Raw genomic sequence first — 57,671 nt, 5'->3', positions numbered from 1 at the left:
TTCGGCTCCACCGAGGATACTGAAAAATACTAGAAAAAAAGGCGCCTGCGTCTGAGACCCGGTCAGTAACGGTCGAACAACCAGATCAGCCACCGTGATCACGAAAAACCCCCAACCCAGCACGGCCAGTCCGGCTATCCAATGGCCGGTAAAAGCCAGCCAGATGGTGGCAGCACCCACTACGGCAGTGGCCCCAAACGGTAAAGGTGAAATGAGCGCAGTAGCCACCAGCCACAGGGGCCAAAGTGCCAAACCCGCCAGAGCATAGGCAATACCGATAAACATGCCTTCAATGACTCCAACCCCAATCAGGCCAATCAATACGGAACGTGCCGCATCCCGGCAGGCCGCCAAAAAACGGTCACCCCGATCCCGTCCCCAAAGCTGGGTGGTTCCCAGTCGCAGGGCTTCGGTAATCCGCTCACCATGCAAGGCCAGCGCGAATACCGTCAGGGCTGCGAAAAAGGTGTGCAGGGTAAATATCCAGAGTTGACTGAGAGAATCCGTAATAATGCTGGCATGAGCACTGATAAATGAAGACAAATAGGCTCCATTCAGAGTACTCAGATGATAGCGCAGCCAATGCCCGATATAGGGAATCTGCATCACTTCAGGGGGAACCATCACCAGTGAATCCCCGGACTGCCAGCGGGCAATCAGCAAGGCCACCTTGGGCAAAATGGTATCCACAATAATGACCGAAGGAATAATAATGATGGCCACCCAGGCGATGGCATGCAGCAATGATCCCAACCAGCGCGGCAAATGGAAAGCCCGCTCCAGACGCAGTTGCCAGGGCCAACCCACCGTGGTCAATACCGCCCCCATCAACAAAGGTCCGGCAAATGGACTCAGGGTATAGGCAGCTCCGGCATAAATCAGCAGCAGCAAGCCCAGGCCCCAAAGCGCGTAGCGAGAATTTTCCTGTTCTTTAGGCACCGGCTTCCTCGGGGCAGCTACTGCGAATAGTCGATCAGTGGAAGTGAATACCCGCTCTGGCCCAGACCGGCTCTACCCCGTCAGGCAGCGGGAGCAATTGCCCAATAGCCGCATGACCGACATCCGGTCCATGAAAATCAGACCCCAGGGAACCCAGCATGTTAAGCTCCTTGGCAAGACGTCCCAAATGCTCGCGATCACCGGCAGCCTGACTGCCGGAACACACTTCGAGACCTGCACCACCGGCCTCACGGAATGCCGTCAGCAAATGGCGCAAGCGGGTAGCACTGAGCTTGTAACGACCGGGATGAGCAACAATGGCAGAACCGCCCGCACTGTTGATCCACTGCACGGCTTCAGTCATGGGAATCCAGTCGCTCGGGACATAGGCCTTGCATCCACGTCCCAGATATTTGCCAAAAGCTTCGCTGGCATCCGCACAATGTCCCTGTCGAACCAGCCAGCGACAAAAATGACTCCGACCTACCATGCGACTACCCGCCATGGCCCGAGCACCCTCTTCCGCGCCGGGAATTCCGACTTGGTCCAGCAAGCGACTGATTTCAGCCGCGCGCCAATCACGAAAGGCCATGATCCGGGCCAGCCCTTCCTGCAAAACCCTATTTTCGGGATCCACAAAAAGGCCCACGATATGAATTCCCTGGGTTTCCCACTCACTGGAAACCTCTACTCCGGGAATCAGTTGAATGCCCAGTTCGGCCGCCTTGAGGCCGGCTTCCACCAATCCGGCGGTGTTGTCATGATCCGTCAAAGCCATAACCTGAACGCCGGAATCATGAACCCTCTGAACCAGATCATGGGGTGTCATGGTGCCATCCGATGCCAGCGAATGCATGTGCAAATCAATGGGTGAAAACATTTTGCTCTGTTGCATAAAAACCATTCCCGAAGTTGGCGGACACCTTCTGCTGCAGCATCCAGACTAATCCGTGCTAGCATAACACGCAGAACTTCTTTGGGCATATCAGGAGGAAACCTTGGCTCTTATTCTCGACATCTCCGCAGCGCAAAAACGCTTTGAGCAATACACCCAACCGGTTCTGGCAGCCTTTGCCAGCAGCGGAATAGCCACTGGAGAACAAATCACCCCCCCCATGATTGTCGATGCCCTGAAACAACTATTCACGGTGTTAAGTAATGACGTATCGGGATGGGACCCCAGCCTGCCCGAGGACGAACCGGAGCGCATTGCCGACCTGAGTATCGGGCTGCTCATGGATCTGTCCACCTGGGCGGACCGGCTGGGTGAAAAGCAAGCCAAAATTGCTCTGGAAATGATTACGGTCAGTATTGCAGCCTGGATTTGTGCGCAACATGGAGCCATTCACACCCTGGAGCCGGTCGTCAATGGCCTGGCGGTGCTGGCTAACAGTCACAATGAAACAGAAGAGCTCAAAACTTTGGCCCAGCTCATGGGAGAGGTGGTAACCGCCGCATCGGCCGATTATGCCGCAGACCTGGATAGCGCCGACCCGCAACGGCCCTGGCGTATTTTACTGCTGAACTGGGGTATTACCGCGACTCGCGCCCAGGATACGGCAGAAATGCGCAAGGCTTTCGCAGCGCTCATCCATCACTTACCTGCCGATGCAAACACTTTTTTTCAGGAAGGCCTGCAACAGGTCACTCGGGGAGACTATCCCGAAGCCGTGAAAACCGTTATGGCCGAAGCTGCGCAAAATGCTGGACACAGCTTGCATTGATCATAAAAAAACCCGGGGCAATCGTGCAGCCGGGTTTTTAAGAAATCCTGAAAACGGCGGGTGGCCGGGAAGCTTTGCCGCGACTTTGGCCCGCACCGTTGTTGTTCTTGGTGAAATCCTGCGCCCGTCAGGAGAGCTGTTTGAGCCCGCAGGGCGAGTTCTCTCCTGACAGCAGGATGAGCCTTAGAACAAAACAGGCAAGGGNATGTTGGAGCAAAAAGCTTCCCGGCCACCCGCCGTTTTCAAATCAGATACAGTTTTAGAGATCCTTGCCGTGCTTAGCCAGGAAATCTGCCACACCTTCACCGGTGGGGGTCATGCCCGCCTTGCCTTTTTCCCACTGGGCCGGACAGACTTCGCCGTGCTCTTCGGAGAACTGCAGGGCATCCACCATACGGATCATTTCATCAATATTACGTCCCAGTGGCAAATCATTGACCACTTCATGACGCACCACACCCTGACGGTCAATCAGGAACGAGCCACGCAATGCCACTTCATCATTGAGCAGCACGTCATAATTGCGGGCAATGCTCTTGGATAAATCGGCTACCATGGGCAACTGAATCTGACCGATACCACCCTTTTCTTCGGGCGTATTCTTCCAGGCCAGATGGGTAAAATGAGAGTCCACACTACAGGCAATCACTTCGGTGTTACGGCTTTTGAATTCATGCAGACGATGATTGAAAGCGAGAATTTCCGAAGGGCAGACAAAGGTAAAGTCCAGGGGGTAAAAGAAGAGAACCGCATACTTACCTTTGATGTGCTGAGAAAACTGGAATTTCTCATTGATGCTGTTGTCGGGCATGACTGCTGGGGCCACAAAGTCGGGGGCGTTTTTACCTACCAATACTGCCATGGGATTCTCCTCTTTGATCGATGATGGGATAAAGTCCAGATTTGAACTATAGCGAATTAAGCGCAGGCTTGCCATCCGCAGGTATTCATCCAATCAACCGGAATCCCGGATATACAGGCATTTCTTGTTGGCAAAATAATGATCGTTCGAGGTATCAAGAGGACTCATGTTTGGATAGTGGGCAGGCGCGCAGCCTTGGGCTAGAATAGGCCCCCAGTTCGCCGGGTCAGCCCGGCCACCCTTAAACCGAAAAGCCAAGGAGCCCGGCCCCCATGACCTACGTGGTGACTGAATCTTGTATCAAATGTAAATACACGGACTGTGTGGATGTGTGTCCGGTAGACTGTTTTCGTGAAGGTCCTAATTTTCTGGTGATTGACCCTGACGAATGTATTGACTGCACACTTTGTGAGCCAGAATGTCCGGCCGGAGCCATTTTCCGCGACGATGACCTGCCCGAAGGCCAGGAAGAATATGAAGAAATCAATGCACGTCTCGCCAAGGTCTGGCCGGCCATTATTCAGAAAAAACCGGCGCCGGAAGATGCCGATGCCTGGCTGGAAGTGAAAGACAAACGAGGCCTGCTCGAAGAGTGAGCGCGGATAGCGCTTCTGCTGCACTGCGTTCGCAAAGCTTTCACCGTCTTCTCGGTCTGGTGCGCCCCCACCGGGGACGTGTCGCCGTAGCCATGTTCTTTATGGTGATATCTGGTGCGGCCATGGGTGCCATGGCTTACATCATCAAACCCGTGCTGGATCGGATATTCATTGATCACCAGGTCAGCATGCTGGTCTGGCTGCCCTTAGGGGTCATCCTGATCTACGCGGTCAAGGGTATTGCCGATTATCTCCAGGCCATCAATCTGGCCCGGGTGGAGGAAGAGGTTTTACGCGGTCTGCGGGAAAACCTCTTCGGCCACACCCTGCGTCTTCCCCTGGAAGTCCTCATTGATCACAGTCATGGCAGCACCCTGTCACGGATGAGTCTGGATCTGACCCTGCTCCAGCAGGGTCTCTCGGTGCTGGCGCGCTTTTTTCTTTCCAGCTTCCAGATTGTCGCCCTGCTTTTCGTGGTGTTTTACATGAGCTGGAAGCTGGCGCTCATCAGTCTCATAACTCTGCCCATCGCCTTTTATCCCCTGATTCGCTTTGGTCAGAAACTGCGCCAGAGAGGCAACTCCCAGCAGGAACAGATGGGTGAAATCATGGATCAATTTTCGCAGAGCCTGCGCGGTGTGGAAGTCATTAAAAGCCAGGGGGGTGAGCCTTTCGAGGCCAGACGCTTTGGTCAGCAGGCCCGGCACTATTTCGAATTGATGATGCAAATCGCCCGAATTCAGAAAGCCACCGTGCCGGTCATGGAAATGATCGCTGCTCTGGGGATTGCCGCCATCATCTACCTGGGCGGCAGTCAGGTCGTCAATGGCAACATGAGCACCGGCGCCTTTTTCAGTTTTTTTACGGCCTTGGGTCTGATTTACGAACCTCTGCGGCAACTCTCTTCCGCCAACAATCAGTTACAGCAAGGGTTGTCAGCCGCAGACCGGCTTTTTGCCTGGCTGGATCAACCTTCGGAACAGACTGTCAGCACCACTGAACCACGTCCCTGGGGGACCTGGCAATGTCACGACCTACGCCTGCAACTGGGCCAGGAATCCATCCTTCAGGGACTGGATATTTGCATTCCACCGCTCAGCACCACCGCCTTTGTGGGCCCCAGTGGCAGCGGCAAAACCAGCCTGATACGGGTGATTCTGGGCCTGCTACCGGCCAGCAGTGGCCGCATTACAGTGGCGGGAATGGATAAAAACCAGATCCCTGCGGGAGACTATCGGAGTTATTTCAGCTTTGTAGCGCAAGAGCCGGTTTTGTTCAGTGGCAGCGCCCTCAGCAATATTGCTTACGGTGAGGACACTCCCGATCCTCATCGCGCCGAAATTGCTGCCCGGCAGGCGCATGCCTGGGATTTTCTGGCCCTGAGTGGCGGACTGGACAGTCCCATCCAGGGGAATGGCGCGAATTTTTCCGGAGGTCAGCGGCAGCGTCTGGCCATTGCCCGCGCACTGTATCTGGATCGCTCCGTGCTGGTACTGGATGAAGCGACCAGCAATCTCGACAGCGAAAGCGAAGAACGCATTGCTGAAACTCTCGCAGAATTGCACGGCAAAAAAACCATTCTGATTGTCGCCCATCGACCCCGCACCACCCGTCTGGCGGATCAGATCATTCGGCTGGAACGGGGAAAAGTGATTTCCTAAGATTGATCCGTCTGAAATCTGTGGTGAAGGGTGCATATTTTCAGCTCCCTTGTCCCTCGCCTGTTGTTCTAGGGCTCATCCTGCTGTCAGGAGAGAACTCGCCCTGCGGGCTCAAACAGCTCTCCTGACGGGCGCAGGATTTCGCCAAGAACAACAACGGCGCAGGCCAAAAGTCGCAGAAAATATGCACCCTTCACCACAGATTTCTGCTTTGCTCGTTCAATCATACCCCTTTACTACTGTTATGACGCATTTGCGCAATAATTGCCTGCAGTTTGGCATCCCCCTCCGCATCAGGATGTGGTCCATAGCGCTGCAGGGAATAGTGCTGCAACAACTGATTACGGAGCGTCGAATCAAACGGTAATGTCCCACAAAAAACGCTTTCCTGGCCAGGACGAGCATCTTTCAAACCGAGACCATGCAGTGCTTCTATGGCCCGGTGGCGCCAGTAATCATGGGCATTTGTATTTCGCGTTGCCTGTCTACGCCGATACCAGACCCATAGCAGGACCAGGCCAAGCAGCGCGAAAATTCCCACTATCACGCGCCAGGCAGGTTGCTGCGCACTAAATCCGGACCAATGTCGTGGAAAATGCAGGATTTTCTGACTGGAAGTCTGGCTGCTTTGGAAAAAATGCAAAAACTGCAACCCGGCAGAAGTCCAGAGTGATCGTTGTTTGGCCGGGGTCAAATCAATGACGGTGTTAATCCATTCCCACTGCAGCCAGTCCCATACCCGCTGTGCTGCCGGAACTTCATCGGCGGCAAAGGCCCCGCTATTCCCGTTACTATTTAGTCCAGTTGCCGCAGCCGCTGGCGTGGCATCCAGGCGTACCCAGCCTTTTCCGGCAATCCAGGCCTGTACCCAGGCGTGGGCCATACTCTGGCGCACCAGCCAGTAATGACCGACAGGATTATATTCGCCACCATGATAACCGGTAACCACACGTGCAGGGACACCATCCAGACGCAATAAAAGCGCGAGGCCTCCCGCATAATATTCACAAAAGCCGGTATGAGAATGCAGCAGAAAATCCGCCATCGTCTGCCCGTGCGGATAAGCGGCTGGCGCCTTCAGGCTATAATGAAAGGATGGCCCCCGAAACCAATGCATTAAATGTTCAATAGTTTGATTAGGAGTATGACCTGCCAGACTTTTTGCCAAAGTCACAATAGCCGATGGCGTAGTTGCCGGCACCTGCAGAGCGGCTTGATGCACGCCAGATCTGAGGCTTAGAACAGGGCTGGCACCTGACCAGACCACGTAGCGCAGTGGCAGAGAGGGAGGCTTCTGCAACTGCATGACGCCATCCCATAGTTCGTGATGCGCCAAAGGAATTTGCCAGCGCCGTGGGGATGACAAGGCGAAAAGATAAGAGCTATCTCCAGGGCTGATTACAATTTCCTGACGGGTGAGCGGCCCCGCTGGCAACCGGTCCGGATGGTCTGATTGCACATCGTTTGTAGAGAGTTTTTCAGCAGGTGGATCGGGCTCCCAGGTAGTCCCTTGGTCATGCCACAAAATCGCGCCCACCCAATATAATTGCTCAGGATTTTCCGGCCTGGGAGTGATCTGGGCACGAAAGGCCACTGCCGGATCCTCGGCCAGACGACTGATCTGATCTGGTGCCAAATCGGGACTGAATCCGGAACGCGCACTCCCCTGGGGCGGAGCCCAGGCCCAGAGCGGTGTCGGCGTACGCGGCAGGAGCAGAAAAAACAGCCCGGTCATGGGTAGCAAAAACACCATGAAAGCCAGACTGAATACCAGCATATAACGAAAATCACGGCCCTGCAGGGCGACACTACCCCTTGCGCTGGCCGCATCGGCCAAGGGCTGCCAAAGTAAACCCAACAGCGCCAGATAAAGGGTAATCAGCAGATAAATACCCAGCAGGACATCGACACGCAACCAGGCCGCCAGCCCCATACCCAGCAGCACTAGCGCTGCTACCTGATAAAAATCCCGCTGGGAACGCATTTCCAGGGCTTTCACAGCCAACAGTACCAATACCGACTGGCTGGCTATGGCCAACCAGTTACCCCAGCCGGAAAGTACAAAAGCCAACAGTAGAAACAGCAAACCTCCAACCAGACGCAGACGACCGGAAAACCAAAGCGGGTGTTGTTTCCAGGAGCCATACAATCCCAGGCCTGTAGCGCTCAACCACAGCACAATGGCCCAGATGGCCACCTCGTGGCCCAGCGCGAGCAGAACCAGCAAGCCCATCAGTGCAGCCAGCAAGGGCCCGACGTTCTGCGCAGAAACCAATGAGCTGGCTTTCCTCATTGCCAGAATCGCCAGTGCCTGAGCCAGCCGCCTCGCTCCTCTGTGGCAGCGCTTGAAGGAGGCAGGGGTAGATGCTGGGCCAGCATGCGCAAGGCATCTTCTCGTTGGGCGGAGCCTTGACCACTTTTACTGCCCGCTGGCATGAGCAACTGCCATGACCAACCCAGATTCCAGGCTTTATCCAGTGCTGCCCGAAAAATTCGCAGGCGTTGCTCCGGTGGAAATGCCAGCCAAAAAGGGGATTCCCAATCCAGCAATACCTGTTCTTGTCCGATTTTTTCCTGCTCTCGGCCGGGAAAATGCATGATCCCGGGAAGATTTCTGGACCAGTCTACGCGTCGCCAGATAATCTGATGCAAACTTTCTCCAGAACGCCAGTTACGGATCCAGAGAAAATCCCCCTGCCCGCCGGCTCGGTCTGAAGACGGGAGCTGTTCGCCCGAATTTTGAGTCATGGCCATGTCTTCTCCACCCGCAGGTGCAACCCAGGGCAGGTCTGCATCGGGAATGTTGACCTGCAGGCCCCGCCACACAAAAGAAAAGGGGAAGGCGGAACCCATCTGCAACAAGGGCAACAGCGGCTGGCCGCGTCGATCCGGACACCAGCGCAGTGCGACCAGTGCTTCCTGACGACCCCCTATGCGGGTTACGGTCTGCCGGGATGCACCCAGTCGCAGTTCCAGCAACCATAATGGCCAGGGTCGACCATTACGCACGCGCAGCAATACATCTCCGCTCTGTTCCGCTGTCAGAATCTGCTGCGGTTGCAGGACCACATCCACGCGCCAGATATTGGCCATAGCCACAAAACCCGACAGCACCATGAGGGACAACATCATCGAAACCAGCAGAAACAAAACATTATTGCCGGTATTGACGGCCGCAAAGCCCAGCGCCAGCGTCAAGCCGACAAATACTTTGCCTGGGCGGGAAAGACGCACCTCCCGGCGTTTACGCTTCATGACCCGCTTAAAAACGAATATCCAGACCCCAGGCTTCTTGTCCCAGTAACACGGCCAGATCATCACCGGCTAAATTCGCCGTGGAAATCAGACGATGTCCCAACACCGCCAGGGCGACAGAACGCAAATCATCGGGCGTCACATAATCCCGTCCCGCCATAAAAGCCCAAGCCTGGGCAGAGGCTTTAAGCGCCAGCAAAGCACGAGGTGAAAGCCCCATCCGCAGACGTTCGTCGTTGCGCGAGCACCGGGCCATGTGCAAAAGCATATCTTCAATTTCCGCGCTGAGAAAAATGGCAGTAACCGCATGTCGCCAGGCTTGCAACACACTGCGTTCCGCAACAATCGGCAAATCTTCAGGGCGCTGGTTTTTCCCCTGAAGCAACAGGCGTTCCGCCTCGCGACCGGGATACCCCAGAGAAAACCGCAGGGTAAAACGGTCCAGCTGGCTTTCCGGTAAAGGGAAAACCCCGGCGTGTTCCTGGGGATTCTGGGTGGCTATGACAAAAAATGGATCAGGCAAAGCCTTGCTTTGACCATCCGCAGAAACCTGCCCTTCAGCCATAGCCTCCAGCAAGGCCGATTGACTGCGCGGAGAGGCCCGATTGATTTCATCCATGAGCAGCACCCCATGGAAAACCGGGCCGGGATGGAAAACAAAAGTTTGCTGGCGCGGATCAAAAATACTGCTGCCGAGGATGTCTCCCGGCAACATATCAGCGGTCATCTGGACGCGCGCAAAATCCAGACCCAAAAGTCGCGCCAGACCCAAAGCCAGCGTGGTTTTGCCCACGCCGGGCACATCCTCGACGAGAATGTGTCCACCCGCCAAAAAGCCCGTAAAGGCAAGGCGTATGGCTCTTTCCTTACCCAACAGAACCTTCGCCAAAGCGGTCAGCAACTGCTCTGGCTGGACTGCTGCCCGCAATACTTCACGGGGATGGGTTGTCATTCCGGTGCTGCCGATACGTCCAGCCTGCGGGCGGCCAGCGCCTCATCCAGTCGACCCACCGGCAAATGATGGGGGGCTTCCCGCAGCAATTCCGGCTGCTCCAGCGCTTCCTGACGAATCTGCGCCATCACCGCGACAAAAAGATCCAGCGTCGCCTTGCTTTCGGTTTCGGTCGGCTCTATGAGCAAACATTCGGGCACCAATTGTGGAAAATAAATGGTCGGAGCATGTATCCCAAAGTCCAGCAGCCGTTTTGCCACATCCAGCGCACGAATCCCTGTGGCTTTGTGCAAATCACTCACTGACAGGATAAATTCGTGACTGGCACGACGCTCCGGGAAAGCCGCCTGATAACCCAGGCGCTGCAGTTCTTTAAGCAGGTAGTTGGCATTGAGGGCAGCATAGGCGGATACCCGCCCTACACCGCTACGGCCCAGTCGCCGAAGATACGCATGAGCACGCAGCAATACGCCGATATTTCCACCATGTGCACTTAAATGACCAATACTTTGTGGGAGATCTTTGGCACCCATCCAGCGCAAGGCCCCATGCGGCTCTTTCAAAACCGTGGGGAGAGGCAAAAAAGGCTTGAGGTGTGCCTGCACAGCCACAGCACCGGCCCCCGGTCCACCCCCACCATGGGGAGTGGCAAAGGTTTTGTGCAGGTTCAGATGCATCACGTCAAAACCCATCTGACCGGGCTGAACCCGGCCAAGAATGGCATTGAGATTGGCACCATCATAGTAAAGCAGGCCCCCGGCGGCATGCACATGGTGGGCAATTTCTGCAATACGTCTTTCAAAAACCCCCAAAGTCGAGGGATTGGTCAGCATGATTCCCGCGACATCCGGACCCAGGTGAGCATCCAAGGCGGCCATATCCAGATCACCATCGGGCAGGTTGGGGATTTCGATAACCTCAAATCCGGCCATTTGCGCACTGGCTGGATTGGTACCATGGGCCGCCGTAGGAATCAGCATCTTGTTGCGCCCGGTATCTCCCCGCGCCAGATGATAAGCGCGAATCATGGCCACGCCAGCCAGCTCACCCTGGGCGCCTGCTGCCGGAGTCAGGCTCACTGCCGCCATGCCCGTTGCCGCCGCCAGCCATTCCTGCAACTCCCAGAGAACCTGTAGCAGCCCCTGCATGGCGGGGGCCGGGGTATCGGGATGCAGACGGGCAAAACCGGGTAATGAAGCCATGGCATGGGCAATACGCGGATTATATTTCATGGTACAGGAACCCAGTGGGTAAAACTGGGTATCAATAGAAAAATTTTTCTGCGACAAGCGGGTGTAATGCCGCAAAACATCCAGTTCAGAAGCATTGGGCAAATTCAGCGGTGTTTTGCGGAGTAAATCTTCGGGTATATCAGCGGGCATTTTGGGTACCGGCATATGATGATCATGGGCAAAAATGCTGTCATTCACGGTTTCTGTCACAGCTGGATTCATTGGGCCTCCAGAAAGCTTTTCAGCGCATCCCGATAAGTCAACAGGTCGGCTTCTTCCAGTAATTCCGTCGTACACACCAGCAAATCACCCGGTTCACCCATTTCCCATTCACGCAAAGGAATACCCGCGAGCAGCCCATGGCCCAGCAGAGCATCGCGAACCACCGTGGCGGGCAGCGGCAGGCGCACGACCCATTCATGGAAAAAAGCACCCGCATAGGGGAAACTCACCCCCGGCAGTGCGGCCAACAGCTCGCGTAATTGCCGGGCGCGGGTATGGCAGAGGCTGGCGGTTTCCTGAAGACCATGACTGCCGAGCGTCGCCATATGAATGGTGGCAGCAGTGACCATCAAGCCCTGATTGGTGCAGATATTACTGGTAGCCTTACCCCGCCGGATATGCTGTTCACGCGCCTGCAGCGTCAGACAATATCCTGTACGACCCTGGTCATCGACAGTTTTGGCGACCAGACGACCCGGTAATTGCCGGACATGGGCTTTGCGGCAGGCAAGAAATCCAAAATAGGGCCCCCCTCCAGTCAGCGGAATCCCCATGGGTTGGCCCTCACCCACAGCCATATCAGCGCCCTTCCCGCCCCAGTCGCCGGGAGCCTTCAACATGGCCAAGGCCAGCGGATTGACTACTGCAATGGTTAACAATCCCCGGGCATGTGCCCAGTCTGTCAGCTTGTCCACCGGCTCCAGCATGCCAAAGGCGTTAATCTGCGGAACAATCAAAGCCGCTGCATCGCTCGCATCGCCGGGAATCTGCAACGTGCCGCTGATGGGATCATAAGGCACTGATTGCAGAAGGATATTCTGCATGCCTAGCACCGTATCCAGCACGCTGCGCCAGCCGGGCAGAAGATTCTCCGGCACCAGAATGCTTTTTTCGCTCCCTTGAATGCGTAGGGCCATCAGACAGGCTTCTGCCAAACCGGAGGCGCCGTCGTACAAGGACGCATTACTGACTTCCAGGCCAGTCAGGCGAGTAATGAAACTCTGGTACTCATAAAGTACCTGCAAGGTACCCTGACTGGCTTCCGGCTGATAAGGCGTGTAAGCAGAGTAAAATTCGCCCCGAGCGGCAATTTCCCAGACAATCGCGGGAATATGATGCGCATAGGCACCGCCGCCAGCAAAGCACAATAATGGTGCATTCGCCCGGGCCCGGCCTTCAAGCTCCCGGCCCAGGGCCATTTCGGACAAGCCTTCCGGCAGCACCATGTCATGAACCTGCAAACTGGATGGAATTTCATCAAAAAGCGCATCCAGACTATTCACGCCAACGGCAGCCAACATCGCCGCCGTTTCTTCCGCATCATGGGGAATATAGGGCATTTCCGCTTACGCCTCCGCAATGGTGGCGTAAGCCGTTGCATCCATCAGTTCTGCAAACGCAGCGGATTCAGCAGCCACGACCATTATCCAGCCTGTTCCATAGGGATCTTCGTTGAGCAGTTGCGGACTGTCATTCAGTGCTTCATTACGCTCCAGAACCTTACCGGTAATGGGTGCATACAAATCCGCAGCCGCCTTGACCGACTCCAGAACGCCGCAAACCGTTCCAGATTGCAGGGCTTTTCCGACTTCGGAAACTTCGGCATAAACCAGATCGCCCAGCAGCGCCTGGGCATGATCGGTAATCCCAACCCGGTAACGTCCATCACCCAGATCCTCAACCCATTCGTGGGTGTCACTATAACGTAATGATTGCGGAATTTTGCTCATGCCTTCAACACTCCTTAGCAAAGGTAAAAGTTGCAGCGCCCTGACGCCAGAACGGCGGCTTGACCACCATGGCCGGTTTGCGGGCACCGCGAATGACTAATTGCAAAATGCTTCCTGCCGCTACCGGGGTATTGACTCTGGCCAGAGCAATACCACATTGCAGACTCGGAGAAAAAATACCACTGGTGACCACACCGCAAGGCTTCCCCGCAGCGTCTTCCAGCACATAACCGTGCCGGGGAATGCCAGCAGACAGGGCAATTCCTACCAGGTTTGGACCATCGCCACGAGCCCGTTCCGCTTCCAACCCAGCGCGACCCATAAAGGCGCGATCAGAATCGCGCAAGTCTACGGTCCAGCCCAGATTGCTGGCATAGGGAGAAACCGAGGTATCCATGTCCTGACCGTACAAGTCCAGGCCAGCTTCCAGGCGCAAGCTATCGCGCGCAGCCAGTCCCGCTGGAGTAATCCCCGCTGTCAGCAAACGCTCGGCCAATTCCGGCAAAAGGGTATTTGCCGCAATGATTTCTACGCCATCTTCGCCGGTATATCCCGTCCGGCCAATAAAAAATCCATCCTGTTCCAGCGCAGTAAAAGGTTTCAGTGACTCCAGGGCGGGTATTTGCAGCAAATCGGCCACCCGCTCCCGTGCCCTCGGTCCTTGAACAGCAACAATACCCAGATCTGGGCGTTTGCTTAGCGTCACTTGCCAGGCATGCTGGTCGATGAGCTTTTGAAAATGGGCGGCATCTGGTTCTGCACCCGAAGCATTCAGGACTATCCGATAAGTATCGCCGCCCCGATAATACACAATCAGATCATCAATAATGCCGCCATCCATCTGCAACATGGTGCTGTACAGGGCTTTACCCGGGTGGACATCGAGCTTGGCCACGTCATTGGCCAAGGCATGACGGAGCAGGCTGCGGGCATCCCTGCCTTCAATATCCAAAGGGCGCATGTGGGAAACATCAAAAAAACCCGCTACTTCACGTACTGCCTTATGTTCGGCGAGCTGCGAGGCATATTGCAGGGGCATTTGCCATCCGGCAAAATCCACCATGCGCGCCCCTTGCGCCAGATGCCAGTCATACAGCGCTGTCTGTTTTGTCATTGCCTCAGAACCTTTCGATTAATCGCGGAAATTATTGAATTGCAGGGGTAAGCCAAAATCTTCAGAACGCAAGGCAGCAATGGCGGCCTGCAGTTCGTCGCGGCTTTTACCCGACACCCGCAGCTGGTCGCCCTGAATACTGCCCTGGGCCTTGAATTTACCATCCTTGAGATGTTTGATCATGCGCTTGGACACTTCAGTTTCCAGCCCGACTTTCAGGGTAAGCACCTGACGTTCCATGCCTCCCGCTGCAGCGGCTGTTTTCCCGACATCCAGAGCCTTCAGATCCACCCCGCGCTTTACCAGTCGGGCAGAAAATAAATCGATCATCTGTCCCAGTTTGTATTCATCTTCGGCCAGCAAAATGATTTCTTTATCTTTTCGGTCAATAGACGCCTTACTGCCCTTGAAATCATAGCGGGTAGAAATTTCTTTTTGCGTAGTATGCAGGGCGTTATCTACTTCCTGCATATCCACTTCAGAAACCACATCAAAACTTGGCATAACCTGTTTCCTTAACTTTTCTGCCGTTGGGCAGGTTTTAACTGGAGAGAAGCTGCCGATCCGGGTGGGCTGAAGGTACTGAATGACTGTGCCCCTCCCGACTCCCGGCCCGACAACCCGGGCAATCTGTGACCCAGCGAGATCCTTGCGGGGTGATTTCTTTTTTCCAGAAAGGCGCAGAGGTCTTGAGAACATCTATTAAAAAACGACAAGCATCAAAAGCCGCAGCCCGATGCCGGGACCAGACCGCCACCAGCACAATATTATCCTGAGGCTGCAACAAACCATAACGATGAATAATGAGGCTGTCGAGAATATCGTAAGCGTTTGCGGCCTGCATGCTGACGCGTTCCAGCTCTTTTTCCGTCATACCCGGATAATGCTCAATTTCCAGGGATAAAATGTTGCTGGCGTCGCTGTAGTCCCGCACCGTACCCACAAAAGTCACCAATGCCCCGGCTCCGTTTACCGTAGCCATTTCAGCACAGGCGGCAGACAGCTCGAAATCTTCTTTCTGAACTTTAACGATCATCCATCAACCTCCGGTTACCGGAGGAAAAAAAGCCACCTCATCTTCGTCTTTAACCGACGCGGTAAAGGAAACATGCTGCTGATTCAGAGAAGCCAGCAAATGAGCGTCATGCAATTCTGTCATGGCCTGCCCCTCGACCATGGTCAGGACTTCTTCTACCGTAAATCCACCGGGCGGACAGGCCAGCTGCATTTCAGCCGACCCGACACGCTCACGCACACTGGCAAAAAACTTCACATGAATCATTGACGGAATCCATTTTCAGGAAGATTGCAAATGATAACGCCCCCAAGCCCTGAGCTTCAACCAGAAGCCACAGCCAACCTGCATGAAGCACTTTGGGCCTGGATACATCTGGTATATAGTCGCTGCATGGAAAACTTCTTCAGTCACTACCTCACTTTTCTCGCCGAAACGGCTACCATCGTGGTCGCCATCCTGATTGTCGCCGGAGGCATTGCTGCCATCGCCCTCAGCAAGCGCAGACCCGCAACTGCAGGTCAGGTCCAGGTTACGGATTTACGTCAGCAAATTGAACAAGCGGCTGACCGTATTGAAGCGCTGCGCTTCGACAAGAAACTCCGCAAAGCGCATCAAAAAAACCTCAAGAAAGTGCATAAGGCCCGAAAAGATGAAAAATGTACTTATCTGCTGGACTTTAAAGGTGACATTCGCGCTTCGGCGGTGAGTGCTTTGCGCGAGGAAATTACCGCGATCATTCAGGTTGCCCAGCCTGATGATTCTGTGCTCATCCGCCTCGAAAGCGGCGGCGGCATGGTCAATACCTATGGTTTGGCAGCCGCCCAGCTGTTGCGCCTGCGTGCCGCCAAAATTCATAGCACCATATTGGTAGATGCTGTCGCTGCCAGCGGTGGATACATGATGGCCGTGACCGCTGACCGGATTGTGGCCAGCCCATTTGCGCTGCTCGGCTCTATTGGGGTTGTCGCACAAATTCCCAATTTTCATCGCTGGTTACAAGAACGCAATATCGATTTCGAGCAGTTTACTGCTGGTAAATACAAACGAACCGTCACGCTTTTCGGGGAAAATACCGATAGTGGTCGGGCCAAGCTGCGTGAAGAATTGGAAGAGACCCATGCCCAATTCCGTGACTTCGTGGAGCAGTTTCGCCCTCAGCTTGATCTGGAAAAAGTAGCCACCGGCGAGGCCTGGCTGGGTAATAAGGCTCTGCAACTGGGGCTGGTTGATCAGCTGGCCACCAGTGACGAGATTATTGTTGAAGCTGCCCAAAAAGGGAAGTTACTACAACTGAGTTATCAGCGGCCCAAAAGCCTGCCGCAAAAACTCGGGCTGGCTGCCCAGCAAAGTTGGGACAAGCTCTGGTTTCGCTGATGTTCATAACACAATACCTTGCCATATTCGCTTATTGTCCTATATAACATCATACTTATTTAAGTTATAACGGACACCCTAGTGCCCAACCCGATAAAAAATGCTGCAGCCATTGAGCGTGACCGCAGCGCCCTATTTTCCGCCATGCTCCAAGCCTTAAGTGCGGTTCCTGCCGACGCCGGTGCTTACGGATTTCTGAATGCGCTTTGTCAGAGCATTCTCGACAACAACAGCACCCTGAAATGGGCATGGTATGCCTTCCAGGCGCCTGGAAAGCCACTTAGACCCTACCATGAACTGGGTATTCAGCATCATCCTGACATTCTTGAGAACCCTCAGGATCCCTGCTATCAGGTTCTGAGCAGCAATACAGCAATGACTTATTCCCTGGATAATCCTGATTGCCCGAAATGGCTGCTGCCTCTGCGCAAGCAGCTCTCTGAAATCATCCTGGTCCCCTTTGGTATTGAAGGACAAAAAGCGCTGGGTGTGGTGGGCAGCAGTGAGTCGGGTTACTTTGAACAAGTCGGCACCGAGTTTTTTTCTGCCTTTGCCTATATGGGCGACATGATCATGAGCCTGCAACAACATGCACGCCATGATCCTCTGACCGGTCTGTATAATCGCATGGAGCTGGATGACCGCCTGGAACAGGCGTTACATACGGCTGATCAGCATCAGCGGCTGCTGGCCGTGGCGATGCTTGACCTCGACAATTTCAAGGAAATCAACGAAAAGCTGGGTCGACTGGCAGGCGACCAGATTCTGGTTGAATTCAGTCAACGCATTCAAAAAAGTTTGCGAAGTCATGACATCATCTTCCGGATGGGCGGAGATGAATTTGTATTGTTGATTGAAAACCTGGAGCGCTGGGCTGATCTCGAAGTGGTCATGGAACGCATACGGATGACCTTGGATCGCGCCTTTACAGTCAATCAGTCAGAATTGCGGATTCAAGCCAGCATAGGCGTGACCGTCTATCCCCTGGACGACGGCAAGGCTCGGGATATTATTCATCATGCCGATCTGGCCCTGCATCAGGCCAAAAGACATAAAACTGCGCAGTTTTATACACTCTATGATCCCTCGTCCTTTTATGACCCTAACACGCCGCAAATCATAGCTCGTCAACAACGTTTTCGGGCGCTGCTGGCCGAGCATGTAGTTACTCTTTATCAGCCCATTATCCATACTCCGAGTGGTCGTATCCATGAACTGGAAGCCCTCGCTCGCCTGGAGGAAAACGGCATCCTACTGGAAACCGGCGAGTTTTTGCCCTGGTTGGCTGCAGAAGATCGCCGCAAACTCAGTTGCACGGTTTTGGAACAGGCCGCCCGGCAATGGCGCTTGTGGCAGGATGCCGGGCAAAGCGTTTCCATCGCGGTAAATTTCGAGCCGCAGGATCTGCTGCTTGAAGAGGTCATTCAGTCTATTGAAAATACCTTGCTACGCTTTCAGATGCCTGCCGGACAGTTGATTATTGAGGTGCTGGAAGGTGATGAATTTCTGGATTATGCCTCAGCCAAAGCACAACTGGGCCGCCTCAAGGAGTTGGGAGTACGCATTGCTCTCGACGATCTGGGCACTGCTTACGCCAGTCTGCTGCGCCTCAAGGATTATCCATTTGACGCCGTCAAACTGGACCAGGCGTTCAGCCGTCACCTGGAAAAACGTCCAAGAGATCTGCATTTTCTGGCGAGCATGTTGGAAATGGCCAATGGGCTGGGAGTTGAGCTCATCGTCGAAGGCATTGAAAACGCCGAAGTGTTTTCTGCCGTAACCGCTCTGGGTATTCGTCAGGTACAGGGCTATGCCATCAGTCGACCCATCTCCGCTGGTGAAATCAGTCAGCGCTTCCTGGGGCAGCAAATTTCAATGCAGTCGTCCAGCTCCAGTTTATTGGTCAGCTTTGCCCGTTTTCTGGTACTCGCCAAGGGCTTGCGGGCCGTACTGCAAAGTATGCCGCAAAGCATTAATGTTCAGTTGACCTGTGATAATTTATCCTGTCCTCTTTACCCGCTCATGAACATCATACCTTCCCTGCGTGAACAACGCGCGCAATTACAGCAGGTCATTGCAGATATCGTCGGTAATCATTTATCCAGCGAATACAGCATGGAAATTTATGATCATTTAACGGCAAACATCCTCAACGCGATGGCAGCACATATCACGGCCCAGTCTTGAAATCATTTGCTGAAATTCAGTTACCCGCACTCTCCCGGCCCTCGTCCCTGCGGCAGGTTTTTTTACTGAATGTCGGCTTTTTCGGCGGGCACTTGCTGCTGACTGTTTTTGCGGCGCTGATTTTCAGCCATTCTCTCGCGGGCCATTTCTGGCCCATCTGGCCGGCGGCGGGAATTACCGCCTACGGGCTCCTGGTTTGGGGACCAAGAGTCATACCGGGGCTACTCATTGCGTCATTACTGGGCGGGCACTTTTTTATCGACCTCCGCTGGGGAATCAACATCTGGTTTACCTGCAGCGAGATCATGGGTGCCTGGCTGGGCAGCCTGCTGTTACGTCGATTCTGTCCAGGTTGGGCAGGATTACAAACAGTCCGCCACAGCATCGCCTATTTATTGCTTTTTGCGGGAATCCCCTCCCTGTTCACTGCCGGTCTGACGGGAGCTGGTGGCTGGTTATTTACGAAAGCTACCGGGAATATTCCTCACCTGATTTTGTTTTGGACGATGGCCAAAGCAGCGGCCATCATCAACATAAGTACTTTATTTCTTCTTTTCTTCCATGGGAAGCCTGCGCAAAAAACGTATCTGGACAAGCGTTTTCTCTTGTTGGGAACGGGTACTCTAGGCGCTATTATCCTGCTTTTTTTTCAGACCTATCCGTCAGGAAATCTGGCCGTAGGGGCTGTATTTTTGCTCATATTGCCCTTTCTCTGGATGCTGGCCAATTATCCTGCACGCCTTGTCTATCCTTTGGCTGCCGTAGGGTTTCTGCTTGCTCTGACAGGAACCAGCATGGGTTATGGACCATACGAGCACAGTCATAATTTGTATCCTGAAACCATGGCGCAAATGGTCGGTATTCTGCTGGAATCCATCGGTTTGATAGCTGCTGCCATGATGTATGAACGTAGTCATGCCGCCACTGCACTGGAAACCGCCAACCGTGAACTGGAACAACGCGTATTCGCCCGTTCACAGGATTTACAAATACGCAATCGTGAGCTGCAGATAAGGGATGCCTTTTTGCAATCAGTCACGGAAGTCAACCGACTGTTTGCCGCCATCGACCCGCTCGAATTATCGCTGATTCTCGTCCGCTTTTGTGAGATTCTGGTTACCAGAATGCATTTGGCGGCAGCCTGGATAGGCGTCGTGGACGAGCACACCGGCCAGATAAATATCCCTGCCAAAGCCGGCGAATTAGCCATTCCACTCAGTAAAATACAAATATTCTGCTGGGCTACTCCAGAACACACCCAGTCACCCTCAGGTCGTGCCATCACGGAAAATCGCACGCTACTATTTGGAGCCAGTGACCCGCTATTTGAGCCCTGGCAGGATGTTATCAAAAAACATCGCATGGGTGGCAGCATCTATACACCGTTTAGCTGGCCCGATGGTCGGCGTGGGGTCATTGCCTTATATCGTTATGATGACAGTGTTTTCCCCGGCGCCATTATTGAATTACTAGAGCGTCTTAGTGAAGATCTCACCGCCTTTATGCGGCAAAGAAAAGTGGCACAGCAACTGGATGATGCGCGTATTTTGCAGAAAACCATGCTCATCAGTGGTGATATTGCCCTGCAGGCAAGAGAAGCGCCGCAGATGCTGCAGCAAATATGTGAAGAACTCATTCATAGTGGCCTGTTCAATGCAGCATTTATCATCCGTCCTGACGAACATGGCGTTTTTCAGGCACTTGCCCTGGCTGGTCATCATGTCGAGTGGATCTTGCAACGGCGTTGGAGCATTCATCCTGATGAGGTTCCCGACGGCCAATCTCTGACATCGCGGGCTTGGCGCAACAGAGAAAAACTGATTGTTCAGGATTATCTGCGTGCCCTTGGCCCCGAAACTGACTGGTACGCAGAAGCCAGCCAGAATCAATGGCGATCCGCCGCAACTTTTCCCGTCTATCATCGCCAGGAATGCTGGGCCATGCTCAATGTGATCGGGCCCCGTCCCGATCTGTTCAACCAGGAAATAACGGAAGTATTACAGCAAATTGCCCTGCTGGTGGGCCATGCTCTCGATGAAATCCATCTGAAAAGTGAATTATTGGAAGAACGCCAGCGGCAAAGTCATCTAGCTCGTCATGATGCGCTGACCGGGCTGGCCAATCGCCGGGGTTTCACCGAATTTCTGCATCCCGCCATGGCCAGGGTACGTCGCAATAACCGTCTGCTGGCTGTAGCCATGCTGGATCTGGATGACTTCAAGCCGGTCAATGATCAATATGGTCATGCAACGGGCGACTTATTACTGCAGGAAGTGGCAGCCCGACTGAGTCAGGCTCTGCGCCAAAGTGACCACCTTGCCAGACTCGGAGGTGATGAGTTTGTCCTGGTCTGGGACAATTTGCAAAACCGTGACCAAATCCCGCCGATCCTGACCAAAATTGAAAAAACACTGGCAGAACCTTACTTCCTGGGAGGATTACCGGGCATTCATGTCGGCATCAGCGCTGGACTCACTTTTTATCCGCAGGCTGAAAATGATCAAAGTGATGCCGATCTCCTGCTGCGCCAGGCAGATCACGCACTCTATCAGGCCAAACAGCATAAAGCCCGACGTAACCAGTTCTGGTCCATATTTGCCGAAGCGCAAAATAATGAACATATTCGGATTCAAACGCTCCTGCATGAAGGGCAGATGGTTCTTCAGTATCAGCCCGTACTCGATTTGCGTCAGGAACGTATTGTGGGTGTCGAAGCGCTGGCCCGTCTCAACAACAAAGCGGAGGCTATCTCTCCAGGAGATTTTCTGCCCTACCTTGAACCAGAAGATCAATGGCGGCTGACCGAACTGGTGCTCAATCAAATTGCCGGAGACTGGCGAGCCTGGAAAGAGGCCGGCATTGATCTTTGGATCTCATTGAATATTCTGCCGGGATCCCTGATCAGTTCCGTCACCTTGGAACGCTTGCAGAATCTTCTGGATGGCTGTGCAATTCCTCCCCAGAGCCTGATTTTGGAAATTCTGGAAAGTGAAGAACTCCGCTCGCTGGAATCCAGTGCAGAGTCCATCCGCAGCTTGCAAAAACAAGGTTACCGCATTGGCCTGGATGATGTGGGAGCGGGCTATGCCTCTTTGCTTTATCTCAAGGAACTACCTGTCGATGAAATCAAAATTGATCAGGCCTTTGTGCGTAATCTGGGAGAAAACCCCAATGATCTGCACTTTCTCCGGGCCATACTCGATATAGGCATATCGCAAAATGTGGAAATTATCGTCGAAGGAGTAGAAAACCAGAGCATTTTGAACGTATTGCGATTGATGCAGGCACCCATGCTACAGGGTTATGCCGTGGCCCGTCCCATGTGGGCCAGTGAGCTGCCCGCATGGTTGAGCAGCAGCACTCAGGCAATGAACGCAAATCACGAGATAAAATTCGATCTTCTCCAGTTATATGCTGAAGTCATTGACTACCAGAAAACCATTACCAACTTGTTAACCAGTAATCCAGACTGGTTTTTGCAGCTTTCTCCATGGTCAAGTTGCCACTGCCCGATTCAACAGAGACTCAAGCAACTCAACGCCATGGACCTCAGCGATCTGGAAAAAGCCCATCGTGATTATCATGCAATCCTCGAAGCTCTGGTACCAACCCTTGAAAGCGGTTCCGTTGTGGATATTTACCCCCTGCAGCGTCAGGGCGAGGCGGTTTTGCAGCAAATCACTCTGGCTATGCGTTTACAGCCTCGAAACTGAACAAACCGGGCCGCACCTTGCCACGGGAGCCATGAGAACCTATCTGCCTTTTTTCTGCTAAAATGGGTGGATGACTCATTTACAGAAGTCGAATTACCGGGCTTTCTCAAAGAGAGATCCATAAAATATGTCACTGGATACCACTCTGATTGGGGTTCCCGATGCCGCCCTGGACCCGCCTCATGGGGTGGAGGTCTGTCCGGATTGTGGACTGATTCAGAGGTTGCCGCTTCTACAAGGTCGGGGCAAACTCGCCTGCCCGCGCTGTGGCCATATTATGGAACGCACCTCCGGTCGCAGTATTAACGCGGCCATGGCCATGACCTTATCGGCCCTGTTCCTGCTGATCCCAGCCAATTTTCTACCATTGCTGTCCGTTGATATATTTGGCGTGCATCATCAAAGTGTACTTGCGTCAGGCATCTGGGGAGTGGCTGCCCAAGGCTGGCCCGTGGTGGCGGTGATTCTGGCCCTGGAATTGCTCATCCTCCCCTTTTTACGCTTCAGCACTCTGGCCGTGGTATTGCTCCAACTGGATACCGGGCACTACCCAAGCTGGCTGGGCAGGATGTTTCGCTGGTCTGAATGGCTGGACCAATGGGCCATGCTGGATGTTTTTCTGATTGGTTTTGGCATCGGCTATGAACGGGTCGCGCCCTTTTTACCCATCGAAGTAGGTACCGGAGGCTGGTGCGTGGTGGGGCTGGCCTTTCTCAGCATGCTCACGCGGGCGACTCTGGAAAGACGGGAAATATGGCGGCGCATTGGTCCTAATGTGGAATCTCTGGATCTGGACCAGGAATATATAGGTTGTGGCCATTGCGGGATGCCCGTTGCCGCCCATCAGGAAGGGCAAGCCTGCCCACGCTGCGCAGCAAAAGTCTGGCGCTATAAACCACAATCGACAATGCGTACCATGGCCTTTGCCCTGGCAGGATTTTTTTGTTATCCCTTCGCCTATCTTTATCCTATGGAATATAACTATCAAATAGGAAAAATGGAGGGCTATACGATTATGACCGGCGTCATGAAACTGATTGATGCGCATTTTTTTCTGTTTGCCGCCATTATTTTCATTGCCAGCATTGTGATTCCTTTTTTGAAGCTTTTTTCTTTGAGCTGGTTTTTTATTTCCGTGCACTTCCACTCTGTTAAGCGACTCAGATTAAAAACAGAAATCTATCGCTTGATAAAAACCATTGGCCGCTGGTCCCATGTGGATGTATTTACCGTTACTGTCTTTCTGCCCTTGATGCACTTATCCGGATTACTGGCGGTTTATGTGGGCGATGCACTTCCCGCTTTTCTCGCGGTAGTCGTCCTGACCATGATTGCGACAGAAATCTTTGATCCCCGCGCACTCTGGGCCGCTTATCTAATGGAACCTCATGAATAATCCTTTGCCAACTGCAAAAATTCGACGCTCCCGCTGGCCCGGTCTGATCTGGGCCGTGCCTGTCGCGGCCCTTGCCATTGTCGCCTGGCTGGCTTTACGCAGCTATATGGAACAGGGTCCGACAGTGACCGTGCAATTTCCGACTATGGGTGGCATCAAAGCTAACCATACCGTAGTGAAATATAGGGGCGTTACGGTTGGACATGTTACCGCTGTCAAGCTGTCAAAATCCCTTGGAGAAATTTCAGTTTCCATGCGTTTTGATAATTACATGGCGCATCATCTGGGCAAAGGTACACGCTACTGGGTTGCCGGTGAAAAAGTCAGTTTTTCCGACCTCAGCTCCCTCAAATCCATTATTGCCGGACCCTATATAGGTATTGACCCGCATAGTGGCCCCACACGCCATCATGTCATCGGACTGGATGAAGAACCTGTACTGAAAAGCGAATCCAAAGGTATCACCCTCATTTTGCACGCCCCGGAAAAAGGCAATATTTCTCGTGGAGCACCCATTTTGTTCCGGGGCGAACAGGTCGGTGAAATTCGCGGCGAAACCTTGCAAAAAAATGGGGAAGGGTTCGATATTTATGCCTTTATTCCCGAAACAAACCAGCATCTGGTCAATGCGCGCAGCCGTTTCTGGAGTTCAGGTAACATCGCTGTCAGTCTGTTTGGCGAGCACCCCGGCGTGCATATACCTGCCATTCCGGCATTAATCAGCGGGGCCATCAGTTTTTCCACCCCCAAAACCGGCAGCAGCGTGGACAATAATGCGCAATTTCCCCTTTATGCCAGTGCTGCTGCGGCTAAAAATGCGCCGGTCGAAAATGCCGTGGCCTATCAAATGCGCATGCCCGGAGGTCCACAGGGCTTGAAAACCGGTGCCGCCGTCATGCTGGAAGGGGCCCGTGTGGGCAGCGTCACGGCTGTGCATATGTTTTTTGATACCAAGCGCCAGGCACTCCTGACGGATATCGATATTAAAATCAACCCCGAGGCGATTCCGCTCCAGGGTGGGCAAGCCTGGGACATGGCCCATCCTTCCGCACAAATGAACGGGATTCTCCGCCACCTGATTGCCCAGGGCTTACGGGCGCAACTGGGGAGCACTGTTCCGATGCTGGGTTCCAGGGTCATTGACCTCAGTCTGGTTCCAGGTGCAAAAGCTGCCCGTTTGCTGCCGGGTCAACCGCCCATCATTCCCATGGTCCATGAAGCAGGCATTCAAAACAGTGTTCGTCAGCTGAATGGCATACTGACCAAAATCCATGCACTTCCTCTGCAGAAAATTGCCGCCAATCTGGATCAACTCAGCCAGAATCTGGCGACCGTAAGCAGCTCTCCGCAAACCCGCGAGACCTTGCAACATGTGCAGCAGACCATGGCCCATCTGGATACGTTGACGCGTACGGCCAACCAGCAATTACCGGCCATCCTGAAATCACTGAAAGGTGCCAGCCAGGAGGCGCATGCCGCCTTGCAGTCAGGCAATGCCCTGCTCCATAGCCAGGGAAGCGCCGCCAATGCGCCAGAATCCACGACGCTCCCACGCGCCTTATATGAATTATCACGTACTGCCCAGTCATTGCGGGAATTGACGGATTATTTGAACAGTCACCCCAATGCCCTGATTTTTGGAAAAAGACCATGACATTGCACAGAAAACTCCTCTTGTTGGGAATGGTGGCGGCGCTCGCTGGCTGCGCTTCCGTACCCACCCAGTATCTGACCCTATCCTCCCCATCTCCTGTTGCGGCCAGACAATCCTTGCAGGGCCATGGACTGCCCATAGTCGTTGCGCATGTGCAGATGCCCGCAGATATTGATCGTCTTTACCTGACCACGCTCCAGGGTAAACATCGTCTGGACGTTGCCGGTCATGTCCGCTGGGCGGCGCCTCTGGGCGGTATGGCGCAAAAAGTGCTGGCCCAGGATCTGGCAAGCGCATTGCCGGATAAAACCGTGCTCATGCCCGGGGATCCCATACCGAATGGCCCTTATCTTCTGGTCAAAATCAACGTCCAGAGTTTCATCCCCAGTGATGATGGCAAGGTCTTTTTGCAGGCCGACTGGTTTATCAGCCGTATGCCCGATGGGCACCTCCAAACCCAGGGACGCAGTCATTTTTATCGGGGCAATATCCCTTCCAGCCCCACCGCGCAAGCTGCTGCCATGAGCCAGTTACTGGAAAGGCTCTCTGGGGAATTGGCGCATCATTTGGGATGAACATCCACAAAAACGGGCATACTTCCACCCGGCATGCGTATTTAAATCCCCTGAAGCTCATTGAAGCACTGCTTCAACAGGAAAAAAACTGGCTGAATGCCATACCCAGACTGCGAGCCATCATTTTACTGGCCCTGACTCAGGGCCTCGCCAGTCTCAATCTGGCCGCTCTGGGTACAGTGGCGCCGGCATTGGAAAGCAGCATGCATATTGGCAACATTGGTTATGGCCTGCTGTCTACCGCCTCCATACTCACCGGCGCTACTGCAGCTCTGCCCGTGGGTATCCTCGGTGACCGCCAACGCCGTGTTCCATTACTCATAAAACTGATCGTCTTATGGGCAATAGCCATGCTCCTGAGTGGGATCAGTCCCGGCTATTACTGGTTCCTGCTGACGCAAATGCTGGCTGGAGCAGCCGGAGTTTCCGTTGGTCCAGTCATTGCTTCTCTTTCGGGCGATTTATTTCCACCCTCATGGCGTGGACGAGCCTTCGGATTGATTGTCGGTGGAGAATTATTGGGAGCAGGTATCGGCATGATTCTGGCTGGCACCGTCAACACACTCAGCAACTGGCGCACGGTTTTTTTTGTACTGGCCATTATGGCGATTCTGCTTGCCTATTTATTATGGAAAGGCATGCGCGAACCCCAACGCAACAACATGGAGAAACTCGCTTTAGAACTGACCCAAAAAAATCCTACCAAGCAGACCCACGCCCAAGTAACAACCAACAGGCGCTATTTGCTCGAAGATATTCGCAAAAAATCCATTCAACCGGTCAGCAAAAGGATATTACAGGAAGACCCCACCCAATGGCACTGGTTTCGGGCCGCAAAAACCATTCTCAGTATTCCCAGCAATGTGGTACTGATTTCCGCATCCTCCGCCGGGTATTTTTATTTTACCGGACTGCTGGCTTTCGGCATTCTTTATCTGACTCAACGCTTCCATATTAATACGATGGCGGCCAGCAGCCTTTTTGTTGGTGCGGGTTTAGGCGGCATTGGCGGGGTTATCGCCAGCGGCTGGATAGCCGACTGGTTATTACGCAAAGGACTGATTACGGCAAGAGTATGGGTTACTGGAATGGCCTTCCTGCTCACCATTCCGTTTTTTCTGCTGGCCCTGAATACCAACAATCAGGTTCTCGAATTTATCTGGCTGTTTTGGGGGTCTGCCGCATTGGGAGCCACCAACCCCACGCTGGATGCCGCGCGCCTGGATATTATGCACTCACGGCTCTGGGGGCGTGCAGAAGGGATTCGAATATCCTTGCGGTATATTCTTGAAGCCGCCGCACCCTTTGCCTTTGGTTGGGTATCCACCCACTTTTCTGAAAGCCATTGCCAACTCCAACATTGTGGAAATGGTTATGGCCTGCGCATTACTTTTGGACTTTTTACGATTTTGCTATTGGTAGCCACCATTCTCATGCTTTCTGCCATCTTCACCTATCCACGCGATGTGGCAACCGCGCTGTTTTCCCAACAGGCACGGAAAACACCAGAGAATTCCTGAAAACCACCTGACACTACCGATTCTCCAGCAATAATCAGGAGGACTCTTTGCGTGAACGCCGGGGACGACGGGATTTACCACCCGTGGCCTGCCCTTCTGGCACGGCTCGTTCAAAGTCAATTTTGCGATCATCCAGGTTGACATTCATCACCCGGATTTCAATGGCGTCGCCCAGCTGGAATGTTTCCTTACTGCGATCACCAATAATACGGTAATGCTGCGCATCAAAATGGAAATAATCTTCACCCAGGGTGCTGATATGAATCAGACCTTCCACATAGACCTCGCGCAGGGCGACAAACAGGCCAAAACCAGTTACGCCGGTAATAATACCGGTAAATGTTTCGCCAATTTTATCCATCATGAATTCACATTTGAGCCAGTTCACGGCCTCACGACTGGCTTCATCTGCACGGCGCTCGGTCATAGAACAATGCTGCCCCAACTCCTGCAGTTCCTTTTTGGCCAACCAGTGTGGTTCCTGAGTACCCGCATCCAGCAATGCCTGGATGCCGCGATGAACCACCAGATCGGGATAGCGGCGAATAGGTGAGGTGAAGTGGGTATAAGCCGGGAAAGCCAAACCAAAGTGCATTCCGGTATCCACCGTATAAAATGCTTGCGACAGGCTCCGTAAAATCACAGTCTGAATCAGACTGGAATCACTACGGTCCCGGGTTTCTTCAATAATCTTCGCCAGATCGGCACTACGCGGACGCTCCGGCAAACGCAAGGGTACTCCAAGCTCTCCCAGAAAACGACGCAAATCCTCCAGCTTATCAGCGGAAGGCTCTGGATGAACCCGGTACAACATGGGCAGATCATGAATCCGGAAATACTGGGCAGCACACACATTGGCCGCGAGCATACATTCTTCGATAATACGATGCGCTACATTACGGGTAACGGCGACAATTTTTTCAATGCGCAACTGGTCATTGTAGATGATGCGCGTTTCCTGGGAATCGAACTCAATGGTCCCTCTTCGCTCCCTGGCCCCGGCAAAACTTTGATACAGGCGGTGTAACGCCTCCAGATGCGGCACCATAGCTGCATCCTGAGTACGCAACGCCTCATCCCCATCAAGAATGGCGGCCACTTCGTCGTAGGTAAAGCGGCGCTGGGAGCGCATGACCCCCCGGGCAAAACGAAAACGCTGAACCTCACCGGCCACGTTCATCTCCATTTCGCAAAGCATACACAGCCGATCCACATGGGGATTCAGGGAGCACAAGCCATTCGAAAGGATTTCCGGCAGCATCGGAATGACCCGACGCGGGAAATACACGGAATTACCCCGGGCAACCGCCTCTTTATCCAGAGCGGAGCCCGACTGAACATAACTGGCCACATCGGCAATGGCGACAATAAGGCGAAAACCGTCGGCAATTTCTTCCACAAAAACCGCATCATCAAAGTCTTTGGCATCGGCACCATCAATGGTAACCAGGGGAAGATCACGCAAATCGCGGCGACCTGCTTTCATATCCTCGGGTACCACTTCGGAAAAACGCGCAGCCTCGTCCAGAACCGCCTGCGACCATTGATAAGGAAGGCCGTAATTACGCACCGCAATTTCCACTTCCATACCGGGTGCCATGTGTTCGCCAAGAATTTCCACAACCGATCCCTGGGGCATATTGCGACCATCCGGATACTGGGTAATATTTAGCGTCACAATCTGCCCATGCACCGGCGCCAGTTCACCTCCCTCCACCACCCCGAATTCATGGGAAATCCGCCGATCTTCAGGCACCACGTAATGGCTGCCACCATCGGCAAAATAACGGCCCACAATCTGTTTCAGAGCCCGCTCCAGGATGCGGACAACTGTACCTTCAATCCGTCCTCGCCGATCTTCGCCCACCGCCCGGCCAAGAATAGTATCGCCATGAAAAACTTTGCGCATTTCCCGGGGTGATAAAAAAAGATCTTTGCCCCCGGCTTCAGGAATCAAAAAGCCAAAACCATCGGGATGGGCGCTGACACTCCCCCGAATCAATTCCATGGCTTCGACAATGCCGTAGGCTCCGCGTCGGTTGCGGACCAACTGACCATCTCTTTCCATGGCACGCAGGCGGCGACGCAAGGCTTCCTGGTCTTCTTCCTCGATTTCGAGCTCGGCAAAAAAATCTTCCAGCGTCAGAGGCTGTCCCGCTTCTTCCAGATACTGAAGAATGTATTCCCGACTGACGATAGGGCGTTCATATTTTTCTTTTTCCCGCTCGAACATGGGATCACGTTCACTCAGTGCTGCGGGCTCCTGGTTTTCAGGCATTGACAACTACTCCTTAATCAAAGATCATTCCGTCCACGCCGAGGTGGCGGAATTGGTAGACGCGCTAGGTTCAGGTCCTAGTGAGCGAAAGCTTGTGCTGGTTCGAATCCAGTCCCCGGTACCAAAAGCAAAGGGCAGACTTCAGGGTCTGCCCTTTTTTATATTTCCTATTCACAACACCCCGGACAGGAGAATGGTATCCTCACGGTCAGGACCCGTTGAAATGATCGCCAGAGGCCGTCCGGCACGCTCAGCAATAGCCTCCAGATACTGACGTGCGGTCTGGGGCAGATCTTCCCAGCGTCGGACTCCAGCAGTAGATTCCTGCCAGCCGGGAAAAGTCTCGTAAACCGGTTCACAGGCCGCCAGTGCTTCAGCACCGGAAGGGAGTTCATCCTGAACCACGCCCTTAACCCGGTAACCCACGGCGACCCGGATTTCCGCCAGACCGTCCAGCACATCCAGCTTGGTCATGCACAAGCCGGTCACTCCGTTGACGCGACAGGCAGCGCGCAAGGCCACCGCATCAAACCAGCCACAACGCCGGGCCCGCCCTGTGGTCGCACCCACTTCTGCCCCTCGTTCCGCCAGAAATACCCCGGTTTGGTCAAACAGCTCGGTGGGAAAAGGACCCGCGCCTACGCGGGTGGTATAGGCCTTGGTAATACCCAGAACATAACCCAGTTCAGCCGGCCCGACGCCACTTCCGGCGGATGCCGCGCCCGCAATCGTATTGGAAGAAGTCACATAGGGATAAGTACCATGATCCACATCCAGCATGGTCCCCTGCGCACCTTCAAACAAAATTCTTGCGCCTTCTGACTGCAACTGTGCAAGACGCACGGATACATCAACTACCATGGGAGCCAGCCGCTCTGCCAGACTCAGATATTGATCGAGAATGGCATCAAAATTCTCTGCTTTCTGCTTGAAATAATGCTGAAGCACAAAATTATGGTAATCCAGCGCTTCACCCAGCTTTGCGGCAAAACGCTCGCGGTGAAAAAGATCACCCACCCGCAAGGCGCGACGCGCGACCTTATCTTCATACGCAGGACCAATCCCACGACCGGTCGTACCAATTTTTGCATCTCCTTTGGCATGCTCACGAGCCAGATCCAGGCTTTTGTGATAAGGCATAATCAACGGACAGGCATCCGAAACAAAAAGGCGCGCATGCGCATCGGGCATCACGGGCAGCAATTCATCCAGCTCGGCAAAAAGCGCCAGCGGATCCAGAACCACGCCATTACCAATAAAGCAGGACACACCGGGTCGCAAAATGCCTGAAGGAATAAGATGCAGCACGGTTTTGCGGTTGCCGATCACCAGCGTATGTCCGGCGTTATGCCCGCCCTGAAAACGCACAACCGCCTGGCAACGTTCTGTAAGCCAGTCCACAATTTTGCCTTTTCCTTCATCACCCCACTGCGTACCGATGATGACCACATTTGACTTATCAGACACGGAGCACTCCGCCAATAAAATGGAAAATAGTTTTAACGTGCATTCAGGGAGCGCAGCACCCAACCCGCAGAAGAATGCTCCAGGAGGGCATCAAAACCCCGGTTTTTCAACTGCACTTCATCCGGCAATTCACCCGCCAGAAAGTCTTGCGCCACCACATGCCCCTGCTGACGTTGCTCAGCAATAGCCTTCCATAAAGCCTGATCACTGCCGGCAGGCGCCCAGATACGTTGGTTCCTGCGCGATTCTGGAAGATCTCGCAGCAGAGGTTTCAGGTCCAGACTGAAACCGGTTGCCGGGCGACGCCGTCCAAATGCCGCACCGATATCATCATAGCGTCCACCACGAGCCAACGCTTCTCCGCGTTGCGGCCCGAATAAAGAGAACAGCAGACCAGTATGGTAGAGATGACCACGAATTTCCGAAAGATCACATTGAATGTCTAGATCCGGGTAGCGCAGGCGCAGTGCTTCCCAAACAAAATGGAGATCATCCAGGGCCTTGCAAATGGCCGGGTGATGACCCAACTGCTGTCGCGCACGACTCAATACATCATGATCCCCTTGCAAACGGGCCAGGGCATCAAAATCAGCACAAAGGCTTTGTCCTGCGCCATGAATTTGCAGCCAGTGCCGGACATCCGGCCAGGCCTTGCGTTCTACATGCCGCAACAAATCATTGCGCTGGGTAGTGGCAAGGCCGGCCGCATCTGCCAGGGCCCGGGGAATGCTGACATGACCAATATCCAGCAAGAGGTTGGGGACCTGGCAGTGGCGTAAACTTTCCACCATCAGGGACAACACTTCGAGATCCCCTTCCGGTCCAGCGACTCCAAACAACTCAGCACCCACCTGAAAAGGTGCGCGGCTACCACCCAGCAAGTCAGGACGCGCTCGCAATACGGTTCCGGCATAGGCCAGACGGCGGATTTCTCCGGAGGCTGAAGTCTGGGCGTCAATGCGCGCCATCTGCGGAGTCATATCCGAGCGCAGGCCTACCAGACGACCACTATCCTGATCCAACAGTTTCCAGGTTTGCAGGTCCAGGTCAGCGCCACTACCGGTAAGCAAACTTTCCAGATGCTCCACCAAAGGGGGCGTTACCTGACGATAGCCCCACAGCGCATAGCGATCCAGAAGACTGCGTCGACAATGTTCGAGAGCATCTGTACGTGCGGGCAGAACATCCTCGAAGCCGCTGGGCAAAAGCCAGGTCGGATGGTTTTCGCTGCGCATTATTTTCCCGCCTCATTCAAGGAATGCCGAAAATATTTGAAAAATGGAGAATCCGGATTGAGTACCAGCACGGTTTTATCACTCAAAGCGTGACGATACGCTTCAAGACTGCGATAAAAGGCAAAAAATTTCGGATCCTTTCCATAAGCATCCCCGTAAATGGAGGCCGCTTCGGCATCACCCTGCCCCTTGATCTGCTCCTGTTGACGATAAGCATCAGCCAGAATGCTGGTTTTTTCTTTCTCGGCGCTGGCACGAATTTGCTCCGCATCAGCTTTACCTTGGGAATGGTAGGTATTGGCCTGCTGAGTTTGCTCCGCCTCCATGCGCTTGTAAGTTGCCTGCAGCAGTTCCGGGGGCAAGCCTACCTGCAAAATCCGCAAGTCCACCAGGCGGATGCCAAAAGTTGACAAGTGCTGGTCTGCCGCCTGCATGACCGGGCTGGAAATTTCCTGCTGCCGGGCAGCAATGAGTGTCTCCATGGACATCGTCGCAATGTGACTGCGTAAGGCGGCACGAAGCGCATCGCCAATTTGGGTCTGGGCATTCGCCTGATCATGCAGTCGCGCATAATAAACTCCAGGATTCACCACCTGCCATTCAGCGAAATAACTCAGCAGTAAGGGCTTTTTGTCCTGGGTCAGAAAGGACTCCGGTTGCGGACTGTAATTTTGCAAGCGTTTATCCACATATTCCACATTTTGCAAAACCGGCCATTTCAAATAAAGACCAGGGGCCTTCTGCACACTGATTTGCTTGCCAAATTGCATGAGCAAGGCATTTTGTGACTGATTGACCGTATAAAAACTGGCAGAGGCCAGCAGCAGCACCGCGAGAAAAACAATCAGTACAGCCCATATCCAGTTTTTCATGAGCGCGCTCCTGAAACCGGCAGCACCGGTTGGCTGGCAGCACTGTCGGTAGTAGCGACCGGAGCCGTACTGCGATCTGCAGCGGTGGCCGACTCTACCGAGCGTGTGCTCGCACTGGGCTGAACGGCAGTTTTTTCGGGCATATGCAAATAAATCACTGCTTTTCCATGACTATCCATGATGACTTTTTGCGTGCTGCCAAGAATATCCTGCATGGTATGCAAATACATACGCTCACTCACCACCTGGGGGTTCTTCTGATAAGCCTGCAGCAAGTCCGTAAAGCGGGCAGCATCGCCCTTGGCACGATCTACCACCTGCAACTTATAGGCTTCGGCCGCTGTCACCATAGTGGCGGCTTCACCCTTGGCCTTGGGAATAATGCTGCTGGCATAGGCTTCCGCCTCACGCCGGGATCGGGCCATGTCCTCGCGGGCAGTCATCACGTCGGTATAGGAAGCCTGCACCGATTTGGGAAGATGAATGCTGAGAATCTGCACTGCGTTGATCGTCACGCCAGCATGTAATCCCGTCAGCAGATTCTGGCTACTTTGCTGGATCTGCTGGGCCATGGCGCTTTGATCCACATGCATCAAGGCTTTCAACTGGCTTTTCCCCACGGCATTGCGCATGGCAGACAAAGTCGCATAGCGAATCAACTGCTCTGGATTAGTGCTGGAAAACAGGTAATGACTGGCATTGCTGATACGATAATCTACGGCAAAGTGAACATCCACCACGTCACCATTGGCCGTCAGCATCATTCCTGGATTCAGGGTATCCACGGCGCCACTGTAACCCAAAACAATCCGCTGATTCTCGGCGGTTCTGAGTAAGGAAACGCTTTCAAAAGGCACGGGCAAGTGATAATGAAGGCCCGGCTGGGTAATGCCGACTTCCTTGCCAAAACGCAGCACCACGCCTTCCGCATTGGGTCCGACAATATAAATACCCGATGCAATCCAGAATAAAATCAGTATGCCAATAATAATAATGGGCAAACGGTGCAGCCAGCGCGGATCCCACTTGGGACCTCCAGAACCCCGACCTTTGCCGGAACCCAACAAAGCACCCAGTTTTTTCAACTCCTGGGTAATTTTCTGAATGTCAAAAGCAGGCTTTTGTGGGTTGGGACGCCGTCCCCAGGGGTTGTTATTATTATTGTTGTTGTTTCCGTTTCCGCCCGGATCACTCCACGGCATACCAATCTCCTTCCTTGATTATTTCGGGTATTGTAGAGGTCGGGTCCTGCGCCTGACAACCATTGTCACGCATTTGCGCGCGCAGACGACGCCATGCCAGATCATCAATATCAAAAACCATCCGGGTTTTACCTTCCTCGTCAAAATCTTCGTCAATGACACTGGCCAGACGATGCAAACAGGCACGCAAAGCGCCTTCCTCAGGACTCAGCAGCAGCTCGACGCGCAAAATAGAGCGACCAACCCGTTCGAGAATAGCTTGCAGCAACGCATCAAGACCTGCACCGCTCCGGGCACTGACATTCACCGCAATCAATGTTCCCGAAGCATCATACAGCCCTCCACTCGCTTCACCCGTCATGTCGACCTTGTTGAAAACCACCAGCACCGGCAGAGAATCCGCTGCAATTTCTTTAAGGACGGATTCGACTGCAGCCATTTGCGTATCACGATCCACTGCGCTGCCATCGACGACATGCAAGAGCAATTGCGCCTGATTCACCTCTTCCAGCGTTGCCCGAAATGCAGCAATCAGATCCGTCGGCAAGTCACGCATGAAGCCCACCGTATCCGCAAGCAACACCGCATCCTGCCCGGCAACCTGCAAACGGCCAATAGCCGGGTCCAGCGTCGCGAACAAACGATTTGCCGCATAATTACTGCGCTCGGTCAGGGCATTGAACAAAGTGGATTTACCCGCATTGGTATAGCCCACCAAAGCCACAGTTGGCAACGGAGCGCGCTGCCGGGCCCGGCGCTGGGTCGCCCGATGGGCAGCCACCTTGACCAGCTTGTGCCGCAGGGACTGAATACGATCTCCAATCAGGCGGCGGTCTGTCTCCAGCTGTGTTTCACCCGGACCACGCAAGCCAATGCCTCCGCGTTGCCGCTCCAGATGGGTCCAGCCGCGAATCAGGCGCGTCCGCAAGCGGGTCAATTGAGCAAGCTCGACCTGTAATTTACCCTCATGTGTACGGGCACGCCGCGCAAAAATATCCAGAATCAACCCGACCCGATCAATCACCCGGCACTGCAAGGCCCGTTCCAGGTTGCGCTCCTGCACCGGACTTAACGATCGGTCAAACAAAACCAGATCCGCTGCCACTTCCCGCACTTTTTCGGCCAGTTCCTTCACTTTGCCACTGCCAATAAAAGTTGCCGGATCAGGGCGATTGCGGGTCACAGGGATTAATTCGAGAACATCCGCGTCGCTGTCGGTAGCCAGATGAAAAAATTCGGCCCCGTCGTCAAGATCCACTTCGCCATGTAATATCACATGGACCAGAAGGACCCGCTCACGGGGCGCGTCTACTGCAACTGCACTATGGGTCAGGATCAGGCCTCTTCTTCTGTCGCCGTCACCTCACCTTCGCCCTCAGGCAAAGGCAAGCGCACATCACGACCGGGAACCACCGTAGAAATGGCATGTTTGTAAATCATTTGGCTGACATTATTCCGCAACAAAACAACGAACTGATCGAAGGATTCGACAAATCCCTGCAACTTGATCCCGTTGACTAGATAGATGGCGACGGGAACGTGTTCCTTACGCAGCAAATTAAGAAAAGGATCCTGAAGAATTTGTCCTTTTTGTTGACCGGCCATTTTTTATCTCCTTGACTATGCTTCATGGCGCTTTTAGGGTAGTGAAAAGCCTGCGGGACAGATTTCACTGCATGGAACTTAGACTAGCTCAAAATAGACGGGAAAGCCATGCTTATAAGGTCCACTAATTGATCCATATTTATGATGGACTGAAGCCACTGCGGCCAGCGATCCAGCCGTGAACGATTGACCTGCAGCCTGCTTGCCATTAGCTTAGAATTAAAATCCGCCTGTCATCCAGATGGTCCTGACAGTGGAGGGTTCACAAATTCAAGGAGAAGCAATTAGTGGATAAAACGGCCATCGATGATAAGGCGCTCCGTAGCCGCGTGAAATTACTGGGTAATCTGCTTGGTGAAGTATTACGCGAACAGGCCGGAACCCGGGTGTTCAACGCCGTGGAACAGCTTCGCCAAGGCTACATCCGCCTCCATAAAAAAGAAGATTCCCGCCTACGGGAACGCCTTGCCCGTTTCATAGACGCCTTACCCCAGGATGATCTGGTGCTGGTGATTCGCGCCTTCAACACCTATTTCAGTCTGGCCAACATTGCCGAAGAAGAATCCCAGCATCTGCAACGCCGTCGCCTTTTACAGAAGGGCTACGGACTGTGGACGGGATCCTTTGAAGAAACTTTCCGTTCCCTCCAGCAACAGGGCATCACCTCCGGCCAAATTCAGTACCTGCTCGATCAGACCCGCTATTTACCTGTCTTTACCGCACACCCTACTGAATCCAAACGGCGCACGGTGCTGCATGGACTGCGCCGCATTTTCGTGGTCAGCCAAACACTCGATGACCCCAGCCTGAACGATGAAGAAGAAAAAGAAGTCATCGACAATTTGCGGGCACAAATCCAGATCCTCTGGGAAACCGAAGAAGTCCGGACCAACAAACCCCAGGTTCAGGATGAAGTGGAGAACGGTTTATTCTTCTTTCGCGACAGCCTGTTCAAAGCCGTACCCATGACCTATCGCGCCGCCCGTCGGGCGGCGCGACGGGTATTTGCCAACGATGACATCGACATTCCCGCGTTTATTCGTTTTGGTTCATGGATTGGCGGAGATCGGGATGGCAATCCCAACGTCACCGCCGCCATTACCAGCTGGGCCTTGCGCACCCAGAGCGTCGAGGTCCTCAAGGAATATCAGCAACGGCTCAGCGGACTTTATCAACTGTTGGGTCATTCCAGCCGATTCTGTGGCATTTCGCCGGTTCTGCTCGCCTCCCTGGAACGCGACGCCGATGATTTTCCGGAACTGGCCGAGTGGGTGGATCAACGCTTTCCCAGTGAACCCTATCGCCGCAAGCTGCGCTACATGATGACCCGCCTGGATTTGCGCCTGAGACAACTGGAAAACGGCCAGATCATGAATGAATCCGCTGGCCCGGCTTATGGATCAGCCGAAGCCTTTCTGGATGACCTGCTCCTCGTGCGTGACTCCTTGCGCGGTCACAATGATGATTACATCGCTGATCATGATATTCAGGATATAGTCTGGCTGGTACAGACTTTCGGTTTTCATCTGGCCAATCTCGATATTCGCCAGGAATCTACCGTGCATTCCCGAACTATTTCAGAACTGTACGCAGATGTCCCGGGTTTTGCCGGTTACCTTGAAATGTCTGAAGAAGCCAGACTGATAACTCTGACGGAAGCCCTCAAGCGTCCCGGCCCGTTAGTTGAACACCACCCTGAACTTTCGCCGCTGGCTGCCGAAACCTGCGCCATGTTTCGTTGTATCGCCCAGCTTCGCCGCGAGATCAGCGCTTCCGGATTTGGAAATTACGTGATTTCCATGACCCACGAAGCCAGTCATATCCTCGAAGTATTGGTGCTGGCCAAGGAATTCGGGCTGGCAGGCTGGTCTCGACAGGGACTTTACAGTGAAATTGCCGTCACCCCACTGTTTGAGACCATTCACGATCTGGAGCGTATGGATGCTGTCATATCCACGCTGCTCGATAACCCGGTTTATACCGAAATCCTCAGCAGCCAGGAAAACACCCAGGAGGTCATGCTTGGATACTCCGATTCCTGCAAGGACGGCGGTATTTTATCGTCCAGTTGGTCGCTGTATCAGGCCCAGCTGCGCCTGGCGGCCATAGCTGACAAACGTAATATCCAAATTCGCGTGTTTCATGGCCGTGGCGGCAGCGTTGGTCGCGGTGGGGGTCCCACCTATGAAGCCATTCTGGCGCAACCGCCGGACACGGTTCGTGGACAAATCAAAATTACCGAACAGGGTGAAGTTCTGTCCTTCAAATATGCCAATCTCGAAACTGCCATATACGAGTTGACCGTCGGCACCGCCGGCCTCATCAAAGCCAGCATCGGCCTGGTCCGCCCGGTTACCCCCGACAACCCGGCTTATCTCAAGGTCATGACGGAGCTCACCCATTTGGGCGAAAAGGCCTATCGTGATCTTACGGAAAACACCCCGGGTTTTCTGGATTATTTCTATGAAGCAACCCCGCTGAATGAAATAGCGCACATGAACATTGGCTCACGCCCCTCACACCGGCAGCGCAGTGACCGTTCCATGAGCTCCATTCGGGCGATTCCCTGGATATTTGCCTGGGCACAGTCCCGCCATATTCTCCCGGCCTGGTTCGGGCTGGGTTCTGCTATTGCCCAATGGCGGGTGGAAAAACCCGAACGGCTGGAAATTCTTCAGGACATGTATCAGCACTGGCCTTTTTTCCATGCACTGATGGGCAACGTCAGCATGGCTATGGCCAAAACCGACATGGCGCTGGCGGGAGAATATGCCGGCTTACCGCTTGATCAGGAGCTCGCCAGGTCGGTTTTCCAGAAAATCCGCCAGGAGTTTGAACTGAGTCTTGGAGAAATGCTGGCCATGGCTGGAACCGAGCAGCTGCTTTCCGATAATCCTGGCCTCGCTTTTTCTTTGCAGCGTCGTAACGTATACATGGAACCCCTGAATCATATTCAGCTCGCCCTGCTCCGCCGTTACCGCAATGATGATGCACCGCCGGAATTCCGGGAAATATGGCTGGACCCCCTGCTGCGCACCATCAACGCCATCGCCGCCGGACAACGCAATACAGGCTGAAAAAACTTTTCATGTTGCTACCTGAACTGATTCTGGCCTCCACCAGCCCGTATCGAAAGGCATTGCTGCAGCGTCTGCAAATTCCCTTTCGCTGCGTAGCTTCCCAGGTTGATGAAAGCCCACTTCCGGAGGAAACCCCGGAACAGCTGGTGGCGCGTCTGGCTCTGGCCAAGGCGCAAGCCGTATTAGCCAGCCACCCCGAAGCATTGGTTATCGGCGCTGATCAAATGGCTTACTGTGCAGGTCGGGTTCTGGGAAAGCCAGAATCCGTTGCCAGGGCCGAAGAGCAACTGCAATGGATGCAAGGTCGTCGGGTCGAATATCTCAATGGTATTGCCATAGCGGATGCCAGCGGCGCGGAGCAGTTCATCGTACCCTACTCTCTAACCTTACGCGCACTAAGCCCGGAGGATATCCGTCGCTATATTGAAAAAGATCAGCCCCTCGACTGTGCCGGAAGTTTACGTTCTGAAGGTCTGGGGATCAGTCTGCTGGAAAAAATGGAAGGCGCAGACCCCAACGCCCTGATGGGAATGCCGCTGCTGACCATTTCCGAAGTGTTGCGCCGCCGGGGATATGCGCTCCCCTGAGATCAGGCATCGACAATCAGGATGGATGCATTACAGCAGGTCCGACCAGCCAGGAAGCAAAAAGGGCGACTTATCCAGTCGCCCTTTCTTTTTAAGCAAATAACAAAAGGTCAGCCCCAGCCATCGCCGCCATCATCCATCCCGAAATCATCATTACTGGCTAGCTGGTCATTACCCCAGGAATCATCGGTTAGGCCTAGATCGTCATTGCCTGATGCATTGGCTTGTGTTCCGGCAGCTTCGTGACCACCGAACAAACTTCCGGCAAGCGCCTGTCCGGCAGCCAGCCCGGCACCCACTCCGACACCGGTAGCAATTCCCGATGCGAGATTAGAACCCAAGCCACCACCCTGTTGGGGCATTCCCCCCATCGGACCACCAGGATATCCTGGACCATTAGGTCCATAGCCACCATTCATGCTGCCAAACGGCCCCGGGGTCGGCCCACCCCGATACATCAGTTGTGCACTCTGCCGGCGCCGCCGTAAAAACATGGAGATCGCCACAATCAACACAATCAGGCCCAGAAAAAAGACCAAAGCGGAGCCCCAGGGACTCTTTTTTTCAGCCGCCGGCCTGGTCACAGCCTTGCTATGACTCTGCACGGATTTTTTGAATTTCTGCAAGACTTCCGGCTTGACGAAAGGCATGGTCGGAGCCAGTTGTTCAGATTTCTGCAGGGCCGCTGCAGCTTCTGACCATTTGCCCTGACGTGCGAGAATTCTCGACTCCAGGTATTGCGCCTCCGCAGAATTAGGATGCGTAGTCAGCACTTCCTGCATCATGCTTTGCGCCTGGTCCAGATGACCACTGTGAATGGCTTGCGTCACCTGAGTGACAGAAGGTTCGGCCCATGCTAATGGTGCCGTGACTAAACTGACAAGCAGGATGCTTGTTCCCAAAAATTTTTTATTCATTCGCTCCCCCAATAAAAATTGTTTCACAGTTAATATGGGGTGAAATTCTGCAAGAATCAAGCGTTCTGTAGCATTTTGTAACTCTCTATATTCATGCGACAATTTAGCTTGAATGACTGGACAGGGGTGACCGTAGAGGATGCCCGTCATGGTTCTATAGCTTGAACAGGCCCGAGTTTGACAGAATTGCCAATAATAGCCATTATACTGACCGGTCGGTTCAGACCTCTGAGAGGTAATTTTTAGTGCACAAACCACTACCCAAACCCGTTGCGGCCCTCTTGGCCCTAGGTGTTGCCAGCAGTCTGGCAGCCTGTAGCTTTGAACCCAAGCTACGGGTGCCGCCCGCGCCTTCCGACAAAATGGCTTATACGGCGGGCAAAAGTCCGGTAAAAACCGTTACGCCCGGCGGTATGGCCGGAGCAGCACAGGAAATCCAGTATGGCACCGAGCTACATGAACAATGGTGGAAACTGTTCCACTCCAAAGCTCTGGATACCCTCATCAGCGTGGGCCTGAAAAACAGTCCGACCATTGCGGCTGCCCAGGCCCAAATGCGTGAAGCACAAGCCACAGCGCGTGCCAATGCCAGCATTTTTTATCCGCAGGTAACTGGCACCCTGCAGGCCAATCGCAGCAAAAGCACGGCCGCCACTTTTGGTGGCAGTGGGGGTATCCATTACTCATTGATCAACGGGTCGCTGGGGGTGTCTTATTACCCTGACATTTTTGGTGTTAATCGCCTGGTCTATCGCAACAGCGAAGAGTTGGTGAAATACCAACAGTGGCAGTTGGAAGCCGCGAAACTGACCCTGACCGGCAATATTGTCACCACCGCCATTGATGAAGCGGCTACCGCAGAACAAATCCAGGCTACCAGGGCCATCATCGCCCACGAAAAAAAGCTGCTGGAACTGACCGAAAATCAGTATCGTGCCGGTGCCATCGACTACAGCACGGTCATGACCCAAAAAAGTCAGATGGCCAGTGAAGCCGCCACCCTGCCGCCGCTGGAACAGCAATTGGCCGTCTATCGCCATGAACTCGCCATTCTCGTTGGGGCATTTCCTGCGAATGCCAAACGCCAGAATTTTACGCTGACCGATCTGAAACTGCCGGAAAAACTGCCCGTCAGCTTACCGTCGCAACTCCTCCAGCAAAGACCGGATATCCGCGCCGTAATGGCCCAGATGAAAGCGGCAAATGCGCAGATAGGGGAAGCGCGCGCGCAGTTTTATCCGACCGTCAAGCTGACGGCCGCATTCGGCAATGCCGCCAGCAACCCCAACATATTTTTTGACCCCGTCAGCAGCATCTGGAGCCTGGTCGGGTCCATGTCCCAGCCTTTGTTTGAAGGTGGCAAACTGGAAGCCCAGAAAGCCGAGGCACATGCTGCCTATGACGCACTCTACGCCAACTACCGCAGCACCGTGCTCAATGCTTTTGATCAGGTGGCCAACGGGTTGCGGGCGGTGGAGCATGATGCCCAGGCCCTCGCCGCCCAGCGTGAGGCGCTGTCCGCTTCCCGGGAAGCACTTAAACTGGCGCAGGCCAGTTACCGCGCCGGTGCCAGTGATTATCTGACCCTGCTGACGGCTGAAGTCCAGTACAACACCGCCAAAATTGCCGAGATCAAGGCTCAATCCCAGCGTTATCAGGATAGTGCCGCATTACTCGTGGCTTTGGGGGGTGGCTGGTGGAACAAGCCGGATCAGAAGTCAACGACTACGCCTACCCATTCTTAAACCTTTTTATTGATCGCAGCCATCCTCTGCGGAGACTGAAATATGAAAAAAGCATTTGTGATTGTCATTATTGGCCTGCTGATTGTTTTTGGCGGAATTTTTGGGTTTAAAGCCTTCGTCAACAGCAAAATTGCCGAAGCGATGGCGCACATGCCCAAGCCGGTAGTCACCGTGAGTGCCGCAACAGCAGAAATTGCCCACTGGCACCCGCAACTGCGCGCCGTTGCCTCGCTGGCAGCCGTTCAGGGTGTGGAGGTCTCTCCACAAATTGCTGGCAATGTGACCGCGATTCATTTTCACTCCGGTCAGTATGTGCAGGCAGGGACGCCGCTGGTGCAGATTGACAATTCTACGCAATTGGCCCAACTGGCCAGTGACCAGGCGCAACTGCGACTGGCTTCCAGCAATTTGCAGCGTACCAAAGAGTTAATCGCCACCAAGGCCGCCAGCCAGGCCCAGCTGGATTCAGCCCAGGCGACCTATCAGACGGATCAGGCTGCCATCAAGGATATTCAGGCGACGCTGAACAAACTGACCATTAGCGCGCCCTTCAGTGGTTATCTCGGCATCCGCCAGGTGAATGTGGGTCAGTATCTGACTCCCGGCACCAAAATAGTGGACCTGCAGTCCTGGAGCCCGCTCTACGCCAACTTCACGTTGCCGCAAAGCGATCTCCAGAATATTCAGGCCGGGACTCCGGTGCAGATCCAAACCGACGCTCTGCCCGGTCAAACCTTTTCCGGAAAAGTGACGGCTCTGGGTTCTGCCGTCAACAGCACTACCAGGCAGATAGAAGTACAAGCCACCATCGATAATCCCAAAAATCAGCTCCGGCCAGGACTGTTCGGGGAGTTGACGGTGGTGCGCGATACCACTGAAAAAGTCCTGGTCATTCCAGTATCTGCCATTTCCTATAACACCTTTGGCGATTATGTTTACGTCATTCATAAAGAGAAAAAGGATGGCAAAACCCAGGAAACCGCCGTGCAACAGGTCATCAAACCCGGCAAGCAGCGCGACGGCATGGTGGAAATACTCTCTGGATTGAAGCAAGGCGACAGAATCGTTACCGCCGGTCAGGTCAAACTGGTCAATGGCAGCCTTGTTACCATCAGCCACAACGCGTAAGGCTAGCTCATGAAATTTACGGATATTTTTGTTCGTCGCCCGGTACTCGCCACGGCGTTGAGTCTGGTAATTTTCCTGCTGGGTCTGCACGCCTACACCATGATGACCGTCCGCGAATATCCGGCCCTGGTCAACACCGTCGTCACCGTTACCACGGCTTACCCCGGTGCCAGTCCCAGCACCGTGCAGGGCTTTATTACCGCACGTCTTGAAAAGGTCATTGCCAGCGCTCCTGACATCAACTACATGACCTCCAACAGTGCGGAGGGGTCCTCCACCATTACGGTGTACATGAAGCTGAATTACAGCCCCAGTGCCGCAGTGGCCAACATTCAGTCTAAAGTCCAGCAGGTGACTGATCAGTTGCCCACGGGTAGCCAGTTGCCCGTGATCAACGTCACAGTGGGCGATACAACAGATTTGATGTATATCGCTTTTTACGGAAATCAACTCAGCCAGCAACAAATTACTGATTATTTGCTGCGCGTGGCGCAACCGCGTCTTGCCTCGGTACATGGTGTTGGTGAGGCCCAGATTTTGCCCCCTGGTGCTGGCAACGGGAATACCTATGCCATGCGCGTCTGGCTGAACCCGCAGAAAATGGCCGCACTTAATGTGACCGCTGCCCAGGTTTCTCAAGCGTTGACAGCCAATGACTTCATCTCGGCCGTGGGGCGGACCCGGGGCAAAACCGTACAAAACACCATTGTGGCCACTACCAGCCTGCACAATGTCAGTGAATTCCGTGACCTAGTCATCAAACAGTCGGGCAACACCCTGATTCGCCTGAAAGATGTCGCCCATGTTGAGCTTGGTGCCCAGAATTATGACTCCCAGGCATTTTTTGACGGCAAACCGGCAGCATTTATCGGCATTCAGGAATCTCCCTCTGCCAATTCTCTGGATGTAGCTGCAGGGGTAAAAAGCTCGCTGGCAAAGCTTGAAAAGAGCCTGCCACCCGGCATGCATGCGGCGATTCCTTATGATGCCAGCACCTTTATTCAGGCCTCCATTGATGAAGTAATGATGACTATTGGGATCACCCTGGCGGTGGTCGTGCTGGTTATCTTCCTCTTCCTGGGTTCGTTCCGGGCGGTGGTCATACCAGCTGTAGCCATACCGCTGTCCATTGTCGGTGCGGGCCTGATCATGTGGTCATTGGGCTTCACCATCAATCTGCTGACTCTGCTGGCAGTGGTGCTGGCCATTGGGCTGGTGGTGGATGACGCCATTATCGTTGTAGAAAACGTGCATCGGCATATTGATGAAGGCAAAAGCCCTTTTGATGCCGCCTTGCTGACCGGGCGCGAACTGGGTGGTCCCATTATCGTCATGTCCACCACATTGATTGCGGTGTTTGCGCCGATTGGCTTTATGGGTGGACTGACCGGCAGTCTGTTTGGAGAATTTGCCTTTACCCTGGTAGCAGCGGTGCTGATCTCCATGATTGTGGCTTTGACGCTGTCGCCCATGCTCTCCAGCAAGGTCTTGAAGCCCACCAAGGAACACGGCTTTGAACACTTCATCGATCAGCGCTTTGTCGGTTTAAGAGGTTTTTATGATCGACTTCTGCACGGTGTCCTGAATTTTGTGCCCGTAGTCATGCTCTTTGCCATAGTCGTTTTCGGCAGCATTTACTTCCTGTTCGCCACTTCCAAATCGGAACTGGCGCCACAGGAAGATCAGGGCATTATTTTCAATGCCGGCACTGGTGGTCCAACTATCACCCCAGACCGGCTGGCTCACTACGGCAAGCAGATTTTGAAGGTGTTCAATAAGTATCCGGAAAAAAAGGCGACCTTCATGGTCACTGGAATTTCCGTCGGCAGTGGTGGTGGAACCAATAGCCTTTTTGCAGGCATGCGTTTAACCAACTGGTCTGATCGTTCGGTTACAGCCATGCAGATTCAGCCCAAATTGCAGCAGCAATTGCAAAGCGTGCCAGGGCTGCAGGTGGCCTCTTTCTTGCCGCCACCATTACCCGGATCTGCAGGCGGCCTGCCGGTACAATTTGTTCTGCAGAGTCCCGGTAGTTACGACAAAATCGATCAGGTAGCTGATCAGGTCATAGCCAAGGCTTACCAGAGTGGCATGTTCTTCTATGTGACCAAGGACCTGCGCATTGACAATCCGGAACTGGTGCTGAAAATCCATCGCAATATTGCCGCCAATCTGGGTTTGACCATGGCGGAAATTGCCCAGGATCTGCAACCTTTGCTGGGCGGCAACTATGTCAACCGCTTTGACATGGAGGGACGCAGCTACAAGGTTATTCCCCAGGTGCCGGACAAGTTCCGTACGGACCCGGAGGCCCTCAAGGACTATTATATTGCCACGGCAACGGGTCAAATGGTGCCCCTGTCAACAGTCGTATCCATCGAAACCAAGGTTGAACCGCAGTTCCTGCCGCAGTTTCAACAGCTTAACTCGGTCACCATTCAGGCGGTTCCCAAGCCGGGAGTAACCATGGGACAGTCTCTGAACTTCTTCCGGAGCACGGCTGAAAAAATCATGCCCAAGGACTTTTCGGTCAATTACGCCAGCCAGTCGCGCGAGTACATGCAGGAAAGTGGTGGATTGCTGACCACTTTTGCACTGGCTATCATCCTGATTTACCTGCTGTTGGCGGCTCAGTTTGAAAGTTTCCGGGACCCCTTGATTGTGCTGATCACCGTTCCCATGTCCATCAGTGGTGCGCTGATATTTGTCAGCCTGGGCCTGGCCTCCATCAATATTTACACGGAGGTGGGGCTGATCACCCTGATCGGTTTGATTGCCAAGCAGGGTATTCTGATTGTGCAGTTTGCCAATGAAATCCAGCGTCATGAAGGCTTGGGCAAACGCGATGCGGTGGAAAAGGCGTCGAGTATTCGTCTGCGTCCGATTCTGATGACCACCGGAGCCATGGTACTCGGGGTTCTCCCCCTGCTCCTCATGAATGGACCCGGTGCCGTCAGTCGTTTCCAGATGGGCCTGGTCATTTTCACCGGCTTGGGCATTGGCGCGCTATTCTCGCTATTCGTGGTACCCGCCATGTATATGGTGCTGGCCAAAGATTTGCGTGGGGGCGAAACCCCGTCTGTGCCTGCTTCCTGAAGCGGGTCTTCTAAGGGAGCAGACCGGATACTGGTCACCTGAGCACGGCGGGTGGCCGGGAGGGCCTGCGTCCGGTTTTTACTTGACAAAAAATCGAGGGAACAGAAGAATGTTGGGATATTAGAGTATTTAAAACGACGCAGCTTATTCATAAGGTTAATTTCATGATAAAGAGGGTTTCCCCAGGCCATTCAGCTTCTGCGCAGGGGAAGCAATGACTGCGCAACGTATTGATGGCAAGGCCATTGCCAAAAAACTGCAGGCAGAAACCGCCGAAAAAAGTAGGGCGTTTCTCAAAAACCATGGTCGGCCCCCAGGCCTGGCAGTGGTGCTGGTAGGCAACAATCCGGCCTCCGAAGTGTATGTCCAGAAAAAACGCGACGCCTGCAAAAGCGTGGGTATCCATTCTCTGGCGGTAAATCTCCCGGCCGTAAGCAGTCCTGAACAATTACTCCAGAAAATAGCCGAGTTAAATGCTGACGACAGCATCGATGGCATTCTCGTGCAATTACCCCTCCCCCCCCAGTTTGATCCTGAAGTCATCATTGAAGCCATAGCCGTTGAAAAAGATGTGGATGGCTTTCATCCCTACAACGTCGGGCGTCTCGCCCTCCGCGCGCCCCTGCTGCGTTCCTGCACACCAGCCGGGATCATGACCCTGCTTGATGAAATTGACCTGGATGTTCGCGGCAAGGAAGCGGTGATTGTTGGTGCGTCCAACATTGTCGGACGGCCCATGGCTATGGAGCTCTTACTGGCAGGAGCCACTGTCACGGTCTGTCATCGCTTTACCCGCAACCTTCAGGCCCATGTGGAGCGCGCAGAACTCCTGATTGCTGCCGCTGGCAAGCCGGGTTTGATTTCTGGTCAGTGGGTTCGCGACGGTGCTGTGGTCATTGATGTCGGGATCAATCGCTTACCTGATGGTCGCCTGACCGGCGATGTAGACTTTGCCGAAGCCGAAAAAAGGGCAGCCTGGATTACCCCGGTTCCCGGCGGGGTCGGGCCCATGACCGTAGCCACCCTCCTGCAAAACACCATGACGGCCGCCGAACAAAGAGTGCGCCAACGCCATGACTGAAAGCGAGCAGTCAGAATCCGCAGAAAATCCGGTCTCTCTGGATAATGCAGAGCTCTACTTCAATCGTGATCTGAGTATTCTCGCTTTTAACCAACGCGTACTGGCGCTGGCCGATGATCCCCGCGTGCCCTTACTGGAGCGCTTGCGCTTTCTGACCATTGTTTCCAGCAATCTCGATGAATTTTTTGAAGTACGCATGGCCGGATTACTGCAAAGGCGCAAATTTGGTGCCGGACCCTTGGGGCCTGACATGCTGGGTCCGGATCGGGAAATTGCCGCCGTTGCACAAATGGCCCATGAAATCATCCAGGAACAATATCTCTGCCTGAACCAGCGTCTGCTCCCGGCTCTGGCCAAAGAAGGTATTAGGCTGCTGCGCCGTAAGGAATGGCGCGCCGCGCAAAAGCGCTGGATCAGCAATTATTTTCAGACCGAAGTCATGCCCTTGTTGACCCCTCTCAGCCTGGATCCGGCACATCCCTTTCCGAAAGTGCAAAACAAGGGGCTGAATTTTGCCATTGTGCTGGAAGGACAGGATGCTTATGGACGGCGCAGCCCCATTGCCATCGTTCAGGCCCCCCGGATTCTTCCCCGAATCATCCAGATCCCTCCCCATCTGGCGGGTCCCAGTGATTTTGTGTTTCTTTCCTCCGTCATTCACGAACACGTCACCGCATTGTTTCCCGGCCTGAAAATTCTCGGTTTTTATCAGTTCAGGGTCACCCGTAACAGCGAACTGTTTGTGGATGAGGAAGAAGTGGATAACCTCCTGGACGCATTAGTGGACGAATTACCCATGCGCCCTTTCGGGGAAGCTGTACGCCTGGAAGTCGCCAATAATTGCCCCCGCGAAGTCGTCGATTATCTGCTCAAACACTTTGAACTGGTGGATGACAATCTCTATTCACTGGCCGGGCCGGTGAACCTGTCCAGGCTGGCGGCCATTATTGACATGGTGCCGCGCCAGGACCTGCTTTTTCCCCCTTTCGTACCGGGACTACCCAGCGTCTGTTCCCGGCCGGAAAATATTTTTGCGCACCTGCGTGAAGCACCTATTTTGCTGCACCATCCTTACCAGAGCTTTAATCCGGTGCTTGATTTTCTGCGTCAGGCGGCAAGTGATCCCCAGGTTATTGGCATCAAACAGACCCTCTACCGCACGACTCCCGACTCCCCTCTGATTGACGCTCTGATTGAGGCGGCTCTGGCGGGCAAGCAGGTCACTGCCGTGGTTGAACTCAAGGCACGCTTTGATGAAGCCAACAACATCCGCATGGCCGAGCGTCTGGAGGAAGTGGGCGTACAGGTCGTGTACGGGGTCGTCAACCACAAAGTCCATGCCAAAATGATTCTGATATTGCGCCGCGAGGATGAAGGTATCCGCCTTTACGGACATCTCGGCACAGGCAACTACCACCCCCGCAACGCCCGGATTTATACAGACCTGAGCCTGTTGACCGCCGATTCAGACATTACCGCCGACATGAATGATCTGTTCATGCACATCACCGGCATGGGCAGGGTGCCTCAATTGCGGCGCCTGCTGCAAAGCCCCTTTACGTTGTTCAACGCGCTCATTCAAGCCATTGAAGCAGAAACCCGCAGGGGTAGCGAAGGACGTATTCTGGCACGGGTCAACGCGCTGGTGGAGCCGGAGTTGATTCGTGCCCTGTACCGGGCCTCTCAGGCGGGCGTCGAAATTGATCTGGTAGTGCGTGGCGCCTGCGCCCTGCGTCCTGGCATTGCCGGCGTTTCCGAGCATATTCGGGTGCGCTCCATTGTCGGTCGTTTTCTGGAACACAGCCGGGTTTATTATTTCGGCAACGGACGGCATCCCAAGCTGTGGATTTCCAGCGCGGACTGGATGGGACGCAACCTGTTTAGACGCCTTGAGGTTGCCGTTCCAATACAGGACCCGGACCTGCGCGCCCGGGTTCTCGAGGAAACCCTGCAGCTTTATCTGCAGGATGACTGCAACGCCTGGCTCATGAAGGCGGACGGCAGCTATGAACAACTGCGCCGAAGCCCGGAAGATGACTGTAAATCCGCCCAGGAGATCCTGTTGCGGCACTATGATCGCAGCAGTCAACATGGCTAGATAGGAATACCAGGCATGATTAGAACGCTGGTCCTCAACAGCAAGGGAGGTGCAGGCAAAACCACTGTGGCCACCAATCTGGCCAGCCTTCTGGCGCTGCGTGGGACGGTTCTCCTTGCCGATCTGGACCCCCAACAGTCGTCTTCCCACTGGGTCAAGCGCCGCTCGCCCCTGCTCCCCAAGCTGAATGTGGTGGAAGATGCCGAACGCGACTTCCGTGATTATCCCACCAGTGACTATGTGGTCATGGATGCCCCTGCAGGGCTCAAAAAGAAACGCCTTGAAGACATGCTGGGTGAAGTAGAGGTTCTGCTGGTCCCCATCGGTCCCTCTCTTTTTGATCTGGATGCCAGCCAGCTTTTTCTGCAAAAACTTGAAGAAATCAAGCGCTACCGTAAAGGTAAAGTGCGGATGGGGGTGATTGCCAATCGGGTAAATGCACGTACCCGGGGTGCCCAGCATCTGCAAAGTGTCCTGAGTGAATGGAATCTGTCCGTGGTGGCGACCTTGCGGGATAGTCAGATTTACGTCCGTGCCGCCCAATGTGGTGCTGGAATTGCCGACCTGCGTGCCGCAGAAAATCGCAATGAATTACCGCAATGGGTACGCATACTGAATTTTGTCATGGAGGATGGTGGTGGAAGAGGAACTTAAATTACAAATCATGGACGATACGGCTCCAGTCTGGAAACGTATTGCCGAACATCCTCTACTGGCCATCAGCAAAGAACCTCCGCTTCAGCTTCATGCGTTTTATTTTGATAGTCGTGATAGTGCCCTGCAACGTGCGCGTCTGGCTTACCGCGTTCGCCGCGAAGAGGATACCTGGATAGCCACACTCAAGGCCGGCGGTCAATCAGCGGGCGGGCTGCACCAACGTCCGGAGTGGAATGTTCCGGTCGCTAGTAACCAGCCCGACCTGAGCGTCTTCACCGATAGTGAAGCCGCCGCCATGCTTGTACCCTTCACGGAACTGGACTTGCAGGTCATCCTGGAAACCCGTTTCGAACGCCACGAGAGCAGGGTTACCCATACCGATGGCAGTGAAATCATTGTAGCGCTTGATCGCGGGGAAATTCTGGCCAGAGGCCAGAGCGAATCTATCCGCGAGGTGGAGTTGGAACTCGCCAAAGGGAATGCAGCAGCAGTACTCGAAATGGGCGCATCCCTCTGTCAGGATCTTCCTCTGATTCCCGACCAGGAAAGCAAATTGTTTCGCGGTTTGCGCCTGGCCGGACTGGTTTCCGATGAAAAACCGCGTGACACGGCATGGCCCCTGCACCGCCGGGAAAATGCCGGCACCGCATTCAGCCAGATACTAACCTGGCAACTCCAGCAAATTATTCACGACACACGCAAACACTGGGCTAAAACTTCTCCGGAGAGTTTTCACGACCTGCGCAAAAGTGTGCGCAGCCTCAGAGCAACCTTGCGCTTTTGCCGTGCGCTCGACCCGGACAATCTATTGCAACCCTTCCGCCTCGCGTTTCAGGAATGGTTTCACCAGCAAAATCAAAAACGTGATTATGAAGCCCTGCTGGGATACTGGACCGAAATTGCCGCGACCATGACCCTGGACCCCGCCCCCTTGCAGGGCATTTTATCCGCGCAAGCACCTCAGCAAGCCGAACAATTACCGCAGTTGGTCGCCATCCTGCTCAAACTCTGGGCCAGTTTAATGCGACATCCATTGACCCACGCCAAAAACCTGCAGGATTTCAGCGAAACCCAATTACATCGCGAAGACCGCAAACTGATGGCTGCCGGCAAAATGCTGCTGGATCATCCCGAAACCTTACACAGCCTGCGCATCCGTATCAAAAATACCCGTTATGTGATGATCACCCTGGCGCCGCTATGGCCCGGAAAAGATAGCAAAGCATTACTGAAATTACTGGCGACTCTGCAGGGTATTGCTGGAGAAATCCACGATGCGGACATGGCAGGCCAATATCTGAATCCCCTGACCAACAATCTTAAAGCAGGTGTGGCTTTTCAGGCAGGCGCGTTATTGGGGTTCCTGCAGGGCCGCGAGGCCCGACAGCGTAAAAAATTCCAGAAATTCTGGTTGAGACTGGAATCCACGGCCCGGCCATGGGATAGCTAAGCGGCAGGATACGACCGCTGGATGACCTCGGCCAGATCGCGGGACAGGTTGGTTTTTGCTGCCAACAGTTGCAGGGCATTCATCATGCCTTGCTGGCGGACCTTGTCATAACGTTGCCAACGGCTGAGTGGTGTGGCCAGGCGGGCGGCAGTTTGCGGGTTGATATCATCCAGCCTACGGATTTGCTCGGCAAAAAAAGCATAACCTGATCCATCAGCCGCATGAAATAAGGTCGGATTCATGGAAAAAGCACCCAACACCGCACGCACCCGATTGGGCACTTTCCAGTCAAAAGCCGGATGCACCAAAAGATGCTGCACATGACGCAAGGTATCGGGACGCGGTGCCATGGCCTGAATAGCGAACCACTTGTCGATTACCAGCGGATAATCCTGCCATTTCTGATAAAAATCCAGAAGGATGTCTTCAGCATCATGTTTGGGATGCTGCACCAGCAATTGAAAAGCCGCCAGACGGTCTGTCATGTTATCGGCCTGCACATATTGCTGACGCGCATGCAGGGTCATGTCCTCGTGACGACTGTGGTCACTATGAATCAGATAACTCAATGCCATGTTACGAAGACGGCGACGACCAATGGAAGCCCCATCCCGCTCATAAGCGCCGGCAAGACCCTGATACAACCCTAACCATTTATCATGAAAATGTGCACCAATCGTATCAAGCAGGGTCTCCCGCGCTTGATGAATGGCATCCACTGCGATGACCGGCATCTGTTCGCCGATATAATCCTCGCTGGGCAAAGTCAGCAACTCCGCGCGAAAAGCTGGGTCCATCTGGCTTTGTTCCAAGGTGGCAGACAGCGCCTGCTTGAGGGCCGCAGGCAACACCTCAAGTTTCTTATGATTTTCTACCCCTTCCAGCAAAGATTTGAGGGCCAACTCCTGGGTGCTCTCCCAGCGATTGAAAGGGTCATCATCGACACCGGCCAGAAAACTGCGGGCCTGATCATCGAGAGCAATATCCAGCCGCACCGGCGCGGAAAAACCCCGCAACAGGGAGGGGATTACCGGATCGGGCAAGCCCTCAAAAGTCCAGCTTTGACTGGCCTGCTCCAATAAAATTACTTTTTCGGTTGCGCCTGTTTTATCCAGAACCGCTTTATCTCCCCGGGTGTTCAGCAAAGCCATACGCACCGGAACAGGTACCGGCTCCTTGTTTGACTGTCCGGGCGTGGCGGGAGTGGACTGCTGCAAGGTCAGCGTGTAGGAACGACTCGCGGGATCATAACTTCCTTCTGCCTTTACTTGTGGTGTTCCGGCCTGGGAATACCAGGTGCGAAAACTGGAAAGATCATAGTGGTTGGCCTCTTCCATGGCTGCCACAAAATCTTCAATGGTCACCGCATGACCATCATGTCGCTCAAAATACAAATCCGTGCCGCGCCGAAAGCCTTCCTTGCCCAGCAAGGTGTGGATCATACGCACCAATTCCGCGCCCTTTTCATACACCGTCGCCGTGTAAAAATTATTAATTTCCGAATAGGCATCGGGACGCACCGGATGCGCCAGCGGACCAGCATCTTCAGGAAACTGGGCAGAACGCAGGCGGCGCACGTCACCAATTCGTTGCACCCCACGCGAGTTCATATCTGCACTGAATTCCTGATCACGAAATACCGTCAAACCTTCTTTGAGGCTCAGCTGAAACCAGTCCCGCAAGGTTACCCGGTTACCCGTCCAGTTATGAAAGTATTCATGGGCAATTACCGATTCAACCCCTTGATAATCCGTATCGGTGGCCGTTTCAGGGCTGGCCAGCACATATTTGGAGTTGAAAATGTTGAGGCCCTTGTTTTCCATGGCCCCCATATTGAAACTGTCGGTCGCCACAATCATGTAGCGATCCAGATCATATTCGCGCCCGTAAACCTCTTCATCCCAGCGCATGGCCCGCTTCAGGCTTTCCATGGCTTGATCGCAAGATCCAAGATCCCTTTCAGCCACATAAATTTCCAGCGTCACCGACCGACCGGATTGCGTCACAAAAACATCGCGCTGTACGGCCAGATCACCGGCTACCATGGCAAATAAATAAGCGGGCTTGGGATAAGGATCTTCCCAACGCGCCCAATGCCAATTGTTGTCTTCATCCCCCTGGGCAATGCAGTTGCCATTGGCCAGCAGCACCGGACAGGTTTTTCGGGAAGCGTGCAAAGTCACCGTAAATTTGGCCAGACAATCCGGACGATCCAGATAATAGGTAATCCGGCGGAAACCCTCCGCCTCGCATTGCGTCAAAAACTGTCCACCGGCAAAATACAAACCGGACAGGGTCAAATTGGCAGCGGGATGAATCCGAACCCGGGTTTCCAACACAAACTCCGGTTCCGGGTTCAACAAGGTCAAACCCGTCGCATCAGAACGAAACAAATTTTCCGCCAGGGGCTGACCATCTTGTAAAGCACTCAGCAACTCGAGGGATTCGCCGTCCAGGTGCAACTCGGCTACCGGCTCTGAAACCAGTCTCTGAAAATGCAGGCAGGCCTCCACTTCGGTATTTTCCGGGTCCAGATGAACATTCAGCGCGACCTCGGTAATCCGATAGAGGGGCGGCTGATAATCTTCGCGATGAATAACCGCGTTATTATCTTGAGCAATCATCAATGGCAAGCTCCATTTTCCAGGCTGCTGATATGATCAACAAAATCGGCCAGACTGGAGCGATCCAAACCATGTGCCAGAACGGCCTGATTCTGGGCATTACAGTAAATAAGGGTCGGGGTCGCCACTTCTCCGCTTTCACTCAGCAGCTTGGTATTGTTTTCTACCGCAGCCAGGGTCGCCGGATCAGGATTTTTAGCAGGAGTAATACCACCCTCTTCCGTTGCCTCATCAAAGCCTTTTTCATTTTCCGCCATGGCGGCAGCAGGGTCACTGGCCCCCAAAATAGCCGCCGCTTTACCGGCGCTGCTGGGCTTCAGGAAAGCCACGACCACATAGCGGACGCGTAGCTTACCTGCAGCAATGAGCGGTTTGGCTTCTTCGTAAAACTTGTGACAGTAAATGCAGTTAGGATCTACAAAAGCCGTGAGTTCCGGCCCTTTGCTTCCCAGCACAAAACTGTCTGCATGGGCGGCTTTTTCAGCCAAAACCGCAGCCGATGCCGGTTTGGGAATGAGCCCCAGCTTGATCATGTCAGCATGGGCGGCATCCTGACCTTGCTGATTGAGCACTGGTCCGGCCACCAGATATTGTCCATCTGCCGTCGCATAAGCAATGGTCGGATGACCTTCCATACTGACTTCAATACCCGTCAAACCACCAGGCCCAGGAAAAACCTTTTCAGCACTGGCCTGGCCATGGGTAACATCATTCAGCAGCTTCTTGGCGCCATTCAGACTCAACGGACTGCTGCTCGTGGCGGAATCAGGATTAATGGCAAAGCGTTCGATAACTGCCCCCGTTAAGCCGCCAATAATTAGAAGACCCACTGCCAGAGCGATAGATGATTTGTCCATGTATGAATGTTAATCCTGTAAATTCTGAAAAAAGTGATAACGTATGATTGTAAACCGCTGAGCGCATCAAGACCAGAAACGACAAGAACCGAAAAACCATTGATACACGCGGCAACCTCTTGGAAAGAAGACCTTCAACGCCGGAGATGGTTCCAGTAATGGATTTTTTAGAGGCGGTTACCAATCCGCAGCAGGCCTACAACCTGCCCTTCAATCAGCAAATCATCACGGGACAAGTCCACCTCAATGGGAGAAAAATCCGGATTTTCGGGTAACAGGCTGACTTTGCCCTGCTTTCGTTGCCAACGCTTGACCGTAACCTCTCCGTTGACTCGAGCCACGACAATCTGGCCATTTTGCGGCGTAAAGCCAGCCTCATGGCGCACCGCCAGAATATCGCCATCCAGAATACCCGCATCGCGCATACTCATACCCTGCACCCTCAACAAATAATCAGCCCCCGGCGAAAATAGTTTAGGGTCCACCGGCAACTGCCCCTCGCGAAACTCCTCAGCCAGCATCGGTTGCCCGGCGGCTACCCGACCCACCAAAGGCAAGCCCATGGTCGCGCTCAAATCTTCGTGCAGGCGAATCCCCCGTGCGGTACCATTTTGCAGTTCCAGATAACCTTTGCGCGCCAACATGCGCAAATGGGTTTCCGCCGCATTGGGTGAACGAAAGTCAAAGGCTTTCATCAATTCCGCACGCGTGGGTGGCAAATTGTCTTCCAGCATCCGGGCGCGAATCCAGGCCAGAATCTCGGCCTGACGCGGCGTCAGTTTATCCATGCCATGCCTCCAGAAATCGGTACGTATGATTCTGTATTTTTATACAGTACGCAGAAAAGCGCAAGACCGCTGCAAACTCGACAAAATGCTGACAGCATCCGAATCACACCCCTCCAAGTTCCTGCCGGTTTTTTGACAACTGTAGTCGTAAGAATAAGACTTAGTTACAGATTCAGCATGGCACCAAATTTGCGTCTGAAGAGTAGAGGATTTTCAATAACCAATTTATAACTGCTTGTTTTATTTGGTGGGCCCGCACGGACTCGAACCGTGGACCAAGGGATTATGAGTTACATTTTAAATCAACGGATTAGATTGTCGCTGATTGTTCGTGTTTGGGTACAATTGACCTAGTTTCTTATTTTTATTTGGGTTATGTTGGTTCCAGACAAGTCTCATTGGCGGAACTACTGTACCGCTAATGTACCCCATCACGTTGAAGTTTTATCCCTCGCATATTCTTTCCAGACAGCGGGTTCCATGCAGGACAATTCATCATCGGTCAGAAACCCGAAATACGGCTTCCTCTTACTCGCCCAAAATGAACATTGTTTTGCAAGTTAAAGATGAATCATCATCTGCAAGCCTTCGGCCTTTATGTTGCAGCTGTTGTTTACCGAATAGATTCCAACTCCTCAACGCACAAAAGTAATGCACATATCTCCAAATTTAGGCATTTAAAGCACCAAAACCGTGCGATGCTCTCATTCAATTGTAGAAATCAGTCGCCAATATCAACATGTCACAGCTATAAGTTAACTATATCATGATGTTATCATGGGTAGAAAAAATTGGCATGATCATTGCTTTCGTTTGAAATTGTTGCAATTACATCTACACAAACTTACCAACGGAGCCCTCCATGAAACAATCTTCGCGTTCTCGATTTCTTCTCACAGGATTACTTTCTGCAACCATCGTATCCGCAGGATATGCTCATGCATCTGGTTTTTCCATTCCAGCACCTTTGAAAATCGACGCTGGCCCCATTGGCAAAGTCAACGTGCAGGGGGTCGTATCCGGTATGGGTTTTTTGCAAAGCAACCCTTCTGGTTCAGGGCTAAATGGCAAAAATGCCGGAGCAGATATTACCAGCGGCTTAATCAATATAAGCAAATCAACCGGGTTGATCCAATTCAACTTAACAGCTGGTGCCTATAACTTTCCATCTTTAGGTGAA

At 53.6% G+C, this 57,671-nt stretch carries 43 protein-coding genes, 1 tRNA gene and 1 pseudogene (1 of these 45 only partly in view); 21 read left to right on the top strand and 24 right to left on the bottom strand.

All coding sequences use genetic code 11. The annotated features are described in order from the left end of the window. Positions 1-939: the 5' portion of an AI-2E family transporter gene (locus BLW97_RS04855; RefSeq protein ID WP_010640204.1), read on the bottom strand. 99 nt of this gene lie to the left of the window's left edge; the window shows 939 of its 1,038 coding nt (coding positions 1-939); it begins with the start codon at positions 937-939; the stop codon falls past the left edge of the window. A 34-nt stretch (positions 940-973) separates the two neighbouring features. Continuing rightward, positions 974-1,834, bottom strand: coding sequence for a PHP domain-containing protein (locus BLW97_RS04850; protein WP_024893911.1), 861 nt, complete (start codon positions 1,832-1,834; stop codon positions 974-976). A gap of 103 nt (positions 1,835-1,937) precedes the next feature. On the opposite strand from BLW97_RS04850, the gene BLW97_RS04845 reads away from it, so the two are divergent. Beyond that, on the top strand, positions 1,938-2,663 hold the full coding sequence (locus BLW97_RS04845) for a hypothetical protein (protein WP_024893912.1): 726 nt from the start codon (positions 1,938-1,940) through the stop codon (positions 2,661-2,663). 259 nt (positions 2,664-2,922) lie between these two features. On the opposite strand, the gene BLW97_RS04835 is transcribed toward BLW97_RS04845, so the two are convergent. Then, the gene (locus BLW97_RS04835; RefSeq protein ID WP_010639765.1) at positions 2,923-3,525 is read right to left on the bottom strand and encodes a peroxiredoxin; all 603 of its coding nucleotides are present in this window, start codon (positions 3,523-3,525) and stop codon (positions 2,923-2,925) included. Positions 3,526-3,797: 272 nt separating this feature from the next. Between BLW97_RS04835 and fdxA the strand changes: the two genes are divergently transcribed. Both fdxA and BLW97_RS04825 read left to right on the top strand, forming a co-directional pair. After that, positions 3,798-4,121, top strand: coding sequence for a ferredoxin FdxA (gene fdxA / locus BLW97_RS04830; protein WP_010639763.1), 324 nt, complete (start codon positions 3,798-3,800; stop codon positions 4,119-4,121). After that, positions 4,118-5,782 carry an ABC transporter ATP-binding protein gene (locus tag BLW97_RS04825; RefSeq protein ID WP_075322515.1) on the top strand — a complete coding sequence of 555 codons (1,665 nt, stop codon included), beginning with the start codon at positions 4,118-4,120 and terminating at the stop codon, positions 5,780-5,782. The genes fdxA and BLW97_RS04825 overlap by 4 nt, the downstream gene beginning before the upstream one ends. A 223-nt stretch (positions 5,783-6,005) precedes the next feature. On the opposite strand, the gene BLW97_RS04820 is transcribed toward BLW97_RS04825, so the two are convergent. The 10 genes from BLW97_RS04820 to BLW97_RS04775 are packed head-to-tail and all read right to left on the bottom strand — an operon-like array spanning position 6,006 to position 15,569. Continuing rightward, entirely contained in the window at positions 6,006-8,075 is a 2,070-nt protein-coding gene (locus tag BLW97_RS04820) for a transglutaminase TgpA family protein (protein ID WP_075322514.1), read from the bottom strand. Continuing rightward, positions 8,072-9,037: a hypothetical protein gene (locus tag BLW97_RS04815; RefSeq protein ID WP_075322513.1), complete on the bottom strand. Its 966-nt coding sequence runs from the start codon at positions 9,035-9,037 to the stop codon at positions 8,072-8,074. The genes BLW97_RS04820 and BLW97_RS04815 overlap by 4 nt, the downstream gene beginning before the upstream one ends. A gap of 7 nt (positions 9,038-9,044) precedes the next feature. Then, positions 9,045-9,989 carry an AAA family ATPase gene (locus BLW97_RS04810; protein WP_075322512.1) on the bottom strand — a complete coding sequence of 315 codons (945 nt, stop codon included), beginning with the start codon at positions 9,987-9,989 and terminating at the stop codon, positions 9,045-9,047. After that, positions 9,986-11,443 carry an aminomethyl-transferring glycine dehydrogenase subunit GcvPB gene (gene gcvPB, locus BLW97_RS04805; protein ID WP_207650556.1) on the bottom strand — a complete coding sequence of 486 codons (1,458 nt, stop codon included), beginning with the start codon at positions 11,441-11,443 and terminating at the stop codon, positions 9,986-9,988. Before gcvPB ends, BLW97_RS04810 begins: the two co-directional genes overlap by 4 nt. Next, positions 11,440-12,783 (bottom strand): aminomethyl-transferring glycine dehydrogenase subunit GcvPA, encoded by a 1,344-nt coding sequence (gene gcvPA / locus BLW97_RS04800; protein ID WP_075322511.1) that lies wholly within the window; start codon positions 12,781-12,783, stop codon positions 11,440-11,442. Before gcvPA ends, gcvPB begins: the two co-directional genes overlap by 4 nt. Positions 12,784-12,789: 6 nt before the next feature. Next, the gene (gene gcvH, locus BLW97_RS04795; protein WP_075322510.1) at positions 12,790-13,173 is read right to left on the bottom strand and encodes a glycine cleavage system protein GcvH; all 384 of its coding nucleotides are present in this window, start codon (positions 13,171-13,173) and stop codon (positions 12,790-12,792) included. A gap of 4 nt (positions 13,174-13,177) precedes the next feature. Further along, positions 13,178-14,287, bottom strand: a complete 1,110-nt coding sequence (gene gcvT, locus BLW97_RS04790) for a glycine cleavage system aminomethyltransferase GcvT (protein WP_075322509.1) — start codon at positions 14,285-14,287, stop codon at positions 13,178-13,180. Between the two features lie 18 nt (positions 14,288-14,305). Then, positions 14,306-14,791: a YajQ family cyclic di-GMP-binding protein gene (locus BLW97_RS04785; protein ID WP_010639747.1), complete on the bottom strand. Its 486-nt coding sequence runs from the start codon at positions 14,789-14,791 to the stop codon at positions 14,306-14,308. Between the two features lie 37 nt (positions 14,792-14,828). Continuing rightward, entirely contained in the window at positions 14,829-15,323 is a 495-nt protein-coding gene (locus BLW97_RS04780; RefSeq protein WP_075322508.1) for a molybdenum cofactor biosynthesis protein MoaE, read from the bottom strand. 3 nt (positions 15,324-15,326) lie between these two features. Further along, complete coding sequence (locus tag BLW97_RS04775) at positions 15,327-15,569, bottom strand: MoaD/ThiS family protein (protein WP_075322507.1); 243 nt, start codon at positions 15,567-15,569, stop codon at positions 15,327-15,329. Between the two features lie 30 nt (positions 15,570-15,599). Here BLW97_RS04775 and sohB point away from each other — a divergent pair, with 30 nt between their 5' ends. The 7 genes from sohB to BLW97_RS04740 all read left to right on the top strand — a co-directional run bounded on the left by sohB (position 15,600) and on the right by BLW97_RS04740 (position 27,724). Beyond that, entirely contained in the window at positions 15,600-16,679 is a 1,080-nt protein-coding gene (gene sohB, locus BLW97_RS04770) for a protease SohB (protein WP_235180047.1), read from the top strand. 81 nt (positions 16,680-16,760) lie between these two features. Beyond that, positions 16,761-18,866 (top strand): putative bifunctional diguanylate cyclase/phosphodiesterase, encoded by a 2,106-nt coding sequence (locus BLW97_RS04765; RefSeq protein WP_075322506.1) that lies wholly within the window; start codon positions 16,761-16,763, stop codon positions 18,864-18,866. After that, positions 18,863-22,579: an EAL domain-containing protein gene (locus BLW97_RS04760; protein WP_075322505.1), complete on the top strand. Its 3,717-nt coding sequence runs from the start codon at positions 18,863-18,865 to the stop codon at positions 22,577-22,579. Before BLW97_RS04765 ends, BLW97_RS04760 begins: the two co-directional genes overlap by 4 nt. 127 nt (positions 22,580-22,706) lie before the next feature. Further along, on the top strand, positions 22,707-23,975 hold the full coding sequence (locus BLW97_RS04755; RefSeq protein WP_075322504.1) for a paraquat-inducible protein A: 1,269 nt from the start codon (positions 22,707-22,709) through the stop codon (positions 23,973-23,975). Next, on the top strand, positions 23,968-25,629 hold the full coding sequence (locus BLW97_RS04750; RefSeq protein ID WP_075322503.1) for a PqiB family protein: 1,662 nt from the start codon (positions 23,968-23,970) through the stop codon (positions 25,627-25,629). The genes BLW97_RS04755 and BLW97_RS04750 overlap by 8 nt, the downstream gene beginning before the upstream one ends. Beyond that, positions 25,626-26,204: a PqiC family protein gene (locus BLW97_RS04745; protein ID WP_031572350.1), complete on the top strand. Its 579-nt coding sequence runs from the start codon at positions 25,626-25,628 to the stop codon at positions 26,202-26,204. Before BLW97_RS04750 ends, BLW97_RS04745 begins: the two co-directional genes overlap by 4 nt. Beyond that, positions 26,201-27,724: an MFS transporter gene (locus BLW97_RS04740; RefSeq protein ID WP_075322502.1), complete on the top strand. Its 1,524-nt coding sequence runs from the start codon at positions 26,201-26,203 to the stop codon at positions 27,722-27,724. Before BLW97_RS04745 ends, BLW97_RS04740 begins: the two co-directional genes overlap by 4 nt. Before the next feature lie 34 nt (positions 27,725-27,758). On the opposite strand, the gene rnr is transcribed toward BLW97_RS04740, so the two are convergent. Continuing rightward, positions 27,759-30,002: a ribonuclease R gene (gene rnr, locus BLW97_RS04735; protein WP_075322501.1), complete on the bottom strand. Its 2,244-nt coding sequence runs from the start codon at positions 30,000-30,002 to the stop codon at positions 27,759-27,761. 37 nt (positions 30,003-30,039) lie between these two features. On the opposite strand from rnr, the gene BLW97_RS04730 reads away from it, so the two are divergent. Further along, positions 30,040-30,126: transfer RNA gene (locus BLW97_RS04730), tRNA-Leu, on the top strand. Between the two features lie 47 nt (positions 30,127-30,173). Here the strand turns inward: BLW97_RS04730 and BLW97_RS04725 are convergent. From BLW97_RS04725 to hfq, 6 genes are read right to left on the bottom strand one after another with little or no spacing between them, the layout of a single operon-like run. Next, positions 30,174-31,469 carry an adenylosuccinate synthase gene (locus BLW97_RS04725; RefSeq protein ID WP_075322500.1) on the bottom strand — a complete coding sequence of 432 codons (1,296 nt, stop codon included), beginning with the start codon at positions 31,467-31,469 and terminating at the stop codon, positions 30,174-30,176. A gap of 32 nt (positions 31,470-31,501) precedes the next feature. Then, on the bottom strand, positions 31,502-32,704 hold the full coding sequence (locus BLW97_RS04720) for an ATP phosphoribosyltransferase regulatory subunit (protein WP_207650555.1): 1,203 nt from the start codon (positions 32,702-32,704) through the stop codon (positions 31,502-31,504). Then, positions 32,704-33,576, bottom strand: coding sequence for a protease modulator HflC (gene hflC / locus BLW97_RS04715; protein ID WP_075322498.1), 873 nt, complete (start codon positions 33,574-33,576; stop codon positions 32,704-32,706). The genes BLW97_RS04720 and hflC overlap by 1 nt, the downstream gene beginning before the upstream one ends. Beyond that, positions 33,573-34,778, bottom strand: a complete 1,206-nt coding sequence (gene hflK, locus BLW97_RS04710; protein WP_075322497.1) for an FtsH protease activity modulator HflK — start codon at positions 34,776-34,778, stop codon at positions 33,573-33,575. The genes hflC and hflK overlap by 4 nt, the downstream gene beginning before the upstream one ends. After that, the gene (gene hflX, locus BLW97_RS04705) at positions 34,765-36,063 is read right to left on the bottom strand and encodes a ribosome rescue GTPase HflX (protein WP_278278522.1); all 1,299 of its coding nucleotides are present in this window, start codon (positions 36,061-36,063) and stop codon (positions 34,765-34,767) included. The genes hflK and hflX overlap by 14 nt, the downstream gene beginning before the upstream one ends. A gap of 50 nt (positions 36,064-36,113) precedes the next feature. Beyond that, entirely contained in the window at positions 36,114-36,383 is a 270-nt protein-coding gene (gene hfq / locus BLW97_RS04700; protein ID WP_010636787.1) for an RNA chaperone Hfq, read from the bottom strand. Positions 36,384-36,670: 287 nt separating this feature from the next. Between hfq and ppc the strand changes: the two genes are divergently transcribed. Both ppc and BLW97_RS04690 read left to right on the top strand, forming a co-directional pair. Continuing rightward, positions 36,671-39,460, top strand: a complete 2,790-nt coding sequence (ppc, locus tag BLW97_RS04695) for a phosphoenolpyruvate carboxylase (RefSeq protein ID WP_075322495.1) — start codon at positions 36,671-36,673, stop codon at positions 39,458-39,460. An 11-nt stretch (positions 39,461-39,471) separates the two neighbouring features. Further along, positions 39,472-40,050, top strand: a complete 579-nt coding sequence (locus BLW97_RS04690) for a Maf family protein (RefSeq protein WP_075322494.1) — start codon at positions 39,472-39,474, stop codon at positions 40,048-40,050. 110 nt (positions 40,051-40,160) lie between these two features. Here the strand turns inward: BLW97_RS04690 and BLW97_RS04685 are convergent, their stop codons facing one another. Continuing rightward, positions 40,161-40,967 carry a tetratricopeptide repeat protein gene (locus BLW97_RS04685; protein WP_031572359.1) on the bottom strand — a complete coding sequence of 269 codons (807 nt, stop codon included), beginning with the start codon at positions 40,965-40,967 and terminating at the stop codon, positions 40,161-40,163. A gap of 245 nt (positions 40,968-41,212) precedes the next feature. Between BLW97_RS04685 and BLW97_RS04680 the strand changes: the two genes are divergently transcribed. The 7 genes from BLW97_RS04680 to BLW97_RS04650 all read left to right on the top strand — a co-directional run bounded on the left by BLW97_RS04680 (position 41,213) and on the right by BLW97_RS04650 (position 52,222). Further along, positions 41,213-42,712, top strand: a complete 1,500-nt coding sequence (locus BLW97_RS04680; protein ID WP_010636795.1) for an efflux transporter outer membrane subunit — start codon at positions 41,213-41,215, stop codon at positions 42,710-42,712. Between the two features lie 42 nt (positions 42,713-42,754). Continuing rightward, entirely contained in the window at positions 42,755-43,840 is a 1,086-nt protein-coding gene (locus tag BLW97_RS04675) for an efflux RND transporter periplasmic adaptor subunit (protein WP_075322493.1), read from the top strand. Between the two features lie 9 nt (positions 43,841-43,849). Continuing rightward, entirely contained in the window at positions 43,850-46,936 is a 3,087-nt protein-coding gene (locus tag BLW97_RS04670; RefSeq protein WP_024893790.1) for an efflux RND transporter permease subunit, read from the top strand. 214 nt (positions 46,937-47,150) lie between these two features. After that, positions 47,151-48,017: a bifunctional methylenetetrahydrofolate dehydrogenase/methenyltetrahydrofolate cyclohydrolase FolD gene (folD, locus tag BLW97_RS04665; protein WP_075322492.1), complete on the top strand. Its 867-nt coding sequence runs from the start codon at positions 47,151-47,153 to the stop codon at positions 48,015-48,017. After that, a complete protein-coding gene (gene ppk1 / locus BLW97_RS04660) occupies positions 48,010-50,115 on the top strand; it encodes a polyphosphate kinase 1 (protein WP_075322491.1) in 2,106 nt (701 codons plus the stop codon). The genes folD and ppk1 overlap by 8 nt, the downstream gene beginning before the upstream one ends. Positions 50,116-50,130: 15 nt before the next feature. Further along, a complete protein-coding gene (locus BLW97_RS04655) occupies positions 50,131-50,769 on the top strand; it encodes a ParA family protein (protein ID WP_010636811.1) in 639 nt (212 codons plus the stop codon). Further along, positions 50,747-52,222, top strand: coding sequence for a CYTH and CHAD domain-containing protein (locus BLW97_RS04650; RefSeq protein WP_207650554.1), 1,476 nt, complete (start codon positions 50,747-50,749; stop codon positions 52,220-52,222). The genes BLW97_RS04655 and BLW97_RS04650 overlap by 23 nt, the downstream gene beginning before the upstream one ends. On the opposite strand, the gene pepN is transcribed toward BLW97_RS04650, so the two are convergent. The 3 genes from pepN to lexA all read right to left on the bottom strand — a co-directional run bounded on the left by pepN (position 52,219) and on the right by lexA (position 56,491). Continuing rightward, a complete protein-coding gene (gene pepN / locus BLW97_RS04645; protein WP_075322490.1) occupies positions 52,219-54,846 on the bottom strand; it encodes an aminopeptidase N in 2,628 nt (875 codons plus the stop codon). The genes BLW97_RS04650 and pepN overlap by 4 nt on opposite strands. Beyond that, positions 54,846-55,703, bottom strand: a complete 858-nt coding sequence (gene dsbG / locus BLW97_RS04640; RefSeq protein ID WP_024893785.1) for a thiol:disulfide interchange protein DsbG — start codon at positions 55,701-55,703, stop codon at positions 54,846-54,848. The genes pepN and dsbG overlap by 1 nt, the downstream gene beginning before the upstream one ends. A 167-nt stretch (positions 55,704-55,870) precedes the next feature. Beyond that, positions 55,871-56,491 (bottom strand): transcriptional repressor LexA, encoded by a 621-nt coding sequence (gene lexA, locus BLW97_RS04635; protein ID WP_024893784.1) that lies wholly within the window; start codon positions 56,489-56,491, stop codon positions 55,871-55,873. Between the two features lie 862 nt (positions 56,492-57,353). Between lexA and BLW97_RS04630 the strand changes: the two are divergent. Further along, positions 57,354-57,671: pseudogene (locus BLW97_RS04630) on the top strand (outer membrane beta-barrel protein); the annotation flags it as partial.

This window comes from Acidithiobacillus albertensis (assembly GCF_001931655.1).
Taxonomy (GTDB): Bacteria; Pseudomonadota; Gammaproteobacteria; order Acidithiobacillales; family Acidithiobacillaceae; genus Acidithiobacillus; species Acidithiobacillus thiooxidans.
Note: the sequence above shows the minus strand (reverse complement) of the source record. Positions and strands in the feature narration are given on the sequence as shown.

Coding starts and splice junctions, on each gene's coding strand:
- folD (WP_075322492.1), top strand. CDS start 47,151: ATGACTGCGCAACGTATTGATGGCAAGGCCATTGCCAAAAAACTGCAG.
- BLW97_RS04650 (WP_207650554.1), top strand. CDS start 50,747: ATGGTGGTGGAAGAGGAACTTAAATTACAAATCATGGACGATACGGCT.
- BLW97_RS04675 (WP_075322493.1), top strand. CDS start 42,755: ATGAAAAAAGCATTTGTGATTGTCATTATTGGCCTGCTGATTGTTTTT.
- BLW97_RS04690 (WP_075322494.1), top strand. CDS start 39,472: ATGTTGCTACCTGAACTGATTCTGGCCTCCACCAGCCCGTATCGAAAG.
- pepN (WP_075322490.1), bottom strand. CDS start 54,846: ATGATTGCTCAAGATAATAACGCGGTTATTCATCGCGAAGATTATCAG.
- ppk1 (WP_075322491.1), top strand. CDS start 48,010: ATGACTGAAAGCGAGCAGTCAGAATCCGCAGAAAATCCGGTCTCTCTG.
- gcvPA (WP_075322511.1), bottom strand. CDS start 12,783: ATGCCCTATATTCCCCATGATGCGGAAGAAACGGCGGCGATGTTGGCT.
- BLW97_RS04750 (WP_075322503.1), top strand. CDS start 23,968: ATGAATAATCCTTTGCCAACTGCAAAAATTCGACGCTCCCGCTGGCCC.
- BLW97_RS04670 (WP_024893790.1), top strand. CDS start 43,850: ATGAAATTTACGGATATTTTTGTTCGTCGCCCGGTACTCGCCACGGCG.
- rnr (WP_075322501.1), bottom strand. CDS start 30,002: ATGCCTGAAAACCAGGAGCCCGCAGCACTGAGTGAACGTGATCCCATG.
- dsbG (WP_024893785.1), bottom strand. CDS start 55,703: ATGGACAAATCATCTATCGCTCTGGCAGTGGGTCTTCTAATTATTGGC.
- BLW97_RS04655 (WP_010636811.1), top strand. CDS start 50,131: ATGATTAGAACGCTGGTCCTCAACAGCAAGGGAGGTGCAGGCAAAACC.
- BLW97_RS04815 (WP_075322513.1), bottom strand. CDS start 9,037: ATGAAGCGTAAACGCCGGGAGGTGCGTCTTTCCCGCCCAGGCAAAGTA.
- lexA (WP_024893784.1), bottom strand. CDS start 56,491: ATGGATAAACTGACGCCGCGTCAGGCCGAGATTCTGGCCTGGATTCGC.
- gcvH (WP_075322510.1), bottom strand. CDS start 13,173: ATGAGCAAAATTCCGCAATCATTACGTTATAGTGACACCCACGAATGG.
- gcvPB (WP_207650556.1), bottom strand. CDS start 11,443: ATGAATCCAGCTGTGACAGAAACCGTGAATGACAGCATTTTTGCCCAT.
- BLW97_RS04780 (WP_075322508.1), bottom strand. CDS start 15,323: ATGATCGTTAAAGTTCAGAAAGAAGATTTCGAGCTGTCTGCCGCCTGT.
- BLW97_RS04785 (WP_010639747.1), bottom strand. CDS start 14,791: ATGCCAAGTTTTGATGTGGTTTCTGAAGTGGATATGCAGGAAGTAGAT.
- BLW97_RS04740 (WP_075322502.1), top strand. CDS start 26,201: ATGAACATCCACAAAAACGGGCATACTTCCACCCGGCATGCGTATTTA.
- BLW97_RS04720 (WP_207650555.1), bottom strand. CDS start 32,704: ATGCGCAGCGAAAACCATCCGACCTGGCTTTTGCCCAGCGGCTTCGAG.
- hfq (WP_010636787.1), bottom strand. CDS start 36,383: ATGGCCGGTCAACAAAAAGGACAAATTCTTCAGGATCCTTTTCTTAAT.
- BLW97_RS04820 (WP_075322514.1), bottom strand. CDS start 8,075: ATGAGGAAAGCCAGCTCATTGGTTTCTGCGCAGAACGTCGGGCCCTTG.
- hflK (WP_075322497.1), bottom strand. CDS start 34,778: ATGCCGTGGAGTGATCCGGGCGGAAACGGAAACAACAACAATAATAAT.
- fdxA (WP_010639763.1), top strand. CDS start 3,798: ATGACCTACGTGGTGACTGAATCTTGTATCAAATGTAAATACACGGAC.
- hflC (WP_075322498.1), bottom strand. CDS start 33,576: ATGAAAAACTGGATATGGGCTGTACTGATTGTTTTTCTCGCGGTGCTG.
- gcvT (WP_075322509.1), bottom strand. CDS start 14,287: ATGACAAAACAGACAGCGCTGTATGACTGGCATCTGGCGCAAGGGGCG.
- BLW97_RS04810 (WP_075322512.1), bottom strand. CDS start 9,989: ATGACAACCCATCCCCGTGAAGTATTGCGGGCAGCAGTCCAGCCAGAG.
- BLW97_RS04685 (WP_031572359.1), bottom strand. CDS start 40,967: ATGAATAAAAAATTTTTGGGAACAAGCATCCTGCTTGTCAGTTTAGTC.
- BLW97_RS04850 (WP_024893911.1), bottom strand. CDS start 1,834: ATGCAACAGAGCAAAATGTTTTCACCCATTGATTTGCACATGCATTCG.
- BLW97_RS04755 (WP_075322504.1), top strand. CDS start 22,707: ATGTCACTGGATACCACTCTGATTGGGGTTCCCGATGCCGCCCTGGAC.
- sohB (WP_235180047.1), top strand. CDS start 15,600: ATGATAACGCCCCCAAGCCCTGAGCTTCAACCAGAAGCCACAGCCAAC.
- BLW97_RS04835 (WP_010639765.1), bottom strand. CDS start 3,525: ATGGCAGTATTGGTAGGTAAAAACGCCCCCGACTTTGTGGCCCCAGCA.
- BLW97_RS04775 (WP_075322507.1), bottom strand. CDS start 15,569: ATGATTCATGTGAAGTTTTTTGCCAGTGTGCGTGAGCGTGTCGGGTCG.
- BLW97_RS04745 (WP_031572350.1), top strand. CDS start 25,626: ATGACATTGCACAGAAAACTCCTCTTGTTGGGAATGGTGGCGGCGCTC.